The sequence below is a fragment of the Pseudomonas sp. HMSC08G10 genome (assembly GCF_001808425.1).
GTDB classification, from domain to species: Bacteria; Pseudomonadota; Gammaproteobacteria; order Pseudomonadales; family Pseudomonadaceae; genus Aquipseudomonas; species Aquipseudomonas guariconensis.
In genome coordinates this window covers 240,807-297,896 of record NZ_KV793298.1, presented here as the reverse complement: position 1 = coordinate 297,896, position 57,090 = coordinate 240,807, and the positions used below count along the sequence as shown (strand labels likewise).

The 57,090-nt window shown below is 64.2% G+C and carries 48 protein-coding genes and 1 tRNA gene (2 of these 49 running past the window's edge); 22 read left to right on the top strand and 27 right to left on the bottom strand.

Annotation, left to right across the window (positions count from 1 at the left end; all coding sequences use genetic code 11):
- Positions 1-286, top strand: the 3' portion of a protein-coding gene (locus tag HMPREF3173_RS07390) for a LysE family transporter (RefSeq protein ID WP_070572069.1). It extends 347 nt beyond the left edge of the window; only the last 286 of its 633 coding nucleotides appear in the window; the start codon falls outside the window, past its left edge; the stop codon is at positions 284-286.
- Between the two features lie 55 nt (positions 287-341).
- Here the strand turns inward: HMPREF3173_RS07390 and HMPREF3173_RS07385 are convergent, their stop codons facing one another.
- Together HMPREF3173_RS07385 and HMPREF3173_RS07380 are read right to left on the bottom strand one after the other, a co-directional pair.
- Positions 342-1,094 (bottom strand): slipin family protein, encoded by a 753-nt coding sequence (locus HMPREF3173_RS07385; protein ID WP_043208196.1) that lies wholly within the window; start codon positions 1,092-1,094, stop codon positions 342-344.
- Positions 1,095-1,096: 2 nt separating this feature from the next.
- On the bottom strand, positions 1,097-2,443 hold the full coding sequence (locus HMPREF3173_RS07380; RefSeq protein ID WP_070572068.1) for an NfeD family protein: 1,347 nt from the start codon (positions 2,441-2,443) through the stop codon (positions 1,097-1,099).
- A 96-nt stretch (positions 2,444-2,539) separates the two neighbouring features.
- Between HMPREF3173_RS07380 and HMPREF3173_RS07375 the strand changes: the two genes are divergently transcribed.
- The 3 genes from HMPREF3173_RS07375 (at position 2,540) to HMPREF3173_RS07365 (ending at position 4,010) form a co-directional block, all read left to right on the top strand.
- On the top strand, positions 2,540-2,998 hold the full coding sequence (locus tag HMPREF3173_RS07375) for an aminoacyl-tRNA deacylase (RefSeq protein ID WP_043208200.1): 459 nt from the start codon (positions 2,540-2,542) through the stop codon (positions 2,996-2,998).
- A 60-nt stretch (positions 2,999-3,058) separates the two neighbouring features.
- Complete coding sequence (locus tag HMPREF3173_RS07370) at positions 3,059-3,301, top strand: DUF2789 domain-containing protein (protein ID WP_043208202.1); 243 nt, start codon at positions 3,059-3,061, stop codon at positions 3,299-3,301.
- Positions 3,302-3,371: 70 nt separating this feature from the next.
- The gene (locus tag HMPREF3173_RS07365; protein ID WP_043208204.1) at positions 3,372-4,010 is read left to right on the top strand and encodes a hypothetical protein; all 639 of its coding nucleotides are present in this window, start codon (positions 3,372-3,374) and stop codon (positions 4,008-4,010) included.
- Between the two features lie 89 nt (positions 4,011-4,099).
- On the opposite strand, the gene HMPREF3173_RS07360 is transcribed toward HMPREF3173_RS07365, so the two are convergent.
- From HMPREF3173_RS07360 to HMPREF3173_RS07295, 14 genes are all read right to left on the bottom strand, one after another.
- Positions 4,100-4,537: a CBS domain-containing protein gene (locus HMPREF3173_RS07360; RefSeq protein WP_043208206.1), complete on the bottom strand. Its 438-nt coding sequence runs from the start codon at positions 4,535-4,537 to the stop codon at positions 4,100-4,102.
- A 114-nt stretch (positions 4,538-4,651) separates the two neighbouring features.
- Positions 4,652-5,926 carry a VWA domain-containing protein gene (locus tag HMPREF3173_RS07355; RefSeq protein ID WP_070572067.1) on the bottom strand — a complete coding sequence of 425 codons (1,275 nt, stop codon included), beginning with the start codon at positions 5,924-5,926 and terminating at the stop codon, positions 4,652-4,654.
- A gap of 8 nt (positions 5,927-5,934) precedes the next feature.
- The gene (locus HMPREF3173_RS07350) at positions 5,935-7,176 is read right to left on the bottom strand and encodes a VWA domain-containing protein (protein WP_070572066.1); all 1,242 of its coding nucleotides are present in this window, start codon (positions 7,174-7,176) and stop codon (positions 5,935-5,937) included.
- Between the two features lie 44 nt (positions 7,177-7,220).
- Positions 7,221-7,724, bottom strand: coding sequence for a hypothetical protein (locus HMPREF3173_RS07345; RefSeq protein ID WP_070572065.1), 504 nt, complete (start codon positions 7,722-7,724; stop codon positions 7,221-7,223).
- Positions 7,725-7,734: 10 nt separating this feature from the next.
- A complete protein-coding gene (locus HMPREF3173_RS07340; protein WP_083299955.1) occupies positions 7,735-8,472 on the bottom strand; it encodes a hypothetical protein in 738 nt (245 codons plus the stop codon).
- Between the two features lie 26 nt (positions 8,473-8,498).
- A complete protein-coding gene (locus HMPREF3173_RS07335; protein ID WP_070572064.1) occupies positions 8,499-10,046 on the bottom strand; it encodes a formylglycine-generating enzyme family protein in 1,548 nt (515 codons plus the stop codon).
- A complete protein-coding gene (locus tag HMPREF3173_RS07330) occupies positions 10,036-11,259 on the bottom strand; it encodes an ABC transporter permease (protein WP_070572063.1) in 1,224 nt (407 codons plus the stop codon). Before HMPREF3173_RS07330 ends, HMPREF3173_RS07335 begins: the two co-directional genes overlap by 11 nt.
- Positions 11,243-11,941, bottom strand: a complete 699-nt coding sequence (locus HMPREF3173_RS07325; RefSeq protein WP_070572062.1) for an ABC transporter ATP-binding protein — start codon at positions 11,939-11,941, stop codon at positions 11,243-11,245. The genes HMPREF3173_RS07330 and HMPREF3173_RS07325 overlap by 17 nt, the downstream gene beginning before the upstream one ends.
- Positions 11,942-11,947: 6 nt before the next feature.
- Positions 11,948-13,900, bottom strand: coding sequence for a vWA domain-containing protein (locus HMPREF3173_RS07320; protein ID WP_070572061.1), 1,953 nt, complete (start codon positions 13,898-13,900; stop codon positions 11,948-11,950).
- On the bottom strand, positions 13,897-14,940 hold the full coding sequence (locus tag HMPREF3173_RS07315; RefSeq protein WP_070572060.1) for a hypothetical protein: 1,044 nt from the start codon (positions 14,938-14,940) through the stop codon (positions 13,897-13,899). The genes HMPREF3173_RS07320 and HMPREF3173_RS07315 overlap by 4 nt, the downstream gene beginning before the upstream one ends.
- A gap of 5 nt (positions 14,941-14,945) precedes the next feature.
- The gene (locus HMPREF3173_RS07310; protein ID WP_070572059.1) at positions 14,946-17,654 is read right to left on the bottom strand and encodes a putative virulence factor; all 2,709 of its coding nucleotides are present in this window, start codon (positions 17,652-17,654) and stop codon (positions 14,946-14,948) included.
- The gene (locus HMPREF3173_RS07305; protein ID WP_070572058.1) at positions 17,651-20,731 is read right to left on the bottom strand and encodes a virulence factor SrfB; all 3,081 of its coding nucleotides are present in this window, start codon (positions 20,729-20,731) and stop codon (positions 17,651-17,653) included. Before HMPREF3173_RS07305 ends, HMPREF3173_RS07310 begins: the two co-directional genes overlap by 4 nt.
- A 17-nt stretch (positions 20,732-20,748) precedes the next feature.
- Positions 20,749-22,188, bottom strand: coding sequence for an SrfA family protein (locus tag HMPREF3173_RS07300; protein ID WP_070572057.1), 1,440 nt, complete (start codon positions 22,186-22,188; stop codon positions 20,749-20,751).
- Between the two features lie 211 nt (positions 22,189-22,399).
- Positions 22,400-24,133, bottom strand: coding sequence for a dipeptidase (locus tag HMPREF3173_RS07295; RefSeq protein WP_070572056.1), 1,734 nt, complete (start codon positions 24,131-24,133; stop codon positions 22,400-22,402).
- Positions 24,134-24,413: 280 nt separating this feature from the next.
- On the opposite strand from HMPREF3173_RS07295, the gene HMPREF3173_RS07290 reads away from it, so the two are divergent.
- Positions 24,414-25,553 carry a lysozyme inhibitor LprI family protein gene (locus tag HMPREF3173_RS07290; protein WP_070572055.1) on the top strand — a complete coding sequence of 380 codons (1,140 nt, stop codon included), beginning with the start codon at positions 24,414-24,416 and terminating at the stop codon, positions 25,551-25,553.
- 55 nt (positions 25,554-25,608) lie between these two features.
- The gene (locus HMPREF3173_RS07285; protein ID WP_070572054.1) at positions 25,609-26,034 is read left to right on the top strand and encodes a lysozyme inhibitor LprI family protein; all 426 of its coding nucleotides are present in this window, start codon (positions 25,609-25,611) and stop codon (positions 26,032-26,034) included.
- A gap of 158 nt (positions 26,035-26,192) precedes the next feature.
- On the opposite strand, the gene HMPREF3173_RS07280 is transcribed toward HMPREF3173_RS07285, so the two are convergent.
- Positions 26,193-26,269: transfer RNA gene (locus HMPREF3173_RS07280), tRNA-Arg, on the bottom strand.
- A 188-nt stretch (positions 26,270-26,457) separates the two neighbouring features.
- Here HMPREF3173_RS07280 and HMPREF3173_RS07275 point away from each other — a divergent pair.
- The 8 genes from HMPREF3173_RS07275 to HMPREF3173_RS07240 all read left to right on the top strand — a co-directional run bounded on the left by HMPREF3173_RS07275 (position 26,458) and on the right by HMPREF3173_RS07240 (position 33,709).
- A complete protein-coding gene (locus HMPREF3173_RS07275; RefSeq protein WP_070572053.1) occupies positions 26,458-27,207 on the top strand; it encodes a GntR family transcriptional regulator in 750 nt (249 codons plus the stop codon).
- Positions 27,204-28,928, top strand: a complete 1,725-nt coding sequence (locus tag HMPREF3173_RS07270) for a fumarate reductase/succinate dehydrogenase flavoprotein subunit (RefSeq protein WP_070572052.1) — start codon at positions 27,204-27,206, stop codon at positions 28,926-28,928. The genes HMPREF3173_RS07275 and HMPREF3173_RS07270 overlap by 4 nt, the downstream gene beginning before the upstream one ends.
- Positions 28,929-29,041: 113 nt before the next feature.
- The gene (locus tag HMPREF3173_RS07265; RefSeq protein ID WP_043208219.1) at positions 29,042-29,287 is read left to right on the top strand and encodes a 4Fe-4S dicluster domain-containing protein; all 246 of its coding nucleotides are present in this window, start codon (positions 29,042-29,044) and stop codon (positions 29,285-29,287) included.
- A 123-nt stretch (positions 29,288-29,410) separates the two neighbouring features.
- Positions 29,411-30,817 (top strand): ABC transporter substrate-binding protein, encoded by a 1,407-nt coding sequence (locus HMPREF3173_RS07260; protein ID WP_070572051.1) that lies wholly within the window; start codon positions 29,411-29,413, stop codon positions 30,815-30,817.
- Between the two features lie 15 nt (positions 30,818-30,832).
- Complete coding sequence (locus HMPREF3173_RS07255; RefSeq protein WP_070572050.1) at positions 30,833-31,615, top strand: ABC transporter permease; 783 nt, start codon at positions 30,833-30,835, stop codon at positions 31,613-31,615.
- Positions 31,615-32,472, top strand: coding sequence for an ABC transporter ATP-binding protein (locus HMPREF3173_RS07250; RefSeq protein WP_070572049.1), 858 nt, complete (start codon positions 31,615-31,617; stop codon positions 32,470-32,472). Before HMPREF3173_RS07255 ends, HMPREF3173_RS07250 begins: the two co-directional genes overlap by 1 nt.
- Positions 32,469-33,434 (top strand): HEAT repeat domain-containing protein, encoded by a 966-nt coding sequence (locus HMPREF3173_RS07245; protein ID WP_070572048.1) that lies wholly within the window; start codon positions 32,469-32,471, stop codon positions 33,432-33,434. Before HMPREF3173_RS07250 ends, HMPREF3173_RS07245 begins: the two co-directional genes overlap by 4 nt.
- Positions 33,434-33,709, top strand: coding sequence for a DUF971 domain-containing protein (locus HMPREF3173_RS07240; protein WP_070572047.1), 276 nt, complete (start codon positions 33,434-33,436; stop codon positions 33,707-33,709). The genes HMPREF3173_RS07245 and HMPREF3173_RS07240 overlap by 1 nt, the downstream gene beginning before the upstream one ends.
- Positions 33,710-33,793: 84 nt before the next feature.
- Here the strand turns inward: HMPREF3173_RS07240 and HMPREF3173_RS07235 are convergent, their stop codons facing one another.
- Together HMPREF3173_RS07235 and HMPREF3173_RS07230 are read right to left on the bottom strand one after the other, a co-directional pair.
- The gene (locus HMPREF3173_RS07235; RefSeq protein WP_070572046.1) at positions 33,794-34,657 is read right to left on the bottom strand and encodes an ABC transporter ATP-binding protein; all 864 of its coding nucleotides are present in this window, start codon (positions 34,655-34,657) and stop codon (positions 33,794-33,796) included.
- The gene (locus tag HMPREF3173_RS07230) at positions 34,654-36,246 is read right to left on the bottom strand and encodes an ABC transporter permease (RefSeq protein WP_083299951.1); all 1,593 of its coding nucleotides are present in this window, start codon (positions 36,244-36,246) and stop codon (positions 34,654-34,656) included. Before HMPREF3173_RS07230 ends, HMPREF3173_RS07235 begins: the two co-directional genes overlap by 4 nt.
- Before the next feature lie 299 nt (positions 36,247-36,545).
- Here HMPREF3173_RS07230 and HMPREF3173_RS07225 point away from each other — a divergent pair, with 299 nt between their 5' ends.
- Entirely contained in the window at positions 36,546-37,607 is a 1,062-nt protein-coding gene (locus tag HMPREF3173_RS07225; RefSeq protein ID WP_070572045.1) for an ABC transporter substrate-binding protein, read from the top strand.
- A 34-nt stretch (positions 37,608-37,641) separates the two neighbouring features.
- Positions 37,642-38,547 (top strand): TauD/TfdA dioxygenase family protein, encoded by a 906-nt coding sequence (locus HMPREF3173_RS07220; protein WP_070572044.1) that lies wholly within the window; start codon positions 37,642-37,644, stop codon positions 38,545-38,547.
- A gap of 169 nt (positions 38,548-38,716) precedes the next feature.
- On the opposite strand, the gene HMPREF3173_RS07215 is transcribed toward HMPREF3173_RS07220, so the two are convergent.
- Positions 38,717-39,631, bottom strand: coding sequence for a LysR family transcriptional regulator (locus tag HMPREF3173_RS07215; protein ID WP_070572043.1), 915 nt, complete (start codon positions 39,629-39,631; stop codon positions 38,717-38,719).
- 193 nt (positions 39,632-39,824) lie between these two features.
- Between HMPREF3173_RS07215 and HMPREF3173_RS07210 the strand changes: the two genes are divergently transcribed.
- The 5 genes from HMPREF3173_RS07210 (at position 39,825) to HMPREF3173_RS07190 (ending at position 48,412) form a co-directional block, all read left to right on the top strand.
- Entirely contained in the window at positions 39,825-42,170 is a 2,346-nt protein-coding gene (locus tag HMPREF3173_RS07210; RefSeq protein ID WP_070572042.1) for a TonB-dependent receptor, read from the top strand.
- Positions 42,171-42,186: 16 nt separating this feature from the next.
- On the top strand, positions 42,187-43,863 hold the full coding sequence (locus HMPREF3173_RS07205) for an aryl-sulfate sulfotransferase (RefSeq protein ID WP_070572041.1): 1,677 nt from the start codon (positions 42,187-42,189) through the stop codon (positions 43,861-43,863).
- Between the two features lie 300 nt (positions 43,864-44,163).
- Entirely contained in the window at positions 44,164-45,606 is a 1,443-nt protein-coding gene (gabD, locus tag HMPREF3173_RS07200; protein ID WP_070572040.1) for an NADP-dependent succinate-semialdehyde dehydrogenase, read from the top strand.
- Between the two features lie 180 nt (positions 45,607-45,786).
- Positions 45,787-47,064 carry a 4-aminobutyrate--2-oxoglutarate transaminase gene (gene gabT, locus HMPREF3173_RS07195; protein ID WP_043208247.1) on the top strand — a complete coding sequence of 426 codons (1,278 nt, stop codon included), beginning with the start codon at positions 45,787-45,789 and terminating at the stop codon, positions 47,062-47,064.
- A gap of 139 nt (positions 47,065-47,203) precedes the next feature.
- Positions 47,204-48,412, top strand: coding sequence for a response regulator (locus HMPREF3173_RS07190; RefSeq protein ID WP_070572039.1), 1,209 nt, complete (start codon positions 47,204-47,206; stop codon positions 48,410-48,412).
- A gap of 14 nt (positions 48,413-48,426) precedes the next feature.
- Here the strand turns inward: HMPREF3173_RS07190 and HMPREF3173_RS07185 are convergent, their stop codons facing one another.
- Both HMPREF3173_RS07185 and desA read right to left on the bottom strand, forming a co-directional pair.
- Positions 48,427-49,458 carry a GGDEF domain-containing protein gene (locus HMPREF3173_RS07185; protein WP_070572272.1) on the bottom strand — a complete coding sequence of 344 codons (1,032 nt, stop codon included), beginning with the start codon at positions 49,456-49,458 and terminating at the stop codon, positions 48,427-48,429.
- 98 nt (positions 49,459-49,556) lie between these two features.
- Positions 49,557-50,741 (bottom strand): delta-9 fatty acid desaturase DesA, encoded by a 1,185-nt coding sequence (desA, locus tag HMPREF3173_RS07180; RefSeq protein ID WP_070572038.1) that lies wholly within the window; start codon positions 50,739-50,741, stop codon positions 49,557-49,559.
- Between the two features lie 150 nt (positions 50,742-50,891).
- Between desA and dibA the strand changes: the two genes are divergently transcribed.
- Complete coding sequence (dibA, locus tag HMPREF3173_RS07175; protein WP_070572037.1) at positions 50,892-52,787, top strand: phosphodiesterase DibA; 1,896 nt, start codon at positions 50,892-50,894, stop codon at positions 52,785-52,787.
- 99 nt (positions 52,788-52,886) lie between these two features.
- Here dibA and HMPREF3173_RS07170 read toward each other — a convergent pair whose 3' ends face one another.
- The 5 genes in view from HMPREF3173_RS07170 to HMPREF3173_RS07150 are tightly spaced (at most 1 nt apart) and all read right to left on the bottom strand, a layout consistent with a single transcriptional unit that may run on beyond the window.
- Complete coding sequence (locus HMPREF3173_RS07170; protein ID WP_070572036.1) at positions 52,887-53,531, bottom strand: methionine ABC transporter permease; 645 nt, start codon at positions 53,529-53,531, stop codon at positions 52,887-52,889.
- Complete coding sequence (locus tag HMPREF3173_RS07165) at positions 53,521-54,627, bottom strand: methionine ABC transporter ATP-binding protein (protein ID WP_070572035.1); 1,107 nt, start codon at positions 54,625-54,627, stop codon at positions 53,521-53,523. The genes HMPREF3173_RS07170 and HMPREF3173_RS07165 overlap by 11 nt, the downstream gene beginning before the upstream one ends.
- Before the next feature lies 1 nt (position 54,628).
- On the bottom strand, positions 54,629-55,429 hold the full coding sequence (locus HMPREF3173_RS07160; RefSeq protein WP_070572034.1) for a MetQ/NlpA family ABC transporter substrate-binding protein: 801 nt from the start codon (positions 55,427-55,429) through the stop codon (positions 54,629-54,631).
- A complete protein-coding gene (locus HMPREF3173_RS07155; RefSeq protein WP_070572033.1) occupies positions 55,422-56,810 on the bottom strand; it encodes an LLM class flavin-dependent oxidoreductase in 1,389 nt (462 codons plus the stop codon). The genes HMPREF3173_RS07160 and HMPREF3173_RS07155 overlap by 8 nt, the downstream gene beginning before the upstream one ends.
- Positions 56,810-57,090 carry the final stretch of an SfnB family sulfur acquisition oxidoreductase gene (locus tag HMPREF3173_RS07150; RefSeq protein WP_070572032.1) on the bottom strand. Its footprint extends 925 nt past the window's final position, so 281 of the gene's 1,206 nt are visible here — the last part of the coding sequence; its start codon lies beyond the right edge, outside the window; its stop codon occupies positions 56,810-56,812. The genes HMPREF3173_RS07155 and HMPREF3173_RS07150 overlap by 1 nt, the downstream gene beginning before the upstream one ends.

Below are 57,090 nucleotides of genomic sequence, written 5' to 3'. Positions count from 1 at the left end.
CGGTTTCCTGGTCAACGTCAGCAACCCCAAGGCACTGGTGTTCATGCTCGCGGTGCTACCGCAGTTCATCAATCCGCATGCGCCGCTGGTGCCCCAGTACCTGGCCATCACCGCCACCATGATCACCGTGGACATGCTGGTCATGGCCGGCTACACGGGCCTGGCGGCCCGCGTACTGCGGTTACTGCGCACGCCCAAGCAGCAAAAGCGCATGAACCGCACGTTTGCCGGCTTGTTCATCGGTGCGGCGGCGTTTCTGGCGACCTTGCGCCGCGCGCCGGTCTGAACCGTTCGCAGCCCCCACAGGTTCGGGGTCGAGCTTGTGGGGGCTGCAGCGAGGATCAACGCGGTTTATCGACCAACCCCTTGAGCAAGTCCACCGGCAGCGGAAACACGATGGTCGAGCTCTTGTCCCCGGCAATTGCCCCCAGCGTCTGCATGTAGCGCAACTGCATCGCTCCTGGCTCCTTGCTTAGCATCTGCGCCGCCTGCATCAGCTTCTCCGAGGCCTGCAATTCACCTTCGGCGTGGATCACTTTGGCCCGCCGTTCACGCTCGGCTTCGGCCTGACGGGCGATGGCGCGGACCATCGATTCATTGAGGTCAACATGCTTGATCTCGACGTTGGCCACCTTGATGCCCCACGCATCGGTCTGGGCGTCGAGCACTTGGCGGATGTCCAAGTTGAGCTGCTCGCGTTCGGCCAGCAGTTCGTCCAGTTCATGCTTGCCGAGTACCGCGCGCAGGGTGGTCTGGGCCAGCTGGCTGGTGGCGCTGAGAAAGTCCTCCACCTGGATGATCGCCTTCTGCGGGTCGAGCACGCGAAAGTACAACACGGCATTGACCTTGACCGAGACGTTGTCGCGGGTGATCACGTCCTGGGGCGGCACGTCGAGTACCACGGTGCGCAGATCGACCCGCACCATCTGCTGGATCCCCGGGATCAGGATGATCAAGCCCGGCCCTTTGACCTGCCAGAAGCGCCCCAGTTGGAACACCACGCCCCGCTCGTACTCGCGCAGGATGCGCAGGGCCGACAGCAACAGCAGGCCGATGACCGCCAGCAAGGCGCCAAAACCGAATTGAACGAACATCTTCACTCTCCTTGCGCGCAGGGCGCGGTGGCACTGACCTCCAGCATCACGCCATGGCGGGCCGTCACGCGCACATGTTGCCCAGGCTGCAACGGGGTCGCGCACTGGACTTGCCATTGTTCGCCCTGGGCCTGTACCGAGCCGCAGAACGGGTTGTCCGCCATCACCTGGGTCACCGTGACCAGGCTGCCCACCAGCCCGGCATCGCCACTGACTAAGGCGCGTCGCCTGGCCTTGATGGCCATGCCCAGTACGCCGCCGAGCAGCAGTGCCGAGACCGCCGCCAAGGCGACGATCAGCCCCAGGGGAATGCCGAAGCCTGGTGCGTCGGTGTCCATGAGAATCACCGCGCCGACCACGAACGCGACGATGCCGCCGAAGCCGACCACACCGAAGCTCGGCAAGAACGCCTCGGCGATCATGAAGGTCACGCCCAGCAGGATCAGCGCCACACCCGCATAGCTCACCGGCAGCAACTGCATCGCGTACAGGGCCAGCAACAGGCAGATGCCACCGATCACACCGCCGACGCCGGAGCCCGGGTTCATGAACTCGAACAGCAAGCCATAGATCCCGATCATGATCAGGATGAGCGCCACGCTGGGATTGGTGATCACTGCTAGCAGTCGGGTGCGCCAGTCCGGCAGGTGTTCGACGATGGCGGCGCCGGCGGTGTGTAACTGGCGCGGCTGGCCGGCAGCGATGAAGGTCTTGCCGTCCAGTTGCTTCAACAGGTCCGGGAGGTCGTTGGCCACCTGGTCGATGACTTTGATGCGCACCGCCTCGCTGGCCGACAGGCTGACTGCCTCGCGCACGGCCTTCTCTGCCCACTCGGCGTTGCGCCCGCGCAGCAGGGCCAGACCGCGAATGTACGCGGCGGCATCATTGACCTGCTTGCGCGCCAAGGTGTCGTCTTCGCGCGGCGCGTTGGGCTCAGGTTTGCCCGGCGGTGCCGCCCCGATCTGCACCGGCGTGGCGGCGCCCAGATTGGTGCTTGGCGCCATGGCGGCCACGTGGCTGGCATAGAGGATATAGGTGCCGGCGCTGGCTGCCCGGGCGCCGCTGGGGGCGACGAAGCTGGCCACGGGCACGGGGCTTGCGAGAATCGCCTTGATGATCTGGCGCATGGCGCTGTCCAGCCCACCGGGCGTGTCCAGGCGGATCACCACCAGTTGAGCGTTTTGTGCCTGTGCCTGTTCCAAGCCGCGTACCAGGTAGTCGGCAGTGGCTGGGCCGATGGCATCGTCGACATCCAGCAACCAGACGCTGGCACCGGGCGCTGCAAAGCCACTCGGAACCATGCCGAGCACGAGCATCAGCAGCAGCCAGCGCCAGCCGCGAGCGATCACCTGTCGTCACCTTGTCCGGGCCTGTCACCGAAGTTTAGTCGTACCCGCCGGACCTCGGCCTAAACTTCCTAGATGGGGGTAAACCGGAGGTGCATCATGCGTATGGCCAAAACCCTGCAGCAGCGCCTGGACAAGGCCAACTGCGACTACGACATCATTCCCCATCCTCACTCGGCCACGAGCCTGGAATCGGCGCGCACGGCCGGCGTACCTGCCGAGCGGGTCGCCAAGTCGGTGATGCTCGATGACCGGCATGGCAACTACATCATGGCCGTGCTACCGGCCAACCGCCATCTGGACATGAGCAAGGTGCGTATGTCCGGCGCCTGGCAACTGACCCGTGAAAGCGGCCTGCCGAGTCTGTTCGGCGACTGCGAGCGCGGCGCTGTGCCAGCCCTGGGCGATGCCTATGACATAAAAATGCTGCTCGACCCGAGCCTTACCCGCCAGGGTGATGTCTATCTGGAGGCGGGGGATCACGATCACCTGATCCACATGAGCATGGAGCAATACCTGAAGCTGGTTCCCCGCGCCGAAGTGCGCGAACTGTGCTGATGATCATCAACCCACTGCCGGGCCGGCGTCGTGGACGGCCGCCCGGCCCGAGGAGGCACCATGGAAGCACCGAACCATCCATTCGCCGAACTGTTCAAGCAACTGGGGCTGGCGGACGATGCCGAGAGCATCGACAAGTTCATCACCACGCATTCACCACTCAAGAACGAGATCAAACTGGTGGATGCGCCGTTCTGGACCGAGGCCCAGCGGGCCTTTCTCAAGGAGAGCGTGATAGAGGATGCCGATTGGGCCGTGCCGTTCGATCAACTCAACGAGGCCTTGCGTCGCCCCCGCAAATAAAGCGCCGAGCGGCACCTGATGGGTGAATTGGCCGTTGCTATGCTCAGGTAAAACAACAGGGGATAGCGCGATGAAAGATCCCTACGCATCAGGCTTCTGGTGCTCCGTGACGATCCTGGGCACGCTGACGGCCGGTTACTTCTACGGCATCCGCCACGTCCACTCCATGGACCACGCGCTGCAGTTCATGTATGCCGCCGCCGCCATCACGGCGGCGGTGGCGCTTTGCGCTCTGGCCTGGAGCGCCTGGCAACAGTTGCGCTTGAACAAGCGCGAGGTGATCCAGGGGCATACGCTGGTGACCATCTGGAACACCAAGGTCGCCCTGCGTCGGGTCGAGACGGTTTTCGATCGCTATTTCTGGGGTAGCTACTGGCATTCCGGGCGGACCTTCGAGGAGGTCATGGGTGAGCTCAAGGGCACACCCCTGGAGCAGAGTCTGGACGCGCTCAAGCGTCAGTGCCGGGAGCTGGACCGCGAGATCCGTGACCATCAACACCGCTGGCTGGCCAACGCCCGCGACCTTTCCAGCGTAGCCACGGCCATGGCGCGCGAGCGCTATCAGCTGGACCTGTGCGACCCCCAGGGCCGTGATGGCGGCAATACCGCAGTGCTCAATCGCGACCTTGAGGTGTTGGTGTACACCTGGTCAGCGCGCTTGCGCAGCTTCGACCACCAGTTGGACGAGCTGGAGCGCGCATACCACTAGCGTCTGGGAGCCAAGCGCCATGGGGCCGCTGCGACGGGAGTACAGCAGCCCTGAGAACTGGACGGACGAGTGCGGCCACTCAGCGGGTATCAATCACCGCGGATGTACTGCTCCAACTGCATGATCAGATTGGCCTGTTCGGCGATGGTTTCCTTGACCAGGTCGCCGATCGACAGCAGGCCGAGCAACTCGCCGTTGCTCACCACCGGCAGGTGGCGCAGGTGCCGGTCGGTCATCAGGTTCATGCAGTACTCCAGGCTCTGCCTGGGCTCGACCGTGACCACCGGCGCGCTCATGATCTCGCGCACTGGCGTCGCCGCCGATGAGCGCCCCTTGAGCACCAGCTTGCGGGCGTAGTCGCGCTCACTGACGATCCCCACCACTTGGTTGTTTTCCACCACCGGCAAGGCGCCGACGTTCTTCTCCGCCAGCAGTTTCAGGGCGTCGAGCACCGAGTCGTCAGGGCCGATGGTATAGACGGTCTGATGCTGGGACTTGGTCTTGAGGATTTGTTCGACGTTCTTCATACGGGCCTCTGCGGGGTGAAAACCGATGTGTCGGAATAACTAAAGCATCCGGCACGCCAGCCTGCACGGCAATGCAGGAAACGGCATGGACTCGATTGAAAAACGTCATGGGCGTCAGGAACAACCCCCCGCACTCACCTCCCGGCTGGCCTGCTTGAGCGCCTCTGCCACTGCGGCAGCGTCATTGGCGGTATAAACGCGACCGCCGGTATTGCTGGCCGCGCAGTTGGAGCCGGTGGCCGCACTGATGTTGACCACGTTGATGCGCAAGCGCGGCTGGCGTTGGGCGATCTGTTCGGACACTTCGCACACACTGGTGCCGCAACTGTCGCGACCGTCCACGAACATGACGATCATGCCATCTCGATCCCGGCCATTCATTGTCAAGGCGGCGGCGCCCAGGCTGTCCCCCAGGGCGGTGCCACCTCGGGCCTTGAGTGCCGCGACCTTGTCGATCAGCACGGCGCGCTGGCGCTGGCCGAACACGCCGTGGTCGAGCGGTCGGCCACAGCCCTCGAACGTCACCAGGCGCATGGCCACGCTGTTGTCCAGGTTCTCGATCACCGATGTCAGCGAGGTTTTCGCCATGTCCATGCGGGTGACCCGCGCGGGGGCGCTGCTGGGCAGGAGTTCCTCGACGATCGGGATCTTCGCCAGCAGGCTCATGTACCACGGGTCAATTTCGCGCTTGACGCGGATGCGGGTGTCCATAGAGCCGGACGTGTCCAGCACCACGACGAATTCGGACGGCTCGAAGGTATCCCCGGGTGTGCAAACCTGGGCTGTCTGGCGGTAGGCCTGCCAACGCTGGTAAAGGTCTGGCCAGCTGAGGTAGAGGCCATAGAGCAGGGCCAGCAGCAGGACGAGCAGCAGCCCGGGCCACAGCCGCAGGGGCCTGCGTTCCACGGCGATTACTTTTGTCACCGGAGCCGGCGTGGGCTTTGCCGGTGGCGGTTCAGTTACAGGTGGCGGCGCAGGCGGTGGTGGAGAAGCCACAAGCGCCACTTGCCCCCAACGAATCACCAGCGGCTCGTCGTTGATGCTGTAAAGGTTGTTCAGATCAGGAGGTCCGATCAGCGTGCGCAGCGCCGCCGAAGCGCTTGCCTGGCCACGCCGCTCAAGCTCCTGAGCCAGTTGCTCGACGGCGGCCTGGCGTTGCTCGTAGCGTTTGAGCAGGGCCGTTTGCTGGCCGCGGCCGAGGGTGTCGAACAGGTGGGGCTGTCCGGCAAGTTCCGACCACCACTCCAGTACGCCATCACGTCCTTGCCGCGGAATGGCGTACAGGTGCGCGATGCTCGGTGGAAAGTGCTGGCGAATTAGCGCCACCGTCTGTTCCAGGGCAGTGGCGGCGTGTTGGCTGGCGTGGGTGTCTCGGAGTACCCGTTGCATGGAATGTCCTAATCACAATTGGCCGAACCGGAAACCTCCTCGCTGGCCTGCTTGAGCGCAGCGGCCATTTGCGAGGCGTTGTCGGCCGAATAGACCCGGCCACCGGTGCGCTCGGCGATGCAGTTGGCCTCGCTGTTATTGCTGATGTTGATCAGGTTGACCCGCAGCCTAGGTTGCTCGCGGGCGATCCGCTCGGCCACCGCGCAGGCGTTCTGGCCGCAGCCGTCGGGGCCATCGACGAACATCACGATCATGCCGTCGCGGGTGCGTCCGTCCATGGCCTGGGCCGCGACATCGAGGCTGGCGCTAAGGGCAGTGCCATCGTTGGGCTCCAGGGCCTGGATGCCTTGGATCAGTGCTGGACGCTGGGCAGGGGTGAACACGCCATGGTCCAAGGGCGCGCGACAGCCATTGAAGGTCACCACGCGCATGTCGATGGCCGGGTGCAGGTCCTCGATCAGGTGCGTCAGGCTGGCCTTGGCGACGTCCATGCGCACCGGTGCGCGGGTGATCTGCGCCAAGCGCTGCGGGTCGACGGCCAGATCGTTGATGTACTGGAAGAACCATTGCTCGTCTTCAGCCGTGGCTTCGACGCTCAGGCGCATAGAGCCTGACGTGTCGAGCACTACAGCGAATTCCGGTGGCTGCACCTGGGCGTCCTTGACGCAGGCGTAGGGCTGCTGCACGGACCGGGTATCCAACCAGCGCTGCAGGTAGGGCCAGCCGAACCACAGGGCCAGTGCCAGGAGCAGCAAACCTAGCAACGGCAGCAGGAGCCATGGCAGCCAGATCCAGCGCCGGCGCACCGGCACGGGCGCAGGTGGCGGCGGTGGCGGCACGGGGGCTGTGGCGGAAGGGGGAACCGGTTGACCCCAACGGACCACCAGCGGGTAGCCGTTGATGCTGTAGAGGTTGTCCACATTCGCGGGCCCGATCAGGCGCTGCAGGACCGTGGCCTCTTCATGCTGGCCGCGCCCCTGCAGTTCGCCGATCAACTGGCGCACGGCGTCCTGGCGCTGTTCGTACAGCGCCAGCAATGCCTGTTGCTGGTCGGCATCGAGTTCATGGAAACGGCGGGGCTGTCCCTCCAGTTCCGACCACCATTCACGCACGCCGCCCTGGCCGGTGCGCGGGGTCGCGAACAGGTGCGCGATGCTGGGAGGGAAATGCCTGACGATGATCGCCATGGCGTGTTCTAGCGGCTTCGGGTCATCCTGGGCCGGGCTGGTGTCACGGGTGACCCGCTGCATGTCGGTATCCTGAAAAAAGCCGGCAGCCGAAGCTGCCGGGGGACTTACTCGTAACCCAGGCTCAGTTGCAGGCGGCTGACCTGCTGCTGCAGCGCCTTGAGCTCCTGCTTGCGGGCTTCGACCTGGGCACTGCTGGCATTGCTCGCCGGCGCCGCCTGGCTGGCCTTGAGACGTTGCTCGAGCCCGGCGATCTGTTGTTGCACGTCGGCCTTGTTGGCGTGGCGCTTCTTGAGTGTGGCGAGCAGGCCATTGAGCGATTGCTCCAGGCTCGCCTGCTGACGGCGCTGGGTTTGCAGGTCCTGGCGAGTGGAGGCCTGCAGGGCACTGAGCTGGTCATACACTTGGTTGAACTGGCGGTTCTGCTCCTGGGCCGCGCGCAAGTCCTGTTCGCTGCTGCGCACTTCATCGGCGTAGCCGCCGCCATAGTCGCAGTTGAGCTTGCCAATCAGGCTGGCGCTGCTGTCGGAGGCCTTGCACTGGGACGCGGTGGTGGCGCAGCCGGTCAGGCCGGCGAGCAGCAGCAGGCATAGGCAGTGACGTACGAACATAGGCCCGTCCTCAACCCAGGGTGATGGCCGAACGCTGGTTGTAGAGGCCATCGACCTCTTGCTGCAGCGAGGCGACCTTGGCGTTCATCTTGGCGATCTCCGCCTCGACCTTCTGGACTTCCTCGGGGTTGGCGCCGTTCTGGCGTTCGAGTTGGGCCACTTTTTCGAATTCGCTGACCGTCGCCTTCATGTTGGTCACGTCTTTGCGCATCCGGGTGATGTTCTGGTCGATGTTGGCGATGTCCTGCTGGGCCTTGGCCTTGTTGACGGTCTTGCTCTGTATGTCCTTCTGGATGGCCGCGATCTGTGCCTTGTCATCGGCGATGACCCGTTGCAGCGTGTTGGTACGTTCGGCGACCTGGGCAGTCTTGTTCTGTACGTCGGTGGTCATGACGTTCAGGCGTTGGGTCGTGTCGGCGTACTGGCTACGGCGTTGGTCCAGGTAGTAGTTGGCGCCCATGGCCACACCGCAGGCGGCAAGGCCGGCGACCACCGCGCAGGCGGCTTTGTTGCCGGAGTTCGACAGGGCACAGGCCAAGACACCGGCACCGGCGGCCACGGCGCAGGCCTGGTAGCCGGAGGTGCTGAAGAACTTGGCGTCATTGCCTGCGCTCAAGCGCGGGTCAGCGGTGCCGCCGTTGCCGCCGAGCATGGAGCTGCCAGTGCTGGCGCAGCCGGTCAGGACGAGGGTGGCGGCCAGGGCCAGGCTGATCCACTGGCTGATTCTTCCGGGTTTGTTGTGCTTCACGGTTTCGATTCCTTGCGGTGTTGTTGTCAGTGCGCCACGGCTTTGCAGCTGTCGAGCCATGCGGTGGTATCGATTTTCTGGGTCTTGAGGAATGACACCTGGTTGGCCCAGTGGGTACGCAGGTAGGGCGTCAGTTCCTTGAGGTTCTTGTTGGCTGTCAGCACCCCTTCGAGCACAGGAACCTGTGCCTGCAACAGGTCCTGGCCATACAGCGAGCCGGACTCGACCAGCGAACTTGCGTAGTAGCGGCTGAGCTTGTGCAGGCGCGCGCTCTGTTCGTCGAGCTTGGTCTTGCGCATGCCGCAGGTAGGGTCTTCTTCGCCGGCCTTGCAGTTGCTGGCGTAGTTCTTCTGCAAGAAGTCCAGGTACTGGCCATCGTCGAGCATCTTGGTGCAGAGGAAGGCGCCCAGGTTGAGGCTGGCGCGGATCGCCTGGTCGCGGGCTTCCTGCTGTTGTTGGTTGCTGGCGCGCAGCTGGTTCTCGACGTTCTTGAGCTGGTTCTTGAGCGCCTGGTCCTCGACACCGGAGGCCAGTTCTTCAAGCGCCTTGACCGTGCCTTTGTCCTTGCTTTGGGGCGCCGGCTGGTCACTGCCCAGGGATGCCCAGCTCTTCTCGATGTTCTTGACCCGCTCGCGCGAGGTCAGGGTCGGCGAGACCAGGGCCAGGCGCAGGCCGTTGGTCTTTTTCGCCACCGGGCCTTCGGCGTTGTAGTAAGGCTCCTCTTGGCGCAGGGCGGTGCGCAGTTCGCCCTCGCTGGTCAGGTAGTTGCCGCCGCGGACCACGAAACCACCGGCCTGACCGTGCTGGCGGTCGAGCTTGTTCAGGCGGAAGGGCTCGAACATCATCTCGCTGGCATTGCCGAGCATGTCGTGCAGGCCCAGGGGGTTGGGCTTGAGCAGGCCGCTCAGTTGCAACTGGCCGTTGGCCGATTGTGCCCCGGCGAACCATTCGTAGGCGTTCAGGCCTTCGGCCATGGGGTAGCGATTGTCGCGAAACTCGGCAGTGCTGACCTGCAACCCACCACGGGCGGCAAACTCCCACTCTACCTCGGTGGGCAGGCGCAGGAAGCCCAGCGCGCCGTCTTCACGGGGCAGCTTGTCGGCGGCGTTGGCCCGCAACCAGCGGTTGTATTTGTCGGCGGCCTGCAGGGCGTCGAGCCAACTGACCGAGACTATTGGCAGGCGCTGCTTGTTCGAAGGCGTCGGGCAGGTTTCGTCCATCAGGGCGCGATACTGCAGCTGGGTCATCTCGTACTTGGCCAGCAGGTAGTAGCGCGACTTTTCGCCCTTGGCGCTGGTGAAGCTGCCGGCGATGAACGCAGGGCGGGTCTGCTCCACGTAACCCCATTCGGCGCTGTCCTGGCCGATGTTGATCGGGTAATCGTCCAGCGGCCCGGCCACAGGGATCAGCACCTTGCGAAACACCATGGCGCCGTCGCAGGGCATGGGCAGGACCACGTCGTCGGCCTCGGCCATCGGGTTGTAGAACTTCTCGTCCCAGGTTGCCGCAGACGCTTGCAGCAGGAAGCCGAGACCCAGTGGCGCCAGGAGCAGGCGGCAGGCTTTAGAGTTCACGCAGACTCTCCGCAGGTTGAATCCGTATTGCCCGCAAGGCACCGATCAAGGCGACCAGGCCGGCGACCAGGAAGGCGAGCAGCAAGGCCACCAGGCCATGCCAGACGGTGATGTGACAAATGAAGGCGCCAGTGGCCTGGCTGGTGCGCAGCAATTGGTCGAACAGCAGGCTGCCGGTGTAGTAACCGCCCAGCCCGCCCAGATAGCCGACCAGGCTCAGCACCAGTGCTTGCAGCACGACGTAGCCGGCCACGGCGCAACTGCCGAAGCCCAGCAGTCGCAGCACCGCTAGGTGGCGGCGCTTGCGATCGATGTTGGCCAGGAAGGCCCCGACCAGCGAGGCGATGCAGCCGACCAGCGCCGCACCGGCGATGACGCCGAAGATCAGCCCCAGCACATGGTTGATGGCCCGCACGCTTTCGATCTCCGCCAGACGGCTGGCGGTTTCGATGCGCTGCTCATTCAACCAGCGCTCCAGCGGGGCGACGCTGTCAATGTCCTTGGCGTAGACGCGGGCGCGGGCGTAACCGATCTTGACCCCGTCCAGCGCTTGCCCGGTGCTGGCGCCCAGCGTTGCCACGCGGTAGCCATCGCGGTAGCGCTCCAGCTCCAGCAGCAGCTGCGGGCTGACGAATGCCGCTGGCCGGGCGAAGCGCACGCTGTCGACGATGGCCTGCACCTGCAGGGTGCGTTCTCCGCGCTCGTTGACCTCGTCCAGGCGCCGGGCCACGCGCAGGCGGACCGTGCTGCCGACCTTGGCGCCCAGGCGCTGGGCGGCGCGCTCGCTGAGGATCACCTGGTCGCCCTGCAAGGCGCTCAGCCCGCTGTCCAGCAGCGGGTCGCCGGCTGCGGTGGGGATGACCTCGACGTTGTCGGCAAAGCGGCCATGCTCACCGAGCAGGTCGGCCTGGGTGTTGAGCGAGCGGGTCTGGCCGATGGCGAAGCCCACGTCCGGACGCTGCTGCAGGCGCTCGAGCCAGGCCTGGTCGTAGTGGCCGCTGCTGAGCATCTTCACTTCAAGGTTGCGTGGGTCACGCAGCAACTCGTCCTGCAACTGGCTGACCACCCCATGCTTGAGGCCGAACAGCAACAGCAACGGGGCGATCACCGCCATCAGCGAGGCGGCCATGCACAGGGAGACGTTACGGTCGTGCCAGAGGTCGGCCAGGGTCAGGCGCACCAGCAGGCCAAGGTGCTCATGCCATGGGTTCAAAGCGCGTCTCCCCCTCGCCGTTGATCGCGCCCAGGCGCTTGAGGCCGAAGCGCTCGACCAGTGCCCAGTCGTGGGATACCACCAGGGCGGCGATACCCAGCTCGGCCACCAGGTTCAGCAACAGCTCGAACAGGCGCTGGGCATTGTGCGGGTCGAGCGCTGCGGTGGGTTCGTCGGCCAGCAGCACGCGCGGTTCATGGGCGATCGCCCGGACACAGGCCACCCGCTGGCGCTCGCCGATGGACAAGGCCTGGGGCAGCTTGCCCAGCAAGGGCTCCAGACGCAGGGCGGCGATGGCTTTGTCCACGGCGGCGCTGTGGGCGGCAAGGCCCAGCAGGCGCCGAGGCAGGAGGATGTTCTCGCGTACGCTCAGAAACGGCAGCAGGCCGCCGTTCTGCAGGACGAAACCCAGCGCCCGCGAGCGCAGGGCGGCCAGCGCAGGCTCCCGGTCTTCGGCCAGCAGTCGGGCGACATCCTCTCGTTGCGGCCCCAGGCGGTAGTGCGTCAGCCGCTCAGGCTTGAGCAGCAGGCCGATGGCTTCGAGCAGGGTGCTCTTGCCACAGCCGCTTTCGCCAGTGATCGCTCGCACTTCGCCTGGGCGCAGGTGCAGTTCGTCCAGGTGTACCCGGTGCGATTGTGGTCCGTCGCCACGGACCACGCTCATTCCCTTGATTTCGAGCATGGTGGGTCAGGGCATCATTTCCAGTGGCACCGGGTAGACGTTGTCGCGACTATCGGCGCCTGGCGCCAGGGCCACCCAACGGTCCACGTCGGCGTTGTAGCGTTGGTAATGACGCAGTTTGGTGCTCAGGTTGCGGATGAATTTTTCCTGGGCCAGGCCGTCCCAGCCTTTCCAGGTTTCTTCGTCCAGGTTGAGCACTTCGCTCTGGTAGGGCAGGTCCTGCAGGTACTCGCCGAGTACGCCCAGGTCGGCTACACGGGTGGTCGCGCCTTGCTTGAGTTGGTTCGGGTCGGCGCCCATGGTCGCGGCCACCGAGCGCAGCCGGGCGAACATGTCGCTGGGCGAGATCATGCCTTCGTTGGCGGCATCGAGGATCTGCTTGAGCACATCGCTCAGGTCGCTGAGCTGGGCCTTGGTCAACAGCACCCGTACGTCGGTGGTCGGTACGTTCTGCTTGATCAGATCGCGGTCACTGATCCAGGCCTGGAACACCGGCGGTGCCTGGGTCCCGGTGGTCTTGCCCAGGTAGGCCAGTTGCATGGCGTGGCCGATCAGCGCGGCATCTTCGAGCATCTTCTTGTCGGCCGGATCGGCCTTGGCGTTGGTTGCGCTGCCGATGGCGTCCTCGCCCAGGTAGGCCGATTTGACCTGCTGGGTGATGGCCGCGGCCAGGCTGTCGACCTTGCGGCCGAAGGCCTCCACGTCGCCGGCATTGACTGGGTAGTACAACGAGGTGTTGGTGCCGGGGTAGTTCGACAGGGTGCGGTACTGAGCCTCGGCGGCACTGTGGTTCTTGGCGCCGCTCGGGGTCTTCAGGTGCAGGGTGTAGAGCGCAACGCCTGGGTTGCTTGCCTCGATCTTCACCTGCTCGGCCCCCAGGCCGGTGCTCGACAGCTTGTCGCCGCCATCGATGGCGCCTGCGTCGGTGATCAGCACCACGTAGCGCGCGCCGAACTGGCTCCAGTCGACCTTGTCCACGGCATGCATGACGCCGGCATAGGCGTCTTCGTCGAAGGCGCTGCTGGAGACTTTCGCCTGCTTGAGGTCGGCGACCTTGGACAGGAAGTCGGCGCCGTCTTTCACGGTGTTGGGGTCGGCGTACATCTTGCTGACGTACTCCAGGCCCGGTACCGCCTTGGTGCTGGAGCGGTAGGCGACCAGGCCGAACTTGACCTGCTGACCGAGGTTTTCCTTTTCGATCTGCGCGTAGACACGTTTGATCGCCTCACGGGTGCGGTCGATGTACGGGTCCATGGAAATGGTCGAGTCGATGACGAACACCACCGCTGCGCTGAAGGCCTTGAGCTGGGTCTTGGTCGTCGGACTGGCCGCCCCCGCGGTCTGCGCGCCCTGCTCCTGGGCTTTGCTCACCGAGGCCACATTGAGGATGCGGGTGCGGAAGCCTTCCTCGGTCATCACCTCTTCGCCGCTGAGCACGGGCAGCAGGTAGAAGTTCTTCTGCATGTCGACAAAGAACTCAGGCTCCTGGGCCAGTACGCCAGGGGCTTCGGTGTTGTGCTTGAGTTTGGCGCGAATCGGGGCGATCTGGCTGACCGGGTCCGGCGCGTCGAGGATGCCTTCGAGCTGGCTGCGCTCTTTGAAGAACAGCAAGCGGTCGCGGTTGGCCGGGTTGGTGAAGGCCAGGGTCAGCTGCATCTTCCAGGCGACGGTGCAGTCGCCGGGCAGCCAGCCGATGCTCTTGCCTTGGGTATCGGGACCGACCCGCAGCCATTCATGGCCGTCGGCTTGGGCGCGTTCGTAGACATAGAAACGGCTGAAGGCTGGCTGCGCAGCGCCGGGTGCCGCACCGGCGGCATCGCTGAGCTTGCAGCCTGGGGTGGTCAGCACGCGTTGGAACAGGGTTTTCTTGCCGTCCTGCAGCAGCGGTTTATCCGCTGCCTGCAGGGCCGGGCTCAGGCTCAAGGCCAGCAGGGCGACGCCGAGGCCGCGCAGGCTCATGGCTTGAGCTCCTCGAAGCGCGCCTTGGCTTCGGCGTTGTTCTCATCGAAACCGAGGATGGTTTCGTACCAGTAGGCGGCGGTGGCGTTGTCTGGTGCCTTGAAGCATTCGCTGGCCTGGTGGTACTTGGGGTCGTACTCATGGGCATAGGCCATGGCGATCTGCACGTCCCCGCCTTGGGCGCGGTTGGCGTACAGGCGTTGGGCCACGCCGCAGTGGTTGTTGGCCTTGGCGGTTTTGATGACGTCGAGCAGCTTGGCGCTGTCCGGTGCCTGCTGAATGCAGCTCTGGACGAAGGCCAATTCTGCCTGGCCTTGCATGCTTTCCAGGGTGCAGGGCGCGGCAGCGGCGCTGGCCGGCTCCGCCGCCGGTGCAGCCTGTTGCTCGGCCGCTGGCGGCTCCACGGGTGCCGGCTGCTGGCGCTGGGTGAACCACCACCAGGCCGCTGCAGCGGCCGCGGCGATCAGAATCAGCAGGATCAGCGGCAGCAGCCAGCGATTGCCGGATTTCGCAGGGGCCGGTGCCACCGGGGCATAGGACGCAGAGGCTGGCTCCGGCTGGGGGGCCGGCGCTTCGACGACCGGCTCTACGGTCTCCACAGGCGGGGCGACGACTTCGACCGGTGCTGGTGGTGGTGGCGTGACAGGGGCGACAGGTTGCTCCAGTGCAGGCCCTCCGGACGCCGAGCCGATGACGGCAGGGTTGATCCGCACCATGCCCATGTCGCTCTGTCCTTGCTCGGGATGGCTCACCTCGATGCGGAAGTTTGCCGTGCCGCTGGCTTCGAGCAAGGGGTCGATCAGGTCAGGGCCGATGCGGGTTTCGATCGCTTCGGTGCCTTCGACGGCGACCAGGCTGTCCAGCCTGAACCAGTGGGCGATATTGCCCCAGCGTTTGCCTTCATGCAGGAAGTCGTGGGTCTGGCTGCTCTGCAGGGAGCACTGCAACCCTTCGCTCGCACCCTCCCAGCCGGTGATCCGCAGCAGGCCGTGGCCTGGCGTGTTCACATCCAGTGGCAGCACATCAACTCTGATACCCATTGCACTCAACTCGCTTCGAAGGTGTTCAGCAGCACAGCCAGCTGGCGTCGCTGCTCGGTGGTGATTTCCGGATCGGCGCCGTTCTTGGCGTTTTCCTGGGTCAGCCAGGCCAGGCCCGACAGCCAGTCCACCAGGAAGCGCTGTTCCTGATGCGAGGGCTGTTCAGGCAGGTTGGGCAATTCGCCTTCGGCAACGGTCCGGTAGAAGCTGAACACCGGCTCCTTGGCCCCCAGCAGACTGTTGGGGCGTGCCGAGAGCGGCTTGCCCAGCAGGCCGAACCAGCAGAGGAAGTCGCGCATCACCAGCTGCACGGCCATGACCTGACGCTGGACCATCTGGTCGCGACGGGCACCGCTGACGATGCGCTGCATGACGGCGGCGTCCAGTTGCTCGAGGAAGGCCGGGCGGCGTACCGCGCTGACCAGCTCCTCGGTCAGGGCTTCGACCAGCTCGCGGGTCATGCGCAGGCTCGCCAGGCGCAGAGGCTGCGTGCTCAGGTCGCGCATGTGCTTGATCCAGGACTTGAGCGCGGCGCGGGCAAAGCGCTGTTCGGACGTCAGGCGCTTGGCCAGCGGTTTGACCGGGGCTGCGGCGGGGGCGGCCTCGGTGCTGGCGAACAAGTTGCCGAAGCTGATTGCCGGCGCCTTGTTGGCAGGCGCCTTGGTGGCTTGCTCAGGCTCGGCGGCGGCCTCATCGTCCAGGCCGTCGATTTCGTACACGCCGCTCAGGTACAGCTCTCGCAGCTGTTCGACAGGCAGTTGCAAGGTATGGATGAGCTCGCTGATGGCGTCCGGGTCGGCCCCCAGGTTGTCGAGCAGGTACTGGGTCTTTTCGCGCTTTTTGCCCAACAGTTGCTCGAAGTCTTCTTCACGCCAGGCGTGTAGACCATGCTCCAGCAAGTCGGTACGGCATTGCTCCAGTTGTTCCTGGATGCGCGTGAGCTTGAAGTCGATGTCACTGACCGCTTGGAAACTGCCGCTGAAGCGACTGATGCCGCCGTCGTTGAGCGCGAGCATCGCACCCCAGGCTGTAGCGGGGTCTTTGACGTGGCGTTCGACCGAGGGGCTGGCGGCAAAGCACTGCTGCAGTTGTTGCAGACGGGGCGCATGGCGCTCGTTGAACTGGGTTTCATCGCCGTTGGCGTGGTCACGCTCGATGAACGCGGTGTCCAGGCGTGGCTTGCGCACCAGGTAGGTGTTGTTGAATGGCACGCCCGACCAGTCCTTCATCCATTCCTGGGTGCCGAAGCGTTCGATCATGGTCAGCTTCATCATGTTCTCGCAGCCTTCGGGCAGTTGCCCTTCGCTCAGGCTGAGGGTGTTGCTGATGAAACCATCGAGCATGGTCAGGGCCCAGATCAGGCCGGGGGCACGCTGGGCGCGTTCTTTCGGGGTAGCGCCCTGGGTCTTGTGGATCCAGCGGGTCAGCACAGGGCCGACGCTGACCACCTCGCTCTGCTTGAACGAGCTGGTGCACAGCACCAGGGCGTTCATCTGCTGGGCATCGGTGTAGCGCTCGAACAGGTAGGCCACCTTGCCACGCAGGATCAGGCTCGAGGCCGGGTTGACCTCTTCGACGGCATCGGGGCTGGCGGCATCTTCGATGCGCAGCAACTTTTGCCGGGTGCGATAGCCGGGGAAGTCGAGCAGATCGACCTGATCCACCACCGGGTCCTTGGGGCTGTTGATCAGGCGGAAGGTCATCTCGGTGGTCAGCGCGGCCAACTGGGCGATTGTCAGACCGACGCGCCCCTGAGGCTGGCCGTCTTGCAGTGGACGCACGTCCACCTGCATGTCACGACCGGTGCCCAGGCGACCGAGGATGTCCACGTTCATGATGCTGTTGGCCTGGGTGTAGGTCCCGTTTTCTTCCTTGACCAGCACGCTCAGCGGCGCCAGCACGGTATCGGCGAAGCCCAGTTTTTGCAGGCCACCGACCAGCAGCTCGTAGACATCGGTCAGGGCCTGTTGCTCGCCCCAAAGCACCGAGAACAGCTTGGCCCGCTGGCGGTAGTTCAGGCGTGGCGCCAGCTTGATCACCCGTGGCCAGTACAGCTCGTTGAGCTTGCGCACTGACTTCTCGTAGTTGCCTTTGAGGTAGTCCCACAAGGCAACCACGTCGTCCCCGGTCACGCCCGGTTGCAACTGCTCGTGCTCGCGGCCTTCGTAACCCTTGAGCAGCGCCTGGATGCTTTCGTCGGTGAAGCTGTAGTCGAGCTTCTCCTGGTCGAAATCTTCGAACCAGGCGTTGGAGAGGATCTTGGCGACTTCGATTTCGCTGAACAGCTTCAGCTCGACAGGGTAGTCGGCGTCAGGGCTCGGCGTGGCCCGACGGCTGAAGCGGGTGACCAGACCTGTAGCCTCCTTGCCGAGCCCTGTCGGGTTGACGTGCTCGATGAAGTCGAGGGTCTTGCCGCCGAAGTCGGTTTCAAGGCGCCCGGAACGGTCCGCGGCCAGGGCCGAGATCAGGTACGACTTGCCCGCCTGGGACAGCCCGAAGAAACCGATCACCATGGGCGTGGAGGCCGCGCGCTGCAAGTCACGGGCCCGGTTGCGCGCCTGGCGCAGGCGCAGGCTCAGGCCATCGGCCTCAGCCTCGACGCTGGCGGCATTGCCGCGCACCTGCTCGATCCAGTCCAAGGCTTGGCCGGCGCCTTTGTGAATGGCGCCCCAGGCACCCATCAGTTGCTGTTGCTTAGGGGTAAGGTCGCTCATTTTCCTTTGACATTCCCGCTGTCGAGCCAATAGTCGCTGTCACTCAGGCTCATGGTCGGCATGGTGTTGAGTGACAGTTCCAGATCCCGGTCGTAATCGAAATCGGCATCCTGGATGTTCGATTGCAGGTCGCAGATGACCAGTTTGTCGCTGACCAGCCCTTGCTCGAGCAGCAGGTCCGAAGGTTCTTCGACCTCCAAGCGGATACGCAGTACCGGCGCTTCGCCGTTCTTACCGATGGCACGGGAGAACGCGGCGCTGCCCCTGGGCGTGAAGCGCAGGGTGTAGAGCGGCGAGGCCGACCAGCGCTCGGCGGACAACTGCCGGTAACCCAGGTGCATGTCGCCGCGCATTTCCAGCCAGGGCGTGCCACGGGTTTCGCCTTCGCCGACGATGGGCAGCTCGATGCGGCCTTTGTCGGACTTGAGGTCGCGATAGAGCACATCGCCATGCTTGATGGTGCCGGCATTATCGATCTGGCCGAAGTGCTTGATGATCGAGTACGGCTTGAGCGCGGCGGTGCGGAAGTAGAAGTTCGGCACGCTGTGCTTGGAGCACAGCAGGCAGATCATCGCGCCCACAGAGGCGGTGCTCTTCGGGTCGTCGATCAGGCCGTTGCGGTGGAATGGGTACCAGCCGCCGGTGCGGTAGTTCTGCAGGGCCAGGATACGCCCCGGAGGCAGCGGCAGGCGCTGGCGGATGAACGCCTGGATGCCTGGCAGGCGCGAGGGGCGGCCGGTCAGCAGCAGGACGTCGCAGGGGTAGTAGAAGATCACTTCGCACAATTCGGCGAGGATCTTGGTGATGTTGATCTGTCCGCCCAGGAAGGCGGTATGCACCTGCTCAAGGTCAAACGTGATCGGCGTGCCAAGCAGGTCCAGGGTGCCCTCGCGGCCCACTTCGCGACGCACCGCGGCATTGACGAACTCCACCACGCTGTCGTTGACCGCGTCGCTTCCCAGCACCTGTTGCCAGGTCTGCTCGATCGTCTCCTGGGGCTGCGCCGGGTCGTAATGTTCATAGGCCTTGAGCAAGGCCAGGCCCAAGGGCACGAACACCTGCAGGTTCAACTGCTGACGCAGGATGCGCTCCTGGGCGGTGGCGTCACCGTTGCCGCACAGGCGCGACATGAGCTCATCGGGCGCTGGTACGCCAGCATTGTGCAAGGCACTGCGGAACGACGGCAGGACGAACTCCTGGATCACGTCCAGCAGGATGTCGTCACCGGCGATCTTGAAGCCATCGCGAAAACGCTGGTTCGGAATGATGTGTACGTTGCTGCCAGTGCCGCCATTGTTGCCGCGGTCCAGGCGATAGTCGGTGATCACCAGGTCTGTGGTGCCACCGCCGATGTCGATGGTCGCCAGAGTGATCTGCTCGGCTTCCTGTTTGTCCGGGCGGGCCAGGGCTGCGAAGAACTCTTCGGGGTGTCCGGCGAAGTTTTCGTTGACCTCGTTGTAGAGGTAGACGAGCTGGCCGCAACTGGCTTCGTCCCACTCCACGCGGATGCTCGGCAACGGTGTGCGCGGCACCACGCTCTTGTCCTTGAACGGGTTGCTCTCGCCGGCGTGCCAGCCCAGGCTCTTCCACACCAGGCCCACGGCTTCGTACAGGCGGTTGCTGAGAATGCTGCGCTCGGCCTGTGGCATGCCTGGCGGCACGGTGAGGGTGATGCTGCTCAGCTGGCGCGGCACGCGGGCGTGGCCTTGGCGCGAGCGCTGGGCCGGGCTGTTGATCTGCGATAGGGCCTGGGTGACCACCTCGGCCAGCATGAAGGTCATCAGGTTGCTGCGCGAATAGCGCGGCGTGAAAACCGGCATGTCGTTCTTGGGCGGCAGGTACAGGGCCTGGCCCAGGTCGTTGATCAGGTGAGCAAAGGGCGCGGCGGTGGCCAGCGGCTCCTTGTCGGTCTTGACGTAGGAGGTGTTGAAGCGCCAGCCGTGGCCGTAGGCCTTCTCATCCCACAGGTAGCGTTTGGGGCTGGACAGACCGGTGGAGCCCTCGGTGCCGCGACGGCGGCTGGCCAGGCGCCCGGCTTCACCGCCGACCCGGGCGATGGTGGCCCACTGGAAGGCGTTGTGGCGGCCGCTCTTGACCGAGTAGTGGTCCTTGCCGAAATAGGCCTGGGCGAATTCGACACGGCTCTCGAAGGCCTGGTTGTAGACCTTTTCCGGTTCGCTCAGGTCGCGCAGTTCGAGCACATAGTTGTGTTTCATGCCCGAGCCGGACTGGCCGTGGTCTTCGATGAGGATGCCGCAGGTGCGCGAGTTGCCCACATCCAGCACCAGGTCCACCGGGATTGGTTTGACCACGCCTTGGGTTTCGTTGGCGATCACCTTGATTTCCGGGATCTCGACCTTGGGCTTTTCGGTGCTCTGCTCGGCGGGTGTGGGCCGGCGCAGCAGGCTGAGCACGTTCAGGTAGTGAGCCAGGTGGCGGTTGCCCTGCAGGTCGCGGTCCAGTCGCTCCCGGGTCCAGTCGGCACGGGCCTCGCCATAGAGCTCGGCCAGCCATTCGCGGATCCAGCCGTGGGTCAGGAACCAGCCATATTCACGGGCACTGCAGGCGAGCTTGAAGGCGACGCCGGCACGCACGTCCTCTTCGTTGGGGGCCAGGTAGGCCGCGCCATTGATAGTCGGCATGATGCGGCTGTCGAAGGCCAGGGTCAGGCGGTGGGTATTGCCGTCTACGTCAGGCTCGGCCAGCTTGACCAGGCGCATGCGCGCCCAGTTGTTGGGGCCTTCGTCGAAGCGATAGGGCGGCATGAAACGCAGGAACGGGATCGGCAGCCAGGTGCCATTGAACAGCTTCAGGCTTTCTTCCATGGGCACGCGGAAGTGGTTGTCCTCGGTGGTGTCGAACTCCACCTGCACCACTTTGTCCGGCTCGGGCTCGTAGAAGTCTTTGTACTCCTTGGACCACAGCAGCCGGGTGGGAACCATGCCGTTGTTCAGTTGCACGAACTTGCCGGCTTGCTCGCCATCCGGGCCCAGACGCAGGGCGAAATCCATGAATTGAATGCCGGTATCGCTGACCAGCGTGACCGTTTCTTCGAACTGGGTGATTTCGGGCAACATCTTCTGCGTTTTCCGTGTTATTGGCCGGCTTGTTTCATCAGCATCGGGAAGGCTTGCGACCCGTAGTTGCCGCTGCAGTCAGCGACGCCCTGGGCGCCAGGCTTGCAGTTCACCTGGGGAAGGTCATAGCTGCTGCCATCGGCACAGGTGGCTTGGCCTGAACTGTTGATCGACAGCAGGCCGCCGTTCATGGCCGCTTCGACAGGGGCATCGCAACGCACGCCGTCGGAGCGGCTGACCGTGGCCTGACCCTTGCCGTTCTGGAAGTCATACTTCAGGCGCAGGGGCTTGCCGGTGCCAACCTCCTGGATACCGGCACCGGACCAGTCGCCATTGAGGAAGTCCGCGGTGCCGTTGCCAGCGCCTGGCGGAATGCTCAGCAGATCCGGTTGGGCGTTGGCCTGGGGCTCTTGCGCCAGTTCAGGCGGTGCAGGTGGCGCCGCGTTGCCGGTGGCGGTCGACTCGCCGGGCGCGGCCTGACTGCCTTCGGGCGTGGATGTCGGACTTGGGACGGCAGACGCTTCGGCCGTGGTGGGCGCTGGGATGGCCGTGGGAGCTTGGATCGCACCTACGCCGGCGGGCGCGACGGGCTCACTCGGTACGGCGCCGACGCCTGCTCCGGTCGTAGGCATGGCGCTCAGCGTCCCGGCCGGGAGTACGGGGGCGACGGTCTGGCCAGGGTTGAGGGTTGGCAATTGGCCGTCCAGCGCCGGTACGCTCAGTGGAGGGATGCCCAGGGCCGGAATGCCACAACTGCGCAGGCCGAACAGCAGCAAGAGCAACAGCAGCAACAGGGGCAGCAGCCACCACCAGCGCCGCCACCAGGAGGGCCTTGACGGTTGCACGGCCAGCGGCGGCACGGGCGCAGCCGGGGCCAACGGTGGCGGCTCGATCGGCGGGGGTGGCATCACCGGTTCGGCAGCCTTGGGTGTGCGGGGGTAGAGGCAATGCAAAGGCTGACGACTGCGTTCGGCGCCAGCGTGGATGAAGCCCCAGAACGTCAGGACCGGGCGGCCATCGACCAGGTAGACGAAGTTCTCGTCAGGGAAGGGCACCACGCAGGTCAGCAGTTTGCCGAACACCGTGCGATCGCCCTGGGCACCGGCTTTGGCGCCGGCCAATGGTTGGCCATGGGCGTCCAGGCCGAGCAGTTCATTGCTCAGGTCGTTGATTCTGGCTTGGAGGATTTCCAACTGTGCGCGGGCTGGGGCGCGTTCTTCCTCGGTAGCGCTGCTCCAGGGGATGACATCCCCGGGGCGATCGCTGTACCAGTCGATGGTGCTGCCCAGCTCATCGGTTTGCGGGATGGCAAGGTGCTCGACCAGATCAGGATGGGCCGGGTGCTTGCGGCGGATCGCCTCGCGGATCTGCAACGCAGCACGGTAGACCGGTTGGCCCGTTTCTCCCAAAGCGGTGAAATCTTCACTTTTACCGCTGCGTAGCAATACTCCGCGCATCCCTGACGACCCTGCCTAGTCTTTAGTTCCGAATCCGTGCGGTATCCATGCCTTGATACCGAAAATCCGGGCAACACTACTGGCAAAATGATTTCGTCGTCAATTCAGGTGGATGGCTTTTTGATATTTAAGCGCCATAGTCGATAGGGGCGCTACAGTTCAGGTCGTTTCCGTGGCTGGGCGAAGGGGCCGCGACGCGGCCCCGAACCGCTTACAACTTGGGCATCTGTCCTATCCGCGCGATCATCTCACTGACGATCTGCAGATCCAGCATGAACTGCTCCACGGTCTTGAACTCGTTGTCGTTGTGCCCGGTGTACTTCACGTTGGGCATCGCCAGGCCGAACTGCACGCCGTTAGGCAGGTCATGCACCGAGGTGGCGCCAGCAGAGGTGCCGAACTCGTGAGGCAGGCCCAGGTTCTGGCTGGCCACATCGAGCAGGGCCTTGACCCATTCACCCTCGGGGTTGCGGTACATCGGCTCGTCGAGGCTGTACTCGAAGGCCACCGAGGTGTGGCTGCCGCGCGCCCAGGTGCCCAGCTTGTCGGCCAGCTCATCCTTGAGGGTGGCCAGCGGCTTGCCTTTGGGGATGCGCAGGTTCACCGCGAGCTTGAGGGCTTTCTGGTCGAGCCCGACGTAGGTCAGCGAGGCGGTCAGCGGGCCCATGAACTTGTCTTCGAAGTTCACACCCAGCTGCTTGCCCAGGTAGTCCAGCCCCCAGTTGTCTGCCGCATAGCGCGCTGCATCGGTGATGTGGTTCTGCTTGAGCGGTACTTGGTCGCCCAGGCCGTTGAGGAAGACCAGCATCCGCGCCACCGGATTGACCCCAGATTCAGGCTCCGAAGAGTGGGCCGAGACACCGGTCACCGTGAGGATCACTTCCTTGCCGGCCACCTTGGCGTCGATGGTGAAGTCGCCACCGTTGCGCTTGACGTACTCGGCGCCTGCCTTGTTCAGGGAATCGGCCAGGGCGGTGGGGTTGTCGCCCAGCAGGGTCGCCACCGAGGTGGTGGGGATCTGGTTGGTGGCCAGGCCGCCGGTGAGCGTGGTGACTTCCGCACCTGTGCCGGTGGCCGGGCGACGGTGGAAGCTGGCCATCACGGTGCCGTAGCCTTTTTCGGCGATCACCACCGGGTAGCCGCCATCGAGCGCCAGGTTGTAGTTGGGCACCGGGTTGCGGGCGAAGTAGTAGGGGATGGCGTCACCCGTGGTTTCTTCAGTGGTGTCCACCAGCAGCTTGAACTGACGGGCCAGCGGCAGTTTTTCGTCCTTGGCCACCTTGAGCGCGTACAGCGCCACGACGATGCCGTTCTTGTCGTCCTCGGTGCCACGCCCGTACATGCGGTCCCCTACCAGGGTCACCTTGAACGGGTCCAGGTGCGTGCCGTCTTCGAGTTTCCAGTTATCCGGGTTAACCGGCACCACATCGGCGTGGGCGTGGATACCGACGACTTCCTTGTCGTTGTCGCCCAGGGAGATTTCATAGACCCGGTTGTCGATGTTGCGGAACTTCAGACCGAAGCCCTCGGCCAGGGTCTTGATCTTTTCGGCGATCTTGAGGAACTGCGGGTTCTCGTGCTGTGGCACGCCCTCGACCTGGAAGGTGGGAATCGCCACCAGTTCGCGCAGGGTCTCGGTGGCAGCCTTGCCGTATTTGATCCGGGTGTACAGGCCGAGCAGTCGGTTGATCTCGTTTTGCTGATCAGCGTTGAGCGGCTTGCCGGCCAGGTAGGTGGTCAGCGTTTCGTTCAGCGCGTCGGCCTTGGCCAGGTTGCTGTCGGCCAGCTTGCCGAGAAAGTGACGGAAATCAGTCGGATCGCTGCCGTCGTAGGTCTTGAGGATCGCCGCCGATTGCTGTGGCGTGAGGTTGGCCTGGGCCTGGTTGGCGAACAGCCCGAGGCTGGCCAGCAGCAGGGTGGCGGTCGTGAGTTTTTTCAGAGTCATGAGTCAGCGCAGTCCTTCGCGGATCGTTGATAGATGGCCCCGTTTTGTAAGAACGGGATGACACTCACGCTAACACCAATGGCCAGGCTGTAGGGAGAGGCACAATGGCACTACCGTGCACGTTCAGTCCCAGAAAGAAAAGCACACCGTGGACCGTCCCCTGCGCGATGAGGCTGTGCTTTAATCGCCGGCGATGGCATTTTGATATGCGGCACGGTTGAACATTCCCCGTTCGGGAAAGGATGCACGGCGTATTAAGGCTTGATAGGAGATCTTCGGGATGTTTGTTCGTTTTGCTGCGGGGTTGCTGTTGGCTGCCTTGTCGGGTCACTCGATGGCGGCAAGTTTCGATTGCACCAAGGCCACCAACTTTGCCGAAAAGCAGATATGCCGCGACGGCTATCTTTCGACAGTCGATGGCGTGTTGGCCAGAACCTACAAAGAGGCCATGGCGGCGACGGATCAGCCGGAGGCATTGCGCCAATCCCAGCGCGAGTGGTTGACGATTCGCAATCAATGCACCACGCAAAAGTGCCTGGACAAGGCGCTCGGTGGCCGTATCCAGTCACTCGAAGCATTCATTTCGGCAGAAAAGAAAAAGGCGTACGAGCGGGCGCACGAGCAACGGATCGCTGAACTGCGCGCGCAGGAGGCAGAACGCACTCGCCAGCAAGAAGCCGCGTTTGCCCGTCAGGAACAGGAGCGTCAGCTGCGGACACAGGCTGCGCAGCAGGCGGCACTGGCCCAGCGCCCGGCCGTTTCCACGCAGGTCGCGCCGAGCTATCCGGCCGCCACCGTCCAACAGGTCCAGAGGCAGCAGAGCACTGTGAGCCCGACGGTGCAGGCAAACAGCGTCTGGCAGGACGTCTTCAGCGTGCTGTGGAAGCTTGCGCTGATCGTGGCCGTTATCGCGTCCGGCTGGGCGCTCTGGCTGCACCATAAAGGGCAAGCCACGATCTACAACGACTATACCGATGCCGCGATCACCAACCTGTTGCCGGTCACGGGGCTGATCATCGGCCTGTTGTGTGGTTGGCTGGGCCTGCCCCATCAGGTTTATCAAGTGGCTGTGATCACCGGGATACTGTCCGCTGTGGCGTTTGCCGTGTATGCGGCGGCCATGACCAATGACGGGGCGTTGAACATCACGCTGACCTTGATCGCCAAGTTGACCTTCGTGTCCGTCTTTTACCTGGTCATGGGCTTGTTGATTCTTTCGTTATTCGGTGGAGCCAGGCGCAAGGGCGAATCCCGCGCGCAAGCAGAAGCACGGCAACGTCGAGAGGCCAGGCAAACCAGGGCTCAGATCGCCGCCACTTCGGCGGGCTATACGTTCTTCACCGCATGGCTGTGCCGCCGGTCTGAATTCACCTCGCTGTCCGAGTGCCTAGCGTTCAGCGCAGAACCGCAAGCGGTATGACGCCTTGCGCGGTTTCGGGCCTGATTTCATGTCGACAGAAAATGGAGTTCCCTCAATGCATCGTTACGCTGGCGTCGCGATCCTTGTGACGTTGTCATCCTGCGCGCTGGCGCAAGAGCCCTATTCGCCCGAGTACGCCGCGTGCACGTCGCGCTCTGGCGGTATTACCTCGAACCTCAGTGACTGTGGTCATGAGGAGCTGGCCAGGCAGAATGCCCGACTCGATCAGGCATACAGGATGGCAATGAGTGTCTTGCCAGCCGACAAGAAGCAGAGCCTGCAAGCCTCTCAAGCCCTCTGGGTGAAATTCCGCGAGGCCGATTGCGGCATGTACTACTCCCTCACCGGCGGCACGATGGACATTCTGGAAGGGATGGGGTGCGAGCTGAGCATGACGGCTCAGCGGGCCCAGTCGGTGGAGTGGTTTGCCCAGAACGGCGCTGAAGACGTGGAGGAAAGTGCTGAGCAGGATGCGTGGTAAGGCCCTAACGGAAAGGCCCCGCCAGTGATCTGGTGGGGTCTTTCTTTTACTGCTTCGGGGCGCTCGGCCGGTGGTTCGGCGCTGTCGATTTCTATCGGGCGATGCCCAGCCGCCAAACAAAAAGGGCCCAGGTTTGCACCTGAGCCCTTGATTCAATATGGCGCACTCGGCGGGATTCGAACCCACGACCCCTGCCTTCGGAGGGCAGTACTCTATCCAGCTGAGCTACGAGTGCAACGGGGCGCATGATACCCATCTCGCAGGGTGACGTCCATCGCCTTGATCTGTAGCCGTTTTTGCTACAAGCCCAGTCACTGGACGGCGAAATATCCATATTCGATAACGATATTTGTCACGTCGGACTTATGCGCTATCCTCTGGTCACAACTTGTTATAACAAGTCACGTCAGAGTGAAGAGAATCATGGCCGAATTGCTCCCCCTGTCCCCGGTGCCGCTGTACAGCCAGCTCAAGGAGCTGCTGCGCGAACGCATCCTCGATGGTACCTATCCGCCCCACAGCCGCATGCCCTCCGAAGCCGAGCTGGGCAAGGCCTTCGACGTCAGCCGCATCACTGTGCGCCAGGCCTTGGGCGATCTGCAGAAGGAAGGGCTGATCTTCAAGATCCATGGCAAAGGCACCTTCGTCGCCAAGCCCAAGGCGTTCCAGAACGTCACCACCCTGCAAGGCCTGGGCGAATCCATGAGCCAGATGGGTTACGAGGTGATCAACCGCCTGCGCAGCTTCCGTCATGTTCCGGCCACTGCGCTGGTGGCCGAGCGTCTGCAGGTGGAGGAGGGCAGCTTGGTCACTGAGATCCGCCGGGTGCGGCTGATCAACCGCGAGCCGGTATCGCTGGAACTGACCTGGCTGCCCAAGGCCGTTGGCGAAAAACTCGAAAAGGCTGACCTGGTCACCCGCGACATCTTCCTGCTGTTGGAAAACGACTGCGGCATCGCCCTGGGCCATGCCGACCTGGCCATCGATGCAGTGCTGGCCGATGCCGACCTGACCCAGGCGCTGGAAGTGGAGGAGGGCTCGCCAATCATGCGCATCGAGCGTCTGACCCACGCCGCCGACGGCACGCCGCTGGACTTCGAACACCTCTACTACCGCGGCGATGCCTTCCAGTACCGCCTGCGCATCGACCGCCAGAAGGGAGCCAAGGCATGAGCATCGAGACCCGCGACTACGACATCATCGTCATCGGCGGCGGCACCGCAGGGCCTATGGCCGCGATCAAGGCCAAGGAACAAGACAAGTCCTTGCGCGTGCTGCTGCTGGACAAAGCCAACGTCAAGCGCAGCGGTGCCATCAGCATGGGCATGGACGGCCTGAACAACGCGATCATTCCAGGCCACGCCACGCCCGAGCAGTACACCAAGGAAATCACCGTAGCCAACGACGGCATCGTCAATCAGGCCGCTGTGTATGCCTACGCCACCCACAGCTTCGAAACCCTCGAGCAACTGGACCGCTGGGGTGTGAAGTTCGAGAAGGACGAGACCGGCGACTACGCGGTGAAGAAGGTCCACCACATGGGGGCTTACGTGCTTCCCATGCCTGAGGGCCACGACATCAAGAAGGTCCTCTATCGCCAGCTCAAACGCGCGCGGGTCGAGATCACCAATCGCATGGTCTGCACCCGCGTGCTGCTCGATGGTGAAGGTGCCGCTGCCGGGGTCATGGGCTTCGATTGCCGCAGCGCAGAGTTCCAGGTGATCCGCGCCAAGGCGGTGATCCTCGCCTGTGGTGCGGCCGGACGGCTGGGCCTGCCCTCGTCGGGCTACCTGATGGGCACCTACGAGAACCCGACCAATGCCGGCGATGGCTATGCCATGGCCTATCACGCGGGGGCGGAGCTGGCGAATCTGGAGTGCTTCCAGATCAACCCGCTGATCAAGGACTACAACGGCCCGGCCTGCGCCTACGTCACCGGCCCCCTGGGTGGTTACACCGCCAACAGCAAGGGCGAGCGCTTCATCGAGTGCGACTACTGGAGCGGGCAGATGATGTGGGAGTTCCACCAGGAACTCGAAGGCGGCAACGGTCCGGTGTTCCTCAAGCTCGATCACCTGGCCGAGGAGACCATCCAGAACATCGAAGAGATCCTGCACAGCAACGAGCGCCCCAGCCGTGGGCAGTTCCACGCCAACCGTGGCACCGATTACCGCCAGCACATGGTCGAGATGCACATCTCCGAGATCGGCTTCTGCTCCGGGCATTCAGCCTCTGGTGTGTGGGTCAACGAAAAGGCCGAAACCAGTGTTCGCGGCCTGTATGCCGCCGGTGACATGGCTGCAGTGCCGCACAACTACATGCTCGGCGCTTTCACCTATGGCTGGTTCGCCGGGATCAATGCCGCCCGCTACGTCGCTGGGCGCCCCTTCGCCGAGGTGGACCCGGCCCAGGTCGAGCGCGAGCGCGAACGGGTGTTCGCGCCTTTGCACCGCGAGCACGGACTGCCACCGGCCCAGGTCGAGTACAAGCTGCGGCGCATGGTCAACGACTACCTGCAGCCGCCGAAGGTGACCAAGAAGATGGAGATCGGCCTGGCCCGCTTTGCCGAGATCGAGCGTGACCTGTCGCAGATGAAGGCCAGCAACCCCCATGAGCTGATGCGTGCCATGGAAGTGAGCGTGATCCGCGACTGCGCCGAGATGGCCGCAAGGGCTTCGCTGTTCCGCGAGGAGAGCCGCTGGGGGCTGTATCACCATCGGGTGGACTTCCCCGAGCGCAACGATGGCGAGTGGTTCTGTCATTGCCACCTGAAGAAAGGCGAGGACGGCCAGATGACCAGCTTCAAGAAACCCATCGAGCCCTACCTGATTGCCCTGGATGCCCAGGAGCAGACTGCCTATGACCGGCTGCGGGTCAAAGCCGACGCTGCCTAGGCATCGACGAACCCAGTGGGAGCGGCTTTGCCCGCGAACAAGGCACCGCCGGGCAAGACCGTTGCCCCCGCAGGACGGTGCAGAGGCTCAACGAACCCCGAGGACTCCGTGAAATGGCCTACCAACCCCAAGAAATTTTCTTTCGCAGCAACGCCCCGGTCACCATCGACGAAGACAAATGCATCGCCGAGAAAGGCTGCACCGTCTGCGTCGAGGTCTGCCCCATGGATCTGCTGGCCATCAACCCGGCGACCCAGAAGGCCTACATGGCCTTCGACGAATGCTGGTACTGCATGCCGTGCGAGAAAGACTGCCCGACCGGCGCGGTGAAGGTGGATATCCCTTACCTGCTGCGCTGAGCCACGCCACACGCCATCCGGCCCACCACCGGACGCCCATTCGAAATGCCCCCTCGTTTCCCACCACCGCGCCAGGTGGCGGAGACGACGCCAACACCTAAAAACGATTCGAGGGGAAACACCATGCGCCTTGCAGCAACCGTGGCCGGCCTCGCGCTGGCAACCATTGGCCTGAATGCCAACGCCGAAACCATCCGCATCGCCATCGGCACCCAGGACACCACCATCAATTGCGCCACCGGTGGCCTGCTGATCCGTGAGCTGGGCCTGCTGGAGAAGTACCTGCCCCATGACGGCAAGTACAAGGACGCGACCTACCAGGTCGAGTGGAAGAACTTCACCAGTGGCGCGCCGCTGACCAACGAAATGGTCGCGGGCAAGCTGGACTTCGGCGCCATGGCGGACTTCCCCGGCTCGTTCAATGGTGTCGCGCATCTGGATGCTGGCAAGCGCAGCCTGTTCATCAGTGTGCTGTCCGGCAGCGTACAGGGCAGCGGCAACGGCATCGTGGTGCCGGCGGCGTCTACTGTGCAGGCGCTCTCCGAACTCAAGGGCAAGACCATCTCGGTGCCGTTCGCCTCCACCGCCCATGGCATGCTGCTGCGCGCCGTCGCCGCCCAGGGCTGGGACCCGCAAAAAGACGTGCGCATCATCGCCCAGGCCCCAGAGATCGCAGGCTCGGCGTTGCGCAGCAACCGCATCGAGGCTCACGCCGACTTCGTGCCCTTCGCCGAGCTGTTCCCCAACCGTGGCTTCGCCCGCAAGATCTACGACGGCGCCCAGGCCAACGCACCGACCTTCCATGGCGCCCTGGTCGATGCCGACTATGCCAAGCAGTACCCAGAAGTGGTCACCGCCTACCTGCGCGCCAGCCTCGAAGCCGACCGCCTGATCGCCGCCGAGCCCGAGAAGTACAGCGAGCTGATCGAGAAGGTCACCGGCATCGAAGCCGAGGTGAACTACCTGTTCCACGGCCCGCTGGGCCTGCAGACCCGCGACCTGACCTGGAAACCTGAGTACCGCCAGGCCGTGGCCACATCCATCGATACCCTCAAGCTACTGAAGAAGACCGACCGAGGCCTGGACACCGCCCAGTTCATCGACGATCAGTACATCCGCGCCGCCTTCAAGCAGGCCGGCCTGGACTATGACAAGGTGCTGAAGAACTACGCTCCACTGCCGCTCAGTGCCACCGATGCGCTGACCGGCCAGCCGATCAAAGATTTCAGCCGCCTGGCGCAGATTTGGGTGCGCGGCGAAGACAAGGTCCGCCACTACGCCTCGCCAGAGGCCGCCCTCGGGGCCCTGGCGCAACTGGAACAGGAAGGCAAGGACATCCGCGCGATCTATGCCCAGGCCGCCGACAGCGGCATCAAGCTGCTGGCCAACCAGGCCTGGTTCGTGCGCAACGCCAAGGGCGAGCTGGCGGCCTTCCTGCTCAAGGACCAGGCCGAACAGTACGCCAAAGCCCACGGCGGTGAGGCGCTGGACTTCGTCAGTGCCAACCGCAAGCTGCTCGCCCAGCGCTGATCCGGAGGCAATGTCATGACCCGCGACCTCACGCGTTGGCCGCTGCGCCTGGCGTCCTTGCTGGCCTGCCTGCTTTTCTGGCAGGTGGCGGCCAGCCATAAGCTGGACCTTGGCCTGTTCACGTTCACCTATGTGCCCACGCCGAGTGCCGTGCTCGAGGCCGCCTGGCAGCTGTTGGCATCGAGCGCCTTGCTGGCGCATGTGTCCAGCAGCCTGGCGCGGGTATTCGCCGGTTATCTGGCCGCCGCAGTGTTGGGTGTCGCGCTAGGGCTGTTGATCGGTCGCTCGACGTGGGCCGAGGACACCCTGTTGCCACCGCTGGAAGTGCTGCGGCCGATTCCGGCGGTGGCCTGGATTCCGCTGGCGATCCTGATGTTTCCGTCGTCTGAGCTGTCGATGGTGTTCATCACCTTCACCGGCGCGCTCTTTCCCATCCTGCTCAATACCGTGCACGGCGCAGAGGCGGTCGACCCGCGCCTGGTGGCCTCGGCGCGCAGTCTAGGCGCAGGACGCGGCGCGATCCTGCGTGAGGTGGTATTGCCGGGCGCGCTGCCGAGCATCGTCACCGGGCTGGCCATCGGCATGGGCACGTCGTGGTTTTGCCTGGTCACCGCCGAGATGATCTCCGGACAGTTCGGCATCGGCTATTACACCTGGGAGTCCTACACCCTGCAGAACTACCCGGACATCATCGTCGGCATGCTGTTGATCGGCGTGCTGGGCATGGGCAGCAGCACCCTGGTCAAGCGCCTGGGCGCGCTGGCCACCCCCTGGTACCGCGCGCGGAGGGCAGCCTGATGAACAACTATCGACAGGCGCCGCAGGCCGGACGCATCGAGGCGCGTGGCGTGTCGATCCGCCTGGGCCAGGGGCGCGATGCCTTCGAGGCGGTGCAAACACTGGACTTTGCTGCCGCTCCAGGCGAGTTCGTGTGCATCCTCGGGCCTTCGGGCTGTGGCAAATCAACCCTGCTCGGCGCCTTGGCCGGCCACCTGGCGCCCAGCGCCGGGCGGCTCGAGGTCGATGGCCAGGCAGTCGAAGGCCCTTCGCCCCAGCGCGGCATGGTGTTCCAGCACCACACCTTGCTGCCCTGGCGCAGCGTGCTCGACAACGTCGCCTTCGGCCTGAAGATGCACGGCGTGGGCAAGGTCGAGCGCCAGCGCCGCGCCCAGGACATGTTGCAACGGGTGGGGCTCGCCGACTTCGCCGAGCGCTGGCCGAGCCAGCTTTCCGGCGGCATGCAGCAACGCGCCGAAATCGCCCGCGTGCTGATCAACCGCCCACATCTGCTGTTGATGGACGAACCCTTCGGCGCGCTCGATGCCCAGACCCGCTCGCGCATGCAAGAGCTGTTGCTGGAGGTCTGGAGCGGCATTCGCACCACCGTGGTGTTCGTCACCCATGACATCGACGAGGCGCTGTTCCTCGCCGATCGCATCCTGGTGATGAGCCCGCGACCCGGACGCTTCATCGAGGACCTGCCACTGAGCTTCCCGCGGCCACGTCGCGCAAGCCTTTTGACCAGCCCCGAATTCACCCATCTCAAGCGCCATTGCCTGGCGCTGCTGCGCCACGAAGAAGGCCGCGAACTGCCGCGCCTGACCCCGCTGGGCCTGCCCGGCACCGATCATCCACCGCTGCGGATAGCCCTATGACCGAACGAATCACTGATAACCCTGACATCCTCCCGCTGCTGCCACGCCTGGCCGATGCCGATGCTGGCGTGCGGCGTATCGCCCTGATCGAACTGGCCGACCTGGAAGACCCGGACGGCCTACCCTGGCTGACCGATGCCCTGCTGGTCGATCCGCATATCGAGGTTCGCGCCGAAGCCGCGCGCCTGCTGGAGGCCTGGGAAGCGCCCGAAGTGGTGCAGGCATTGTGCGCCGCCTTGGCCGATGCCGCCGAGCCGGTGCGCCTGGCGGCGGCCCAGAGCCTGAGCGAACTCAAGTCCCTGAAGGCGGGCGCGCTCATCCTGCCGTGGGCCAGTCATGCCGACGCGTTCGTTCGCGCCAGTGCCTTGCGGGCATTGCGCGAACTGCGCCTGGAGGACGCTGCCGGCCCTGCGCTGCTGGCCCTCGATGACGCCGACGCTTCGGTGCGTCGGGAGGCCGTGGGCATCCTCGGCTGGCTCAAGCATGCGCCCGCCTTGCCGGCGCTGGCGCGGCTGGCCGGGGAGGAGACAGACACCGAGGTGCGCCGCGCTGTCATCGGCGCTCTGGGCCTGGCCCGCGATACCCGCGTGCTGCCGGCATTGGTCGCAGCGCTAAGGGACGAGGCCTGGCAAGTACGCGAAGAAGCTGCCACCACGCTGGGCAAGGTCGGATTGGGCGATGCCGGGCCTGCATTGATCGCGGCCTTGGACGACAGCTACTGGCAGGTGCGCCTGCGTGCAGCACGGGCGTTGGGCCGCTTGCGGCATGGCGAGGCGTTGGATGCCCTGGCCCGACTGCTCGGGCATACCATCGCCAACCTGCGCAAGGAGGCCGCGCTGGCCTTGGGTGAGCTGGGCCAGGCCCGGGCGTTGCCAGCGCTGCAGGCCGCCGAGGCCGATGGCGACCCCGAGGTGCGCAAGGCCGTGCGCATTGCCCTGGCGCAACTGCAAGGGGCGGCGTGATGAACGCGCCCCAGTCGCTGCGCAACCTGCGCGGGCGAGGCGAATTGGCCGTGCACTGGCCCGATGCGTTGCAGATCGTCAGCCATGCCCGCCTGCGCGGCGCCTGCCCCTGCTCGCAATGCCGCGCGGCGAAGTTGCGCGGTGGCATCGCCGTGGTGCGTGAGGATGTGCGTGTAGAGCGGATCGAGGTGCAGGGGTATGGGGTGCAGCTGGTGTTCAGCGATGGGCATGAGCGCGGGATCTTCCCTTGGGCATACCTGCGGGACCTAGGATGAGGCTGCCGGCGCGTTCGCGGATAACCCGCTCCCACTTGGTCCGTGCGGGCGCTGTAACGGGTTCACCCGCGAACACGCCGTGACTCACAGCGCGATCAATTCCGGCCGTAGCCCTTCCACCCGCGCTGCCGCTGGTTTCAGATAACCGCCATCGCCTGTGATCTGATGCAACACCTTCTCGCGCAGATGGTGCAGCGCCACGCCGGTGCGCTGGCGCGGATGCGGCAGGTCGATATCCACCACTGACTTGATCCGCCCCGGTCGCGGCTCCAGCACCACTACCCGGTCAGCCAGGTACGTCGCCTCCTCGGCATCATGGGTGACCAGCAAAGTGGTGATGCCTGAGCGCTCGCGAATCGCCAGCAGCTCGTCCTGCAATTGCTGGCGGGTCAGGGCATCGAGGGCGCCGAAGGGTTCATCCAGCAGCAGGATGCGTGGGCTGGCGACCAGTCCGCGGGCGATTGCCACGCGTTGGGCCATGCCGCCGGAGAGCTGGTGCGGGTAGGCCGACTCGAACCCTGCCAGCCCCACCAGTTGCACGAACTCATGGACCCGACGTGCCCGCTCACCTTGGGTGAGCGGCTCGTTGACCAGGCCCAGGGCGATGTTCTGCTGCACCGTCAGCCACGGAAACAGCCGGTGCTCCTGGAATACGATGCCGCGTTCGCCACCGATGCCGCTGACCGGCTGTCCATCGACGCGGATGCTGCCGCTGTAGTCGGTGTCCAGCCCCACCAGCAGGCGCAGCAGGGTGGACTTGCCGCAGCCGGAGGCGCCGACGATGGCGATGAACTCGCCCTCGTTGATCGCCAGGTTGAAATTACGGATGGCCTCGAACGGCTGACCATCGACCCTGAAGACTTTGCCGACGCCGTCGAAGCTGACCAGCGGCGGCGTGGTGTCGGGTTGATTGGCCGCGTGCAGGGCCGAGGTGTTGAAAGCGTTCATGCGGTTCTCCAGCGCGTGGCGCGCGATTCGAGGCGTTGTCCAAGGGTGCCCAGCAGGGCGCCGACCAGGCCGATCAAGACCATGGCCGCCATGACCTGGTCCATGCGAAACAGTTGCTGCGCGCCGAGCATCAGGCTGGCGATACCGCCATCGGAGGGCATGAAGTATTCGGCGCCGATGGTGCCCAGCCAGGCGTAGATCAGCGACAGGCGCAGCCCGGCGAAAATCGCCGGCGCCGCCCCGGGTAGCACCAGCAGACGCAGGCGTCGTGGCAGGCTCAGGCGCAAGACGCGAGCCGCCTCGCCCAATTGCGGCGAGAGGCTGGCGATGCCGCGCTGGGTGGCGATGAACAGCGGAAAGAACGCCGCCAGGCCCACGAACACGGCCTTGGCCTCTTCACCCAGGCCGAACCAAGCCGTGAGCAGCGGCACCCAGGCGAACAGCGCCACTTGGCGCAGCGCCGACAGGCTTGGTCCGAGCAGGCGCTCGGCCGGTTGCGACAGGCCGAGCAGGACACCCAGCGCAAAACCCGCGCCGCCGCCAAACAACAGCCCGACAAGGGTGCGCTGCAGGCTCAGGTAAAGGGCCTCGGGCAGTGAGCCGTCCGCCAGCCCCGCCAGCAGGCTGCGCAGGACTTCCCAGGGTGAAGTGAGAATGTTGCCGTCGACCCAGCCGAAGCTGTTGGCGGCCTGCCACAACGCCAGCAGCGCGACCGGCAGCAACAGACCTTGCCAGGCGGATGCGTGGGCGCTGCGTTGTTGCTCACCGGTAGCCGGCTGCGGCCAGTACAGCAGGCGCCGCTCCAGTGCCGAGAAACCGCGGTCCATGAAGGCGCCGACCAAGCCGATCACCAGGATGCACAGGAACACCAGATCAAGCATGAACAGCTGCCGGCCCCAGACCATCAGGTAGCCGATCCCTTCGCTGGAGGCCAGCAGTTCCACGGCCAGCAGCGAGGTCCAGCCCGTGGCCAGGGCTAGGCGTACACCGGCGAGGAAGGCCGGCAGGGCGGCAGGCAGCAGAAGGCGCAGGAACAGCAGGTGCGTCGGCAAACGTAGAGCAGCGGCGGCTTCGCGCAGTTTGGGCTGGGCATCGCGCACGCCGACCAAGGTATGTAGGGCCACCGGCACGATCACCGCCTTGATCAGCACCACCAGCTTGAGCATTTCACCGATACCGAAGAACAGCATGAACAGTGGGATCCATGCCAGCGTGGGAATCTGTGCCAAGGCCACGAAGGTCGGCAATACCCAGGCCTGAGCCCTGCACGAGGCGCCCAGCCAGGTGCCCAGCAACAGGCCACTGGCGATGCCGGCGAGCAGGCCCAGCAGCAGGCGTTGCAGGCTTATCCACAGGTGGCTCCAGAGCTCACCGGAGCCGAATTCCAGCGCGCTCTGCCAGACCACCGACGGGGCTGGCAGGATCTGCTCGCTCATCCAGTGCCAATGGCTGGCGATGACCCATAGCGCCGCCACCCCCAATGGCACCAACCATGGCAGCAGAGGTTCCTGCAAGCGGCCCTGTGTCGCGAAAGGGGTGCGCAGCGGCCCCAGAAGGCCTTGTCCACGCTTGCTCAAAACCTCGCTCATCCAGGCACCTCTTGAATCATTCCTTGGTTATGCGCTTATGGAATTAAAAATTCATAAGTACGTTCATCAAGGGATAAGAACATGTCTTCAAGACGCCACGAAAGCCCTGCACCGTTGCGTTTTCCTCATATTTTCCATGCGTTTTCCGCAAGCCGTCCGGCAGCGCCCGTGACGCTTGGGTTATGACTTTTGGTTACTAAAAAATGAAGTTTTGGTCTTTGTGAGTTCTAACTCGCCCGGACTAGCTTCTGGCCAAAGCGCCGGCCATCGCCGGTGGCAGCCTGCCAAGGAGCCTGGTCATGAAAACCCCATTCCGACGTTTGTTCAGTGCGTTCGCCTCGCCGCTGTTGGCTGGCCTGCTGGGGGCCAGCGTGCTGAGCGCCCAAGCGGCCCAGGCGGACACGCCCCAAAGCATCCGCATTGCCGTGCCGGACCTCAGTGCCGGCAGCCAGCCCAGCGCAGGCGGGGTGGTGGATGTGCTGCGCAGCCAGCAATTGCTGGAACAAGAGTTTGCCAAGGACGGCATCCACATCGACTGGCGCTTTTTCAAAGGCGCGGGGCCGGTGATCAACGAAGCCTTGGCCAATGGCCAGGCCGATTTTGCCTACCTGGGCGACCTGGCCGCGATTATCGGCAAAGCCAACGGCCTCGACACCCGGGTACTGTCTGCCGGGGTGCGCGGGGTGAAGAGCTATCTGGCCGTGGTTCCAGGCTCTGGCATCCACAGCCTGCAGGATCTCAAAGGCAAGCGCGTGGCTGTGTTCCGCGGTACCGCCAACCAGCTGTCGTTCGCCAGCGCCCTGGCCAGCCAAGGGCTGTCCGAGCGTGACCTGAAGATCATCAACCTGGATTTCAACGCCGCCAATGCTGCCATCGCGGCCAAGCAGATCGACGCCACTTGGGGCCTGTCGACCCTGTTGTCCCTGCGCGAACGGGGGTTGGTGGAGCTACCGGTGAACTCCCGCGATCTCAAGGGTGCGGGCAGTACCCAGGCGGTGCTGCTGGGCACCGGGGCCTTCATCGACCAGCACCCGGACCTGGTGGCGCGCCTGATCACGGCCCAACAGAAGGCGGTGAAGTGGCTGCGCGATGAGAACAACCGCAAGGCTTATGTGGACCTGATCGCCAGCACCGCCAACTACCCCCGGGTGATCCTCGAAGGCGACCTGGCCCAGGAGAACCTCGCCCATTACTTCGACCCACGCCTGGACGCCGAATTTGTCGGCCTGCTGCAGCAGGGTGTGGACCTGGCTGCCAAGGAGCGTTTGATCCGCCGTGGCTTCCAGGTGAGCGACTGGATCGAACCGCGTTTTCTCGATGCCGCCCTACAGCAGGACCAAGCCGTCCAGGCCGCCCGCTGAAACCCCTATCCATCCCCATCGCAAGGACATGACCATGAGCAATGCCGCACTGGCCCGCGCGCCACACACCGCTGCACTCGACATCCATCCGATCGCCGGGCGCATCGGCGCCGAGATTCGCGGCGTGACATTGTCCGCCGACTTGGACGCCGCCACCATCGACGCCATTCAGGCGGCTCTGGTCCAATACAAGGTGATTTTCTTCCGCAACCAGACGCAGTTGGACGACCAGAGCCAGGAGGCTTTCGCCAAACGTCTTGGCGAGCCGATCGCCCATCCCACCGTGCCGGTGGTCGACGGCACGAACTACCTGCTGCAGCTCGATGGTGCCGAAGGTCAACGGGCCAATTCCTGGCACACCGATGTGACCTTCATCGAAGCCTACCCCAAGGCTTCTATCTTGCGCAGTGTGGTGGCGCCGGCCTTTGGTGGCGACACTGTCTGGGCCAACACCGCAGCGGCTTACCAAAGCCTGCCCGAGCCGCTGCGCGAGCTTGCCGACAAGCTCTGGGCGGTGCACAGCAACGAATACGACTATGCCGGTACCAAGCCCGATGTGGACCCGGCCAAGCTTGAGCGCTATCGCCAGGTGTTCACTTCCACGGTGTACGAGACCGAACATCCGGTGGTGCGGGTGCATCCGATCAGTGGTGAGCGGGCCTTGCAGCTGGGGCATTTCGTCAAGCGCATCAAGGGTTATTCACAGGCGGACTCGGCGCACCTGTTCAATCTGCTGCAAGGGCATGTGACGCGCCTGGAAAATACCGTTCGCTGGCGCTGGCAGGCCGGTGACGTGGCCATCTGGGACAACCGCGCGACCCAGCATTACGCGGTGGACGACTACGGCACCCAGCCGCGCATCGTACGTCGGGTGACCCTGGGCGGGGAGGTGCCGGTGGGTGTGGACGGACAGCAGAGCCGGACCCTTCGCAAGGGCTGATCTATTGCAGGCCTGTGCCGTCGTCGCGGAATCGAAGAGACAACTTCGTGGACTGCTTGCGCTGGCGCTATTCGCGGATAAACCCGCTCCTACAGGGGGCGGTGATCCTTGTGGGGGCGGGTTCAGCCGAGAAGCAGGCGGCGCGGTGCAATGGCACCACGCTGCCCGGTCATGACTCGCTGTCACAGGCAATCAACTGCCTCACCAATCCCTGGGCCAACGCCGACAGTCCATACCCCACGCGGCTCACCACGCCATAGCGGGTGTAGAACGCCTCTTCATGCTCCGGCGCAAGGTCGGCGAGCGTGAGCGCTACCAACCCGCCTTCTCGTTGATAGGGGCGCAGATTGGCATTGCAGGCAATGCCGATGGTGTCCGAATGCTGCACCACGTTGAGCAGCGCATAGCCGTGTTCACACTCCACGCTGGGCAAGAAATCCTGGCGGCCGCTGAGGTCGCTGAGCACCTTGCGGATGTTCGGCGGGCGGAAGGTCGTGGCCAGCGGATAGTCGAACAGATCACGCGCACGGACCTCGGCGCGTTCGCTCAAGGGGTGCCCGGCACGGCAGCAGAAGTGCCAGCGCTGGGGCTTGAGCTTGTGTACCTGGTAGTCCGGATCGGCTTCGAACTGGCGGGTGTCGGCAACGAAAAACTCGATCTCCTCGGCAATCAGCCGGCGGTTCAGTGCCTGCCAGTTATCCACCTGAAAGCACGTACGCGCGGCGGGGTACTCGGCCACGAAACGCGCCACCGCTCGCGGCACTAGCCCGCCTGCCGGTGCCGGTCCGGAGCCGAACCGCACGACACCCGTGGTGGCGCCATTGAACTGGTTGATTTCATTGGCCAGGTGATGGGCTCCATGCACCAGGCGGCGCGAGTGCTCCAGCACCAGCAGGCCTTGCCGGGTAGGGGACAAATCCTTGCTGGCGCGATCGACCAGGCGGCAGCCGACGTTGTGCTCGAGCGTCTGGATGCTCCGGCTGAAGGCCGATTGCGACAGGTTCACCGCAGCCGCCGCAGCGACGAAGCTGCGGTGATCGACCAAGGCGATGAAGTGACGAAGCTGACGGAGGTCTATATGCATTTTCTACATGAAAACTTTCGGTGAAATGCAATTGCTGACAAGGGTTACGAACCTTATAAAGGGAGTTACTTATTCCACAAAATATGAATTAAAAATATTTATATCTCTTAAAAGAATATAGCCCGACTGTCCGCGATTCGGTTCCGCCAACGGAAATGCTCGCCCCAGGGCCCATGCCTCAAGGAGCATTTGCATGTCCCGACTTCCCCGATGGCCGGCGTGCGCGTCGCTGTTCACCTTGCAACCCTTGGCCGCAGGCGTGCTACTGGCTGTCGCCGGCACCAGCCTGCCTAGCCTTGCCGAAGAAACCGTCGTTGCCACGCCTGTGCCCGAGCAGCAAGCCACCCTCGGCACTGTCACGGTCAATGCTCGGCGCCGCGAGGAAAGCGCCCAGAGCGTCCCCACGCCGATCAGTGTGCTCGACAGCGAGACCCTGGAGACCCAGCGCATTTACCGTGTGCAGGATCTGCAACAGCTGGTACCCAGCACCAACGTCGCCTATGTCCATGCCCGCCAGTCGAGCATCTCGATCCGCGGCCTGGGCAACAACCCGGCCAGCGATGGCCTCGAAGGCAGCGTGGGTATCTACCTGGACAACGTCTACCTGGGTCGCCCTGGCATGGCCGTGTTCGACCTGCTGGATGTCGAGCAGCTCGAAGTGCTGCGCGGCCCGCAAGGCACGCTGTTCGGCAAGAACACAACCGCCGGGGTGCTCAACATTACGACCCGCAAACCGACGTTCCACCGCGAAGGCAGCGTCCAGTCGTCCCTGGGCGAGGATGGTTACTGGCAGACCCAGGGCAGTTTCTCCGGGCCGATCAGCGAAACCCTGGCCGGGCGCATCAGCGCCTACCACACCGAGGACGACGGCTACGTGAAGAACGTCTACAACGGCCACGACCTCAACGGCGGCAAGCGTCAGGGTTTTCGGACCCAGTTGCTGTTCGAGCCGAGCGAGACCTTCAACGTGCGCTGGATCGGTGAGTACAACGAAGAGGACTCCGACAACGGCGTATTGGCGCTCTACAGCACCGGCCCGACCATCAACGGTGTCAATCGCTACGAAAGCCTGGCGGCCCAGGCCGGCGCTACCCTGGTGTCGGGCAAAGATCGCAAGGTCAACTTCGACGCCGACCAGCAAGTGACGGTGTTCCAGGGCGGCACTTCGGTGGAGGCCAACTGGACCTTGCCCAACGACTTCACCCTGACCTCCATCACCGCTTACCGCTGGTGGGACTTCACCCCGCGCAACGACGATGGGCTGAACGTGCCGGTCTACCGCAACGTCGGGGTGTCGGTGCGCGACAAGCAGTACTCCCAGGAGATCCGCCTGGCATCGCCCACCGGCGGCTTCTTCGACTATGTCCTGGGCGCCTATTACTTCAAACAGGACTTGGATAACCAATCATTCTTCTACTACGGCCCCCAAGCCGATATCTGGAACGGCACGCCCCCAGGCGCGCTGGCCAACGTCACCAGCCTGGGTGACGGGCACATCGACACTGACAGCTATGCGTTGTTCGCTCAGGGCACCTGGCACCTGACCGACCGCCTGGACTTCACGGCCGGGGTGCGCGGCACTTATGAAGAAAAAAGCGCCTGGGTCACCCGGGATGCGCCTGTCGGCGGCGCAGCGGTCACCGGCGGTGCGGCTGCGGCGCGCAATGGTCGGGCCGGTGCCTACGACTCGGGCGATCTGAACCAGTACAGCTTCAGCCCCTCCGGCCTGCTGAGCCTGAGCTACCGCTTCAACGAGCAGGTGCTCGGCTATGCGAGCCTCAGCCATGGCGAGAAGTTCGGCGGCATCAACCTCACCGTGGGGGCGGCGCCGCGCCTGGGCACCGACTCGTTGCTGGTGGGCACCGAGCGGGTCAACAACGCCGAGCTGGGGGTCAAGAGCACGCTGCTGGACAACCGCCTGCAGCTCAACGCCAACCTGTTCTGGGCCGAGGTGCATGGCTACCAGGCCAACGTCTACGACGAAGCCAACCGCGTGCAGTACCTGGCCAACGCCGGCAATGTCCGCTCCCGTGGCCTGGAGTTCGAGGCCACGGCGCTGCCGGTGCGCGGCCTTACGCTCAACTTCAACGGCTCGTGGAACGATGTGCGCTACACCGAGTACGACGACGCCCCGTGCCCGCCGGAGGTCGGTCTGGCCAACCCCGGCGCGACCTGCGACCTCAGTGGCCATCAGGTGGTTGGCGCCTCCAAGTACATCGCCAACCTCAACGGCCAGTACAAGTGGCAGTTGGCCGAGCGCATCGAGCCCTACGTCACCGCCAGCTACGCCTTCCGCTCCCGCGCGGTGGGCACCATCGACGATTCCGACTACGGCCAGATCCCCAGCTACGCCATCGTCAACCTCTCTACCGGCGTGCGCCTGGACCAGGGCGACGGCGTGCTCGACCTGTCGCTGTGGGTGAAGAACGCCGGCGACAAGACCTACTTCACCAGCTTGTGGAACGCCGCCAACGGTGGCTATTCCGGTGTGCTCGGCACCCCGCGCACCGTGGGCGCAACCGCCCGTTACGACTTCTGAGAAAAGGAGCTTTGCCATGAATGCCAAGACCGAAACGCCCGCCTTGCCCGAAGGCGCCTGCATTACCGCCAAGGTCCCGAATCACGACGAGGCCCTGCTTGGCGATGTCGTGGTCAACCCGTACCGCCTGGCGCCGCTGACCGCGATCATCCGCGACGGTGGCCGCACGCTCAGTGCTGTCCACGTTCGGGTACTGGGCCGTGGCGAGCGCGGCGTGGACATCGCCTATGAGGTGTCTGACCGCTCTCTGTGGACCTACGGCGGGATCCCGGTGTTCGGCCTGTACCCGGACTACGTCAACCAGGTGGAAGTGACCTACAAGCTCGACGGTGAGCGCATCCGCGAGCGTTTCGAGATCTACGCCCCGGCCGTGCGTCTGCCGGTAGTGGCCAAGCAGACTGCGGCCCTGCCTGAGGTGGAGCCGGTCAAGGTGTCGCCGGGCTTCGAGAAGCGCCTGTACCTGTTCAACCATCTGCAAGGGGATATCCCCGGTGCGCGCGCCTTCAAGTGGAACGGCCTGGGTGGCGCCGCCGAGTGGGACCAAGTGGGCAACAACTGGATCGCCGACAGCAATGGCGATGTGCGCTGGTACCTGGACATCGAACAGATCCACGACTCCAACCGCCGCGACGGCCTGGGCGGGACCATGGGCTTCCAGCAGACCCGCGACGGCAAGCTGATCTGGGGCCAAGGCCAAACCTATTCCAAGTACGACCTGCTGGGCCGGCGCATCTGGCAGCGTAGCCTGCCGGACAAGTTCGCCGACTTCTCCCACGAGATCCGCGAAACCGTGAACGGCACCTACCTGTTGCGCGTGGGCACCAGCGATTATCGACGTCCGGACGGCAAGCGCGTGCGTTCGATCCGTGACCACATCATCGAAGTGAACGAGGCGGGCGATGTGCTGGACTTCTGGGACCTCAACCAGATCCTCGACCCGTACCGCGGCGACTTGCTCGAAACCCTGGGCAAGGCGGCGATCCAGCTGCCCGCAGACGTGGCGCGCCAGGACAGCACCCTGGCCAACGAGCTGGCCGAAGGCGACCTGCCATTCGGCGATGCTCCGGGCGTCGGCACTGGACGCAACTGGGCCCATGTCAACGCTATCGACTACGACCCGGCCGATGACAGCATCATCATCTCTGCCCGCCATCAGGGCGTGGTGAAGATCGGTCGCGACAAAACGGTGAAGTGGATCCTCGCCTCGCCGCAAGGATGGCCGGCACGCCTGCAGGACAAAGTGCTCAAACCTGTGGCGGGCGAGGACTTCGACTGGTCCTGGACCCAGCACACGGCCTGGCTGACCGGCCGCGGCACGCTGACCGTGTTCGACAACGGCTGGGGACGTGACTTCGCGCCGACCAAACTGTCGGGCAACTACAGCCGTGCGGTGGAGTACCGCATCGACGAAGCCAAGGGCACCGTCGAGCAGGTCTGGGCCTACGGCAAGGAGCGAGGCGATGAGTGGTACAGCCCGATCACCTCGGTGGTGGCCTACCGTCCGGAAACCGATACCCAGTTCATCTACTCGGCGTCGGTGGGTTTCCTCACGCCGGAAAAACTCACCACCTCGGTGCTCAACGAGGTGCGCAGCGGTACCCAGGAGGTCCTGGTGGAACTGAAAGTGCACAGTCGCCAGCCGGGTAGCGTCGGCTACCGCGCACTGGTGATCGACCTCGACAACGCGTTCTGATCCTGCCGGGAGGGCCGTCGGTCCTCCCATCGACCCTCCTTCAGGCCTTTGGACTAACCTGAACTTCTTCCCTGCACCGATCCGGAAATCCGGCTCGGTGTTCAACCGTTCGTTCTTTTTTTCGAACAGCCTATTGTCCAACACCCCAGCACCCGCTTAGCATTCCGTTTGAGATTTCAAACGCTCGATGCCCAGGCGTTGAACACCCCTGGTGCAAGAATTCCTGATGGCGCCCTTGGGCGCCTTTCAACAATCAATAATTAGCGCCGTCCGTGCACGGTGCTCTCAAGGGAATCCGACATGCAGCTCAAAGACGCTCAGTTGTTCCGCCAGCAAGCCTTCATCAACGGTGAGTGGCTGGACGCGGACAACGGTCAGACCATCAAGGTGACCAACCCGGCTACCGGTGAAGTCATCGGTACCGTGCCGAAGATGGGCGCCGCCGAAACCCGCCGCGCCATCGAAGCTGCCGACAAGGCCCTGCCGGCCTGGCGCGCACTGACCGCCAAAGAGCGTGCTGGCAAGCTGCGTCGCTGGTTCGAGCTGATGATCGAGAACCAGGACGACCTGGCCCGCCTGATGACCCCCGAGCAGGGCAAGCCACTGGCCGAAGCCAAGGGCGAGATCGCCTACGCTGCCTCGTTCATCGAGTGGTTCGCCGAAGAAGGCAAACGTGTCTACGGTGACGTGATTCCTGGCCACCAGCCGGACAAACGCCTGATCGTCATCAAGCAGCCGATCGGTGTCACCGCCGCCATCACTCCGTGGAACTTCCCGGCCGCGATGATCACCCGTAAAGCCGGCCCGGCCCTGGCCGCTGGCTGCACCATGGTCCTCAAGCCTGCTTCCCAGACCCCATACTCCGCCCTGGCCCTGATCGAGCTGGCCAACCGTGCCGGCATCCCGGCTGGCGTGCTGAGCGTGGTCACCGGCAGCGCTGGCGAAGTCGGCGGCGAGCTGACCGGCAACGCCCTGGTTCGCAAGCTGTCCTTCACCGGCTCGACCGAAATCGGTCGCCAGCTGATGGAAGAATGCGCCAAGGACATCAAGAAAGTCTCCCTGGAGCTGGGCGGCAACGCGCCGTTCATCGTGTTCGACGACGCCGACCTGGACAAGGCGGTCGAGGGCGCGATCATCTCCAAGTACCGCAATAACGGCCAGACCTGCGTCTGCGCCAACCGTATCTACGTTCAGGACGGCGTTTACGACGCGTTCGCCGAGAAGCTCAAGGCCGCTGTCGCCAAGCTGAAGATCGGTAACGGCCTGGAAGAAGGCACCACTACTGGCCCGCTGATCGACGGCAAGGCTGTCGCCAAGGTCCAAGAGCACATCGAAGACGCAGTCTCCAAGGGCGCCAAGGTGCTGTCCGGCGGCAAGCTGATCGAAGGCAACTTCTTCGAGCCGACCATTCTGGTCGACGTACCGAAGAGCGCTGCCGTGGCCAAGGAAGAAACCTTCGGCCCGCTGGCGCCGCTGTTCCGCTTCAAAGACGAAGCCGAAGTCATCGCCATGTCCAACGACACCGAGTTCGGCCTGGCTTCGTACTTCTATGCCCGTGACATGAGCCGTGTGTTCCGTGTCGCCGAGGCCCTGGAGTACGGCATGGTGGGTATCAACACCGGCCTGATCTCCAACGAAGTGGCACCGTTCGGTGGCATCAAGGCCTCGGGCCTGGGCCGCGAAGGTTCCAAGTACGGCATCGAGGACTACCTCGAGATCAAGTACCTGTGCATCAGCATCTGATCACGTACTGAATTTCCCTCTGCCAGCGGGGCGCGAGAGCGACGTCTCGCTGGCCTTTTTGACACCGTAGTACCTGGTGACCAGGGTGTTCGCGACAGTCGATCAACGCATGCTGATCGTGAACGACCCCAGCCACCCCCGAATAACAGCGCCATTATCGTCGGCGCGAATGAGGGCATTATGAGCAAGACCAACGAATCCTTGATGCAACGCCGTGTCAACGCCGTCCCACGTGGCGTTGGCCAGATCCACCCGATCTTCGTCGACACCGCGAAGAACTCGACCGTGATCGACGTTGAAGGCCGCGAACTGATCGACTTCGCCGGCGGCATCGCAGTACTGAACACCGGCCACCTGCACCCGAAAGTGGTTGCCGCCGTTCAAGAGCAGCTGACCAAAGTCAGCCACACCTGCTTCCAGGTTCTGGCATACGAGCCCTACGTAGAGCTGTGCGAGAAGATCAACGCCATGGTCCCTGGCGACTTCGCCAAGAAGACCCTGCTGGTCTCCACCGGTTCCGAGGCCGTCGAGAACGCCGTGAAGATCGCCCGTGCCGCCACTGGCCGTGCCGGCGTGATCGCCTTCACCGGCGGCTACCACGGTCGTACCATGATGACCCTGGGCCTGACCGGCAAGGTCGTGCCTTACTCCGCTGGCATGGGCCTGATGCCAGGCGGCATCTTCCGCGCCCTGTTCCCGAGCGAACTGCACGGCATCAGCGTTGACGACGCCATCGCCTCGGTCGAGCGCATCTTCAAGAACGACGCCGAGCCACGCGACATCGCTGCCATCATCCTCGAGCCGGTACAAGGCGAAGGCGGCTTCCTGCCAGCACCGAAAGAGCTGATGAAGCGCCTGCGCGCCCTGTGCGACCAGCACGGCATCCTGCTGATCGCCGACGAAGTCCAGACCGGCGCTGGCCGTACCGGTACCTTCTTCGCCATGGAACAGATGGGCGTCGCGCCTGACCTGACCACCTTCGCCAAGTCCATCGCTGGCGGCTTCCCGCTGGCCGGTGTGTGCGGCAAGGCCGAGTACATGGACGCCATCGCTCCGGGCGGCCTGGGCGGCACCTACGCCGGTTCGCCGATCGCCTGCGCTGCGGCCCTGGCCGTCATCAAGGTGTTCGAGGAAGAGAAACTGCTGGACCGCAGCAAGGCTGTCGGTGAGCGTCTGACCACTGGCCTGCGCAAGATCCAGGAAAAGCACCCGATCATCGGTGACGTGCGTGGCCTGGGCTCGATGATCGCTGTGGAAGTCTTCGAGAAAGGCACCCACACCCCGAACGCCGCTGCCGTTGCCCAGGTCGTGGCCAAGGCACGTGACAAGGGTCTGATCCTGCTGTCCTGCGGTACTTACGGAAACGTCCTGCGTATCCTGGTTCCGCTGACCGCCGAAGACGCGCTGCTGGACAAAGGCCTGGCAATCATCGAAGAGTGCTTCGCTGAGCTGGCTTGAATCTGACGCGATGCATAAAAAAAACCCGCTTCGGCGGGTTTTTTTATGCCCAAGCCAGGCACGGGACGCTATCGTTGTCCGAGGATTTGCCCAGGATGCTGCAACGGATTGCGTGTCAAGGATTACCAGGAGCCCGCCGATGAGCGCTGCCAACCCCATCCCGCCTTGCGTACTGATTGCCGAAGGCGATCCTTGGGTGCGCGACATGCTCCGCGACATGCTGCTCAGCGTCCGCTGTGATGCCCGTTTGCAGGTCTGTGCCAATGGACCGGAGGCTTTGGCCGCGCTGGCGAGCAAACCCGACCTGATCATCGCTGCCCGCGAGTTGGTCGGCGGCGACGGCCTGGACTTGCTGCGCAACGTGCGTGCCAAGCAACAAACCGCTACCTTGCCATTCATCCTCATGAGCGAGCGCAGCGACAGTGCCAGCGTGCATGAGGTGCTGCCGCTGCATCCCACCGCTTACCTGAGTAAACCTCTGGATCTCGACAATCTGCGCAAACGCTTGGAGAAACTCCTGCTGGAGGTGGGGGAGCAGGTCGCCTGCCCGGCTCCGGCCTTGCAGCCGGGGATCAAGCTGCCGACCTACTTAGAACAACGCCGCGCCAGCGCCGATGGCGGGCCGCTGCTGGCCGATGTGCAGGTGGCAATCAAGCGTGCGCTCAACCCCCAAGGGTTGAACCTGAAGACGCTGGAAGAAGAGGTGCGCAACGATCCGCAGATCACGGCGGTGCTGATTGCCGCTGCCAACAGTGCCGCCCTGCATAGCGAAGTACCGGTGCAGACCCTGTTGCAAGCGTTGAACAAACTCGGCAGCACCCAAAGCATGAACCTTATCCTGGGCCTGGCCCTCAAGCGCAGTGCGCGCCTGAGTGACCCGTTGCTGGCGCGGCACGCGGCGCATTTCTGGGACCTTTCGCTGCACACCGCAGAGTACGCCCGCAGCCTGGCGCGCCTGCTCGAAATCGATGAAGAACGCTGCTACTGCGCGGGCTTGCTGCATTGCCTGGGCGATCTGGCCGTGCTGCGTTGCCTGCAGGAGTGGTGCCTGGCGGGCGGTGAGTTGGACGAGGACCAGGTACAACTGTCGCTCAATGAATTTGGCGCCGCTTTTGGCTCGGCGCTGCGCACGCGATGGCGCCTGCCGCTGAGCCTGCGTGAGCTGATCGCCGCGATCTATCAGCTCGGCGGTGGGGTCTATTCGCGAGAAATCCTGGCCATGAACCTGGCTGGGCAATTGTCGCGCCTGCCCGAGGAACAGGGCCTCGAGAAAGTCGCCAGCGGCAAGACGGCTCGCCTGCTCAAGCTAGGAATGGCGCAGCTGAGCCGGCTGCGCAGGCAGGAGTGAGGTCGCGCCGAGCCTCAGCCACGCACGATCTGGTTCTTGCCCTGGCGCTTGGCCTGGTACATGGCGGCGTCGGCGCGGGCGAAGAGGGTGTCGATCAGGTCGTCCGCATCGGTGAGCTCGGTCACGCCTTGGCTGACCGTGACGCCATACACTTGCTGGCCATGGTTGAAGCTCAAGTGCTGGATCTCCCGTTGCAGCCGTCCGGCGATCTGTTCGGCGATCTGGGCGGTGCAGCCTGGGAACACGGCAGCAAACTCCTCGCCGCCGATCCGCCCGAACAGATCGCCTCGGCGTAGCACGGCGCGGCCGCTGTCGGCGATGCGCTGAAGCACCTGGTCACCTTCCTGGTGGCCATAGGTGTCGTTGATCTGTTTGAAGTCATCGATGTCCAGCAGCAGGAAAGCCAGGGGCTTGCCTTCCTCCCGGGCGGTTTCCAGGGCCTGGCGGGCGCACTCGAAGAAGTGGCGGCGATTGCTGCTCTGGGTCAGCACATCGGTGGTGGCCAGGCGCTGCAGCTCGCCTTCGAGCTGTTTCTTCTCGGTGATGTCCTCGGCGATGCCGACGATGATCACGCGTTGGTCGGTGTCGCGCTGCTGGTTGACGTAGCACTTGTCGCTCAGCCAGCGCACTTGGCCGGCGGCGTTGATGATGCGGTATTCGCGATCTTCCACCGAACCTGTGTCCAGCACTTGCGCCAGGCTGCGCTCGGCGTATTCCAGGTCGTCCGGGTAGATGCTGTCGCGCCAGGCGTTGTAATCGGCCAGTACCAGGCTGGCCGGGCGACCGAAGATCCGCTCATAGGCGGGGCTGACATAGAGCACCCGGCGGGTTTCCCAGTCGAACGCCCACAGCACAGCGTTGACGCTGTCGAGCAGCGAACTGTAGAGCTGCTCGCGTTCGCTCAGGCGGGCGACTTCGCCCTGGGCATGGAGCAGGGCGAGCAGGGTCTGTGCAGCTTCCGGCGGTGGATTGCCGAAGAGGGTCGAGGTGAGGTCTTTGGCCATGAGCACGAAGCGATTCTCGGCGTGAAAGCGTGCGGCCACGATCCGGCCCGCCACGCGGGCGATATGCCGGTTTTGAGTCGGGGAGGAGAGTGAAGTTCCGGTCGGCACGCCCCAAGGCGAGGCGTGCCGATCAACGGTGCTCAGGCGCCGGAAGGGCGCAGGGAGTAGGTTTTCAGCTGGTCTGCGAAGTCGCGCAGCGCCTGGATGCCACTGGCCTCGGCCTCGTGGACCCAGTCCTTCATGGCGGCCAGCATGTCGTGGCCGTTGGCGCTGGTGCGCACCCAGATCTGTTGCAGGGCCAGGCGTTTTTCATAGATGGTCTTGAGCGACTGGCTGTGGGCGAGCATGGACTCGATGCGCACGTGATGGCGGTCCTGCAGCAGGCTCGTTTCACGCGACAGCAGGCGCTTGGCACGGCGGAAGTGGTGGCGCACCGAGGTGTCGACACGATCCAGTTCTTGCTTGACCAGTGGCGCGATGACCAGCTTGCGGTACTGGGCCATGATCTGGAAGCGGTTGTTGAGGATCGCCATCGCAGTGTCCATGTCCAGGTGCGCCTTGCCCTCGACCCGATGGGCGATCGGCGCCACGCGCTGGACCTTGGCCAGGCGCAGCAGGCACAGCAGACGAATCCACATCCAGCCCATGTCGAACTCCCAGCGCTTGACCGAGAGCTTGGCCGAGTTGGGGTAGGTGTGGTGGTTGTTGTGCAGCTCCTCGCCGCCGATCACGATGCCCCAGGGCACCAGGTTGGTAGCTGCGTCCCGGCACTCGAAGTTGCGATAGCCCAGCGCATGGCCCAGGCCATTGACCACCCCCGCGGCCCAGAAGGGAATCCACATCATTTGTACTGCCCAGATGGTGATGCCGATGGTGCCGAACAGCAGCAGGTCGATCACCGCCATCATGGCCACGCCGCCGAGCTTGTAGCGCGAATAGAGGTTGCGCTCGATCCAGTCGTCCGGGCAGTTCTTGCCATAGATGCGCAGTGTCTCGGGGTTGCGTGCCTCTTCGCGATAGAGCTCGGCGCCCTTGCGCAACACGGTGCCCAGGCCCTTGTAGACCGGGCTGTGGGGGTCGTCCGGCGTTTCGCACTTGGCGTGGTGCTTGCGATGGACGGCGGTCCATTCACGGGTGTTCTGCGCCGTGGTCAGCCACAGCCAGAAGCGGAAGAAATGTTTGAGCCCGGCGTTGAGCTCCAGGGCGCGATGGGCGGAATAGCGATGCAGGTAGAGGGTGACGCTGATGATGGTCACGTGGGTCATCAGCAGGGTGACGCCGACCAGTTGCCAGGCCGACAGATCGAGAAAACCGGAGTACCACATAGGTGTAGAGACCCTCGAAAAAACAGGGGAACCGCGCGGGCATTATCGCCGGGTGAGGAAATAAAACCAGTCACCCTTTCCGATAGGAAGTCACGGCATGTTTCAGCCTTTATAATGCCCCATTATTTTTCAGGGGCTTATCCACCCGACATGTCTGTTTCCGTTCGCGACGCCTTGCGCATGGCCGCGCTGTACTTGGTGTTCTCGTTGCTCTGGATGGTGGTGTCCGAGCAGGTGTTGCAGGGGCTTTTCGATGATTCCGAGATGCTGGCGGTCGCGCGGCAGGTCAATGCGTTCGTCTGGATACTGCTCACCACCGGGCTGATCTTCGTCTCCCGTGCCCGCCTGCTCAATTTCATCGGCATCGGTGCACAGCTGCGCAGCGAGGATCGCGAGCGTCTGCGCATGGCCGCGGCGGTGTTCGACAGCACCCTGGAAGGGGTGCTGGTGACCGACAGCAATGGTCTGATCGTGCACGTCAACCGCGCCTTCATGCGTATCACCGGCTACGCCCAGGACGAAGTCCTCGGCCAGCGTCCGAGCAAGTTCAAGTCCGGACGCCATGGCTTGCCGTTCTATCAGCAGATCTACGCTTCCCTGGCCGAGAAGGGCGAGTGGAGCGGAGAGATCTGGAACCGCCGCAAGAGCGGCGAAATCTACCCGCAGTGGCAGACGATCTGCGCCATTCGCGACGATGCCGGTGCGCTCACCCATTACGTGGCGGTGTTCAGCGACATCAGTGCGATCAAGCACACCGAGCAGGAGCTCGCCTACCTGGCGCACCACGACCCGCTGACCGGGCTGCCCAACCGCCTGCTGTTCAACGACCGCGCCGAGCAGGCCTTGGCGTCCGCCCAGGCCAACAAGCGTGGGTGTGCGTTGCTGCTGCTGGACCTCGATCATTTTCAAAGCATCAACGATGGCCTGGGCCATACTTTGGGCGACCAGTTGCTCAAACTGGTGGGCGAGCGCCTGCGCGAGCTGCTGGGCAGTGGCGTGACTCTGGCGCGCCTGGGTGGGGACGAATTCGGCGTGTTGGCCGAGAACTGCCGACAGGTTGGCCAGGCTGCAACTTTGGCCCAGGGCATCATTGAACGCCTGCGCGAGCCGTTCGTCTTCGAGGGGCATCGCCTGTTCATCAGCGTGAGCGTTGGTATCAGCCTTTTCCCAAGCGATGCGCAGAGCGCCGCGCAACTGCTGCGCAACGCCGATGCGGCGCTGTTCAAGGCCAAGAACAACGGTCGCGCCTGCTATGCCTTGTACACCGAAGAACTGACCGCCCACGCCCAGCAACGTGTGCAGACCGCTGGCGATCTGCGTCGAGCGTTGGAACAGCAGGAGTTGCGGGTGTTCTACCAGCCGGTGCACGACTTGCTGACCAACCGGTTGGTGGGCGTCGAGGCACTGGTGCGTTGGGAGCACCCCACCCGTGGGATGGTCTCACCGGGCGAGTTCATCCCTATAGCCGAGAGCACCGGGTTGATCGCCGAAATCGACGCCTGGGTACTGCGCCAATCGTGCCGGCAGATGGTGCAATGGCAGGTCGAAGGGCGTGGTCTGCAGTTCGTCGCCGTGAACATCTCCAGCCGCCTGTTCGGTCAGCGCGAGCTGTACCTGCAGGTGGCCGAGGTGCTGCACGATACCGGTCTGGATCCCGCCCTGTTGGAGCTGGAGGTCACCGAGAGCGCGGTGATGGAAGACCCGGAAGTGGCACTTGAACAGTTGCATCGGCTGCGCGAGCTGGGGCTTAGCCTGGCCATCGATGACTTCGGCACGGGTTATTCCTCGCTGCTGCGGCTCAAGCGCCTGCCGGTGCAGAAGCTCAAGATCGACCAGGGCTTCGTGGCGGGCCTGCCGTGCGACGAAGACGACATTGCCATCGTCCGGGTGATCATCGCCCTGGCCAGGAGCATGGGCATGCAGGTGCATGCCGAAGGGATCGAACAGGCCGAGCAGGCGCGCTTCCTGCTCGAGCAGCAGTGCGACCTGGGGCAGGGCTACTGGTACGGGCGGCCGTTGCCGGCGGTGGACTTGCGCTGGAGCTGAGATGCTTGGGGCTGCGTTGCAGCCCATTGCAGGCTTCGCACTTCCCACAGACCTGTAGGCGCTGGCGGAGCCTGCGATGGGGCGCGGCGGCCCCCCAAGCTAACGTTTGTTCAACCCCTTGGCCAGGCGGTCCCCGCTCAGCTGAATCACCGCCACCAGCGCCACCAGCATGGCGATAACGGTCAGCATGATCTGGCTGTCGAAGCGCTGGTACCCATAGCGATAGGCGATATCGCCCAATCCTCCCGCCCCGATGGCGCCCGCCATGGCTGAGGAGTTGATCAAGGTCACCAAGGTGATGGTGAAGCCGCCTACGATGCCTGGCAGCGCCTCGGGCAGCAGCACATGCCAGACGATGTGCCAGCGTCGGCACCCCATGGCCTGCGCCGCCTCGACCAAACCATGGTCGACTTCGCGCAGGCTCACCTCGGCGATCCGTGCGAAGAATGGCGTGGCGGCGATGGTCAGCGGGACCACGGCGGCCCACACGCCATAGGTGGTGCCGACCACAAGGCGGGTGAAGGGAATCAGCGCGACCATCAGGATCAGGAACGGGATCGAGCGGAACAGGTTGACGATCGCGCCCAGCGTTCGGTTCAGCACAGGCGCTTCGAAGATCCCGCCTTTGTCGCTGGTGACCAGCAGCACCGCCATCGGTACACCGATCAATAGCGCGATGAGCGACGACACGCCCACCATCAATAGCGTATCGAGCAACCCTTCGAGCAGACGATCAAGCCACATAACCCAGTACCTCCGCGTTCTCGGCCCAGCGTTTTGCGCGCTCGAGCAATTGGTGCGAGCTATGGGGCGAGCCCTGCACGGAAAGCACCAGTTGCCCCAGGGCGTGGGCACCAATGGTCTCGATGCCGCCTTGAAGCAGGCGTATCCGCCCGCCCAAGTCGTCGAACACGTCCGACAGCTGCGGTTCGCCCAGCAGGTCCAGGCGCAGGACCACGGCATCCCCGGGGCCAGTCGGGCTGGGGCGCAGATTGGCCTGCAGGGCAGCCGGCAGCCTGGCCTGCAAGGGCGCGAGCAAGGTGCGGGTCACCTCGTGGCGCGGAGAGCCGAATACCCGCCAGACCTCGCCCTGCTCGACGATCTCGCCGCGCTCGAGCACTACGACTCGGTGGCAGATATCACGGATCACCGCCATTTCATGGGTGATCAGCACCACGGTGAGCCCCAGGCGCTGGTTGATGTCACGCAGCAGATCGAGGATCGAAGCGGTGGTTTCAGGGTCCAGTGCCGAGGTGGCCTCGTCGCACAGCAGGATTTCGGGGTCATGCACCAGCGCCCGGGCGATGCCGACGCGTTGTTTCTGCCCACCCGACAGCTGCGCCGGGTACACGTGATGCTTGTGCGCCAGGCCCACCAGCTCCAGCAGCTCGCTGACCTTGCGCTGGCGCTCGGCCTTGGGCACGCCGGCGACCTTCAAGGGCAACTCGACGTTCTGCCACACGGTCTTGGCCGACATCAGGTTGAAGTGTTGGAAGATCATGCCGATGCGTCGGCGCAGGGCGACCAGGCGCTCTTCGTCAAAGGGGGCGATGTCGGTCTGGTCGATCAGCACCCGGCCCTGGCTGGGCTGCTCTAGGCGATTGATGGTGCGCAGCAGGGATGACTTGCCGGCGCCGCTGCGGCCAATGATGCCGAAGATCTCGCCGCGACGGATGTTCAGGTCTATGCCCTGCAAGGCGGGTTGCGCCTGGCCGGGGTAGGTCTTGCCCAGGCCGATGAAGCGCACATGGGCCTGATTGACCTCCGGGCGCAAGGCCTGCTCGCGGGCAGGCGGCGACGTATGCGGGACAGGCGCCTTGAGGGCGCTGGCGTTGCTCATCTCAGCCCTCCCAGCCGGCCTGGTACAGGCTGCCATGGGCTTTGTTCAGCGCGGCACGCACGGTCGGTGAATGCTGGTAAATGTCGACGAACTTCGCCAGGCGCGGGTCATCCTTGCTCTGTGGGCGGATCACGAACTGGATCACGTACTCCTTGTTCTCCAGGCCGTCGAACAGCAGCGCCGAGGTCGGATCGAAGCTGTTGGCCAGGCGGATGTAGGCCGGGTAGCCCTGGACCAGGTCGGCGTCGTCATAGGCCCGCACCAGTTGCACGGCCTCGACCTGCAAGATCTTCAGTTTCTTGGGGTTAGCGACGATGTCGTCTTCGGTGGCTTTGTAGCCCACGCCCGGCTTGAGGGTGATCAACCCCGCCTTGGCCAGCAATTGCAGGCCGCGCCCACTGTTGATCGGGTCGTTGGCGATGGCCACGCTGGCGCCTTCGGGCAGTTCGGCGAAGCTTTTGTAACGCTTGGAGTAGAGCCCGACGTTGTTGATGATGCCGGGGGCGTAAGGCACCAGGTTGAAGCCGGCGGCGGCCTTGGCATTTTCCAGGAACGGGATGTGTTGGAAGTAGTTCACGTCGATGTCGCCGCTGTTGAGGCTGACATTGGGGGCGATCCAGTCGCTGAACTCGATCAGCTTCACCTCCAGGCCTTGCTTGTGGGCTTCCTCCACCGCCGCTTCCAGTGGGATGGCGAAAGCTGCGGTGGTGCCGATCTTCAGCGGCTCGGCGGCCAGGGCGACGCCGCTCAGGCTCAGGGACAAGACAGCGGCCGCGACAGGCCGGAACAGTTTCTCAAGCATGGTGCAGGGCTCCAGTCGGGGCAGGGATCGGGTTGCGGTAGGTGGCGCCGGGGTGGCCGGCGGGAAGGTAGGCGTGACGAGCGCCGAACAGTTTTTCGCGCAGCGTGCCTTCGCTGTAGGCGGTCTTGTAGCGGCCACGCCGTTGCAGCTCCGGCACCACCAGGTCGATGAAGTCTTCGAAGCTTTCCGGGGTGACAGTGCGGGTCAGGTTGAAACCATCCAGGCCGGTGTGGTCGATCCAGTCAATCAACTGCTCGGCGACCTGCTCGGGCGCGCCGACCAGCGTCACGTAGCGCCCGCCCAGGGCGTGCTGTTGCAGCAGGCGGCGGCGCGTCCAGACGTTGTCCTGCAGCTGGCGGGTGGCGGACTGAATCGCGTTGCCCTTGGCAAAGCCGATCGGTTCGTCCAACCCATAGGCGGCGAAGTCGATACCCGTGGAGCTGGCAAAGTGCGCCACGCCGGCTTCGGGGCTGGCATGGCGCAGGTATTCGGCGTGCTTGGCACGGGCCTGGGCTTCGGTGGGCGCGACGATCACGGTGATGCCCATGAACACCTTGATCGCTCCTGGGTCGCGGCCAGCGGCGCGGGCGGCGGCACGGACCTTGTCGACTTGTGCGCGGGTGGCGGCTTGGTCCTGACCGCTGATGAACACGCACTCGGCGTGCTGGCCGGCGAACGCCAGGCCCCGGGGCGAACTGCCGGCCTGGAACAAGACCGGCGTGCGTTGCGGCGAAGGCTCGCACAGGTGGTAGCCCTCGACCTTGTAGAACTCGCCCTGATGCTGGACTTTGCGCACTTTGCCCGGTTCGGCATAGACCCGCCGCTCACGGTCAGCGACCACGGCGTCGTCATCCCAGCTGCCTTCGAGCAGCTTGTACAGCACTTGCAGGTATTCATCGGCTTGGTCGTAGCGCCGGTCGTGCTCGGGTTGCTGGGCCAGGCCCATGGCCCGGGCGGCGCTGTCCAGGTAACCGGTGACGATGTTCCAGCCGACCCGGCCATTGCTCAGGTGGTCGAGTGTGGAAAGGCGCCGGGCGAACAGGTAGGGCGCCTCGTAGGTGAGGTTGGCGGTCAGGCCGAAGCCCAGGTGGCGGGTGACCGAGGCCATGGCCGAGACTAGCAGTAACGGGTCATTGACCGGCAGCTGGATCGACTCCTTGAGCGTCACGTCCAGCGACTGCCCATACACGTCGTAGGTGCCGACGATATCGGCGATGAACAGGCCATCGAACAAGCCGCGCTCCAGCAGGCGCGCAAGATCGGTCCAATAGGCCAGGGTCTTGTACTGGGTCGAGGTGTCCCGTGGATGGGTCCACAGGCCATGGTTGATATGCCCGACGCAGTTCATGTTGAAGGCGTTGAGCAGGATCTCTTTGGCCATCAGATGGTCCCCCGACGCGGCGGGTTTTCCCCATTGAGGTAGTAGTTACCGATGGCGTGGTACTTCCAGCGCACCGGGTCGTGCAGGGTGTGCACTCGGGCGTTGCGCCAGTGCCGGTCCAGGTTGTGCTCGGCCAGGGTGGCCTGGCTGCCGGCCAGTTCGAACAGGGTGGTGCCGGCGGCGAGGGAGACCTCGGTGCTGATCGCCCGGGCTTCTGCCACCGCAATGGAGGCGGCGGCGACATTGTCGGCACTGCTGTCGTCGCGGGCCCGGTCGAGGA

Coding starts and splice junctions, on each gene's coding strand:
- HMPREF3173_RS07325 (WP_070572062.1), bottom strand. CDS start 11,941: ATGCTCGAAATCAAGGGAATGAGCGTGGTCCGTGGCGACGGACCACAA.
- HMPREF3173_RS07235 (WP_070572046.1), bottom strand. CDS start 34,657: ATGAACGCTTTCAACACCTCGGCCCTGCACGCGGCCAATCAACCCGAC.
- gabT (WP_043208247.1), top strand. CDS start 45,787: ATGAGCAAGACCAACGAATCCTTGATGCAACGCCGTGTCAACGCCGTC.
- HMPREF3173_RS07300 (WP_070572057.1), bottom strand. CDS start 22,188: ATGCGCGGAGTATTGCTACGCAGCGGTAAAAGTGAAGATTTCACCGCT.
- HMPREF3173_RS07205 (WP_070572041.1), top strand. CDS start 42,187: ATGAATGCCAAGACCGAAACGCCCGCCTTGCCCGAAGGCGCCTGCATT.
- HMPREF3173_RS07385 (WP_043208196.1), bottom strand. CDS start 1,094: ATGTTCGTTCAATTCGGTTTTGGCGCCTTGCTGGCGGTCATCGGCCTG.
- HMPREF3173_RS07275 (WP_070572053.1), top strand. CDS start 26,458: ATGGCCGAATTGCTCCCCCTGTCCCCGGTGCCGCTGTACAGCCAGCTC.
- HMPREF3173_RS07310 (WP_070572059.1), bottom strand. CDS start 17,654: ATGAGCGACCTTACCCCTAAGCAACAGCAACTGATGGGTGCCTGGGGC.
- dibA (WP_070572037.1), top strand. CDS start 50,892: ATGTCTGTTTCCGTTCGCGACGCCTTGCGCATGGCCGCGCTGTACTTG.
- HMPREF3173_RS07230 (WP_083299951.1), bottom strand. CDS start 36,246: ATGAGCGAGGTTTTGAGCAAGCGTGGACAAGGCCTTCTGGGGCCGCTG.
- HMPREF3173_RS07355 (WP_070572067.1), bottom strand. CDS start 5,926: ATGCAACGGGTACTCCGAGACACCCACGCCAGCCAACACGCCGCCACT.
- HMPREF3173_RS07165 (WP_070572035.1), bottom strand. CDS start 54,627: ATGAGCAACGCCAGCGCCCTCAAGGCGCCTGTCCCGCATACGTCGCCG.
- HMPREF3173_RS07190 (WP_070572039.1), top strand. CDS start 47,204: ATGAGCGCTGCCAACCCCATCCCGCCTTGCGTACTGATTGCCGAAGGC.
- HMPREF3173_RS07370 (WP_043208202.1), top strand. CDS start 3,059: ATGGAAGCACCGAACCATCCATTCGCCGAACTGTTCAAGCAACTGGGG.
- HMPREF3173_RS07360 (WP_043208206.1), bottom strand. CDS start 4,537: ATGAAGAACGTCGAACAAATCCTCAAGACCAAGTCCCAGCATCAGACC.
- HMPREF3173_RS07305 (WP_070572058.1), bottom strand. CDS start 20,731: ATGTTGCCCGAAATCACCCAGTTCGAAGAAACGGTCACGCTGGTCAGC.
- HMPREF3173_RS07270 (WP_070572052.1), top strand. CDS start 27,204: ATGAGCATCGAGACCCGCGACTACGACATCATCGTCATCGGCGGCGGC.
- HMPREF3173_RS07160 (WP_070572034.1), bottom strand. CDS start 55,429: ATGCTTGAGAAACTGTTCCGGCCTGTCGCGGCCGCTGTCTTGTCCCTG.
- desA (WP_070572038.1), bottom strand. CDS start 50,741: ATGTGGTACTCCGGTTTTCTCGATCTGTCGGCCTGGCAACTGGTCGGC.
- HMPREF3173_RS07210 (WP_070572042.1), top strand. CDS start 39,825: ATGTCCCGACTTCCCCGATGGCCGGCGTGCGCGTCGCTGTTCACCTTG.
- HMPREF3173_RS07350 (WP_070572066.1), bottom strand. CDS start 7,176: ATGCAGCGGGTCACCCGTGACACCAGCCCGGCCCAGGATGACCCGAAG.
- HMPREF3173_RS07255 (WP_070572050.1), top strand. CDS start 30,833: ATGACCCGCGACCTCACGCGTTGGCCGCTGCGCCTGGCGTCCTTGCTG.
- HMPREF3173_RS07320 (WP_070572061.1), bottom strand. CDS start 13,900: ATGAGCCTGCGCGGCCTCGGCGTCGCCCTGCTGGCCTTGAGCCTGAGC.
- HMPREF3173_RS07285 (WP_070572054.1), top strand. CDS start 25,609: ATGCATCGTTACGCTGGCGTCGCGATCCTTGTGACGTTGTCATCCTGC.
- HMPREF3173_RS07170 (WP_070572036.1), bottom strand. CDS start 53,531: ATGTGGCTTGATCGTCTGCTCGAAGGGTTGCTCGATACGCTATTGATG.
- HMPREF3173_RS07260 (WP_070572051.1), top strand. CDS start 29,411: ATGCGCCTTGCAGCAACCGTGGCCGGCCTCGCGCTGGCAACCATTGGC.
- HMPREF3173_RS07290 (WP_070572055.1), top strand. CDS start 24,414: ATGTTTGTTCGTTTTGCTGCGGGGTTGCTGTTGGCTGCCTTGTCGGGT.
- HMPREF3173_RS07240 (WP_070572047.1), top strand. CDS start 33,434: ATGAACGCGCCCCAGTCGCTGCGCAACCTGCGCGGGCGAGGCGAATTG.
- HMPREF3173_RS07220 (WP_070572044.1), top strand. CDS start 37,642: ATGAGCAATGCCGCACTGGCCCGCGCGCCACACACCGCTGCACTCGAC.
- gabD (WP_070572040.1), top strand. CDS start 44,164: ATGCAGCTCAAAGACGCTCAGTTGTTCCGCCAGCAAGCCTTCATCAAC.
- HMPREF3173_RS07315 (WP_070572060.1), bottom strand. CDS start 14,940: ATGGGTATCAGAGTTGATGTGCTGCCACTGGATGTGAACACGCCAGGC.
- HMPREF3173_RS07155 (WP_070572033.1), bottom strand. CDS start 56,810: ATGGCCAAAGAGATCCTGCTCAACGCCTTCAACATGAACTGCGTCGGG.
- HMPREF3173_RS07245 (WP_070572048.1), top strand. CDS start 32,469: ATGACCGAACGAATCACTGATAACCCTGACATCCTCCCGCTGCTGCCA.
- HMPREF3173_RS07215 (WP_070572043.1), bottom strand. CDS start 39,631: ATGCATATAGACCTCCGTCAGCTTCGTCACTTCATCGCCTTGGTCGAT.
- HMPREF3173_RS07225 (WP_070572045.1), top strand. CDS start 36,546: ATGAAAACCCCATTCCGACGTTTGTTCAGTGCGTTCGCCTCGCCGCTG.
- HMPREF3173_RS07365 (WP_043208204.1), top strand. CDS start 3,372: ATGAAAGATCCCTACGCATCAGGCTTCTGGTGCTCCGTGACGATCCTG.
- HMPREF3173_RS07250 (WP_070572049.1), top strand. CDS start 31,615: ATGAACAACTATCGACAGGCGCCGCAGGCCGGACGCATCGAGGCGCGT.
- HMPREF3173_RS07375 (WP_043208200.1), top strand. CDS start 2,540: ATGCGTATGGCCAAAACCCTGCAGCAGCGCCTGGACAAGGCCAACTGC.
- HMPREF3173_RS07295 (WP_070572056.1), bottom strand. CDS start 24,133: ATGACTCTGAAAAAACTCACGACCGCCACCCTGCTGCTGGCCAGCCTC.
- HMPREF3173_RS07345 (WP_070572065.1), bottom strand. CDS start 7,724: ATGTTCGTACGTCACTGCCTATGCCTGCTGCTGCTCGCCGGCCTGACC.
- HMPREF3173_RS07265 (WP_043208219.1), top strand. CDS start 29,042: ATGGCCTACCAACCCCAAGAAATTTTCTTTCGCAGCAACGCCCCGGTC.